This window comes from Cohnella caldifontis, assembly GCF_029360585.1.
In the GTDB taxonomy this organism is placed as follows: domain Bacteria; phylum Bacillota; class Bacilli; order Paenibacillales; family Paenibacillaceae; genus Cohnella; species Cohnella caldifontis.
On the sequence record NZ_JAQZSJ010000025.1, the window covers coordinates 1 to 54,728 of the forward strand.

The 54,728-nt window shown below is 58.9% G+C and carries 60 protein-coding genes, 2 pseudogenes and 1 riboswitch (1 of these 63 running past the window's edge); of the genes and pseudogenes, 45 read left to right on the forward strand and 17 right to left on the reverse strand.

Annotated features, from left to right (window positions below):
- Positions 1-227: 227 nt before the first annotated feature.
- From PTZ19_RS22870 to PTZ19_RS22885, 4 genes are all read left to right on the forward strand, one after another.
- On the forward strand, positions 228-1,142 hold the full coding sequence (locus PTZ19_RS22870) for a polysaccharide deacetylase family protein (RefSeq protein ID WP_276357958.1): 915 nt from the start codon (positions 228-230) through the stop codon (positions 1,140-1,142).
- 137 nt (positions 1,143-1,279) lie between these two features.
- Entirely contained in the window at positions 1,280-2,284 is a 1,005-nt protein-coding gene (locus PTZ19_RS22875; RefSeq protein ID WP_276357959.1) for a 2-oxoacid:acceptor oxidoreductase family protein, read from the forward strand.
- Between the two features lie 44 nt (positions 2,285-2,328).
- Positions 2,329-4,632, forward strand: coding sequence for a thiamine pyrophosphate-dependent enzyme (locus tag PTZ19_RS22880; protein ID WP_276357960.1), 2,304 nt, complete (start codon positions 2,329-2,331; stop codon positions 4,630-4,632).
- A gap of 15 nt (positions 4,633-4,647) precedes the next feature.
- Entirely contained in the window at positions 4,648-4,938 is a 291-nt protein-coding gene (locus PTZ19_RS22885) for a hypothetical protein (protein ID WP_276357961.1), read from the forward strand.
- Between the two features lie 56 nt (positions 4,939-4,994).
- Here the strand turns inward: PTZ19_RS22885 and PTZ19_RS22890 are convergent, their stop codons facing one another.
- Positions 4,995-5,507 (reverse strand): hypothetical protein, encoded by a 513-nt coding sequence (locus tag PTZ19_RS22890; RefSeq protein WP_276357962.1) that lies wholly within the window; start codon positions 5,505-5,507, stop codon positions 4,995-4,997.
- Between the two features lie 159 nt (positions 5,508-5,666).
- Here PTZ19_RS22890 and PTZ19_RS22895 point away from each other — a divergent pair, with 159 nt between their 5' ends.
- From PTZ19_RS22895 to PTZ19_RS22910, 4 genes are all read left to right on the forward strand, one after another.
- Complete coding sequence (locus PTZ19_RS22895; RefSeq protein ID WP_276357963.1) at positions 5,667-6,191, forward strand: ADP-heptose synthase; 525 nt, start codon at positions 5,667-5,669, stop codon at positions 6,189-6,191.
- Positions 6,192-6,283: 92 nt separating this feature from the next.
- A complete protein-coding gene (locus PTZ19_RS22900) occupies positions 6,284-6,601 on the forward strand; it encodes a YbjQ family protein (RefSeq protein WP_276357964.1) in 318 nt (105 codons plus the stop codon).
- 16 nt (positions 6,602-6,617) lie between these two features.
- Entirely contained in the window at positions 6,618-7,529 is a 912-nt protein-coding gene (locus PTZ19_RS22905; protein WP_276357965.1) for an aldo/keto reductase, read from the forward strand.
- Entirely contained in the window at positions 7,522-8,544 is a 1,023-nt protein-coding gene (locus PTZ19_RS22910) for a CobW family GTP-binding protein (protein WP_276357966.1), read from the forward strand. The genes PTZ19_RS22905 and PTZ19_RS22910 overlap by 8 nt, the downstream gene beginning before the upstream one ends.
- 109 nt (positions 8,545-8,653) lie before the next feature.
- Here PTZ19_RS22910 and PTZ19_RS22915 read toward each other — a convergent pair whose 3' ends face one another.
- Positions 8,654-9,424 (reverse strand): MerR family transcriptional regulator, encoded by a 771-nt coding sequence (locus PTZ19_RS22915; RefSeq protein ID WP_276357967.1) that lies wholly within the window; start codon positions 9,422-9,424, stop codon positions 8,654-8,656.
- A 127-nt stretch (positions 9,425-9,551) separates the two neighbouring features.
- Between PTZ19_RS22915 and PTZ19_RS22920 the strand changes: the two genes are divergently transcribed.
- Positions 9,552-10,361 carry a DUF2935 domain-containing protein gene (locus tag PTZ19_RS22920; protein WP_276357968.1) on the forward strand — a complete coding sequence of 270 codons (810 nt, stop codon included), beginning with the start codon at positions 9,552-9,554 and terminating at the stop codon, positions 10,359-10,361.
- Positions 10,362-10,384: 23 nt separating this feature from the next.
- On the opposite strand, the gene PTZ19_RS22925 is transcribed toward PTZ19_RS22920, so the two are convergent.
- The 4 genes and pseudogenes from PTZ19_RS22925 to PTZ19_RS22940 all read right to left on the reverse strand — a co-directional run bounded on the left by PTZ19_RS22925 (position 10,385) and on the right by PTZ19_RS22940 (position 14,115).
- The gene (locus PTZ19_RS22925) at positions 10,385-10,945 is read right to left on the reverse strand and encodes a Ger(x)C family spore germination C-terminal domain-containing protein (protein WP_479686551.1); all 561 of its coding nucleotides are present in this window, start codon (positions 10,943-10,945) and stop codon (positions 10,385-10,387) included.
- Between the two features lie 6 nt (positions 10,946-10,951).
- Positions 10,952-11,545: pseudogene (locus tag PTZ19_RS25530) on the reverse strand (Ger(x)C family spore germination protein); the annotation flags it as partial.
- A gap of 1 nt (position 11,546) precedes the next feature.
- Complete coding sequence (locus PTZ19_RS22935) at positions 11,547-13,034, reverse strand: spore germination protein (RefSeq protein WP_276357971.1); 1,488 nt, start codon at positions 13,032-13,034, stop codon at positions 11,547-11,549.
- Positions 13,021-14,115 carry an endospore germination permease gene (locus tag PTZ19_RS22940; RefSeq protein WP_276357972.1) on the reverse strand — a complete coding sequence of 365 codons (1,095 nt, stop codon included), beginning with the start codon at positions 14,113-14,115 and terminating at the stop codon, positions 13,021-13,023. Before PTZ19_RS22940 ends, PTZ19_RS22935 begins: the two co-directional genes overlap by 14 nt.
- 123 nt (positions 14,116-14,238) lie before the next feature.
- On the opposite strand from PTZ19_RS22940, the gene PTZ19_RS22945 reads away from it, so the two are divergent.
- Entirely contained in the window at positions 14,239-14,679 is a 441-nt protein-coding gene (locus tag PTZ19_RS22945; protein ID WP_276357973.1) for a GNAT family N-acetyltransferase, read from the forward strand.
- Between the two features lie 296 nt (positions 14,680-14,975).
- Here the strand turns inward: PTZ19_RS22945 and PTZ19_RS22950 are convergent, their stop codons facing one another.
- The 4 genes from PTZ19_RS22950 to PTZ19_RS22965 all read right to left on the reverse strand — a co-directional run bounded on the left by PTZ19_RS22950 (position 14,976) and on the right by PTZ19_RS22965 (position 18,050).
- Positions 14,976-15,338 (reverse strand): fluoride efflux transporter FluC, encoded by a 363-nt coding sequence (locus PTZ19_RS22950; RefSeq protein ID WP_276357974.1) that lies wholly within the window; start codon positions 15,336-15,338, stop codon positions 14,976-14,978.
- Complete coding sequence (gene crcB / locus PTZ19_RS22955) at positions 15,325-15,735, reverse strand: fluoride efflux transporter CrcB (RefSeq protein ID WP_276357975.1); 411 nt, start codon at positions 15,733-15,735, stop codon at positions 15,325-15,327. Before crcB ends, PTZ19_RS22950 begins: the two co-directional genes overlap by 14 nt.
- Positions 15,736-15,786: 51 nt before the next feature.
- A riboswitch (Fluoride riboswitch) is annotated at positions 15,787-15,846 on the reverse strand.
- A gap of 33 nt (positions 15,847-15,879) precedes the next feature.
- A complete protein-coding gene (locus PTZ19_RS22960; RefSeq protein WP_276357976.1) occupies positions 15,880-17,370 on the reverse strand; it encodes a sensor histidine kinase in 1,491 nt (496 codons plus the stop codon).
- Positions 17,367-18,050, reverse strand: a complete 684-nt coding sequence (locus PTZ19_RS22965; protein ID WP_276357977.1) for a response regulator transcription factor — start codon at positions 18,048-18,050, stop codon at positions 17,367-17,369. Before PTZ19_RS22965 ends, PTZ19_RS22960 begins: the two co-directional genes overlap by 4 nt.
- Positions 18,051-18,278: 228 nt before the next feature.
- Here PTZ19_RS22965 and PTZ19_RS22970 point away from each other — a divergent pair, with 228 nt between their 5' ends.
- The 6 genes from PTZ19_RS22970 to PTZ19_RS22995 are packed head-to-tail and all read left to right on the forward strand — an operon-like array spanning position 18,279 to position 23,915.
- On the forward strand, positions 18,279-19,787 hold the full coding sequence (locus tag PTZ19_RS22970; protein WP_276357978.1) for an efflux RND transporter periplasmic adaptor subunit: 1,509 nt from the start codon (positions 18,279-18,281) through the stop codon (positions 19,785-19,787).
- Positions 19,787-20,485, forward strand: coding sequence for an ABC transporter ATP-binding protein (locus PTZ19_RS22975; RefSeq protein ID WP_276357979.1), 699 nt, complete (start codon positions 19,787-19,789; stop codon positions 20,483-20,485). Before PTZ19_RS22970 ends, PTZ19_RS22975 begins: the two co-directional genes overlap by 1 nt.
- On the forward strand, positions 20,482-21,654 hold the full coding sequence (locus PTZ19_RS22980) for an ABC transporter permease (protein ID WP_276357980.1): 1,173 nt from the start codon (positions 20,482-20,484) through the stop codon (positions 21,652-21,654). Before PTZ19_RS22975 ends, PTZ19_RS22980 begins: the two co-directional genes overlap by 4 nt.
- A gap of 25 nt (positions 21,655-21,679) precedes the next feature.
- A complete protein-coding gene (locus tag PTZ19_RS22985) occupies positions 21,680-22,246 on the forward strand; it encodes an RNA polymerase sigma factor (RefSeq protein WP_276357981.1) in 567 nt (188 codons plus the stop codon).
- A gap of 50 nt (positions 22,247-22,296) precedes the next feature.
- The gene (locus tag PTZ19_RS22990; RefSeq protein ID WP_276357982.1) at positions 22,297-23,472 is read left to right on the forward strand and encodes a metallophosphoesterase; all 1,176 of its coding nucleotides are present in this window, start codon (positions 22,297-22,299) and stop codon (positions 23,470-23,472) included.
- Entirely contained in the window at positions 23,469-23,915 is a 447-nt protein-coding gene (locus PTZ19_RS22995; RefSeq protein WP_276357983.1) for a hypothetical protein, read from the forward strand. The genes PTZ19_RS22990 and PTZ19_RS22995 overlap by 4 nt, the downstream gene beginning before the upstream one ends.
- A gap of 60 nt (positions 23,916-23,975) precedes the next feature.
- Here PTZ19_RS22995 and PTZ19_RS23000 read toward each other — a convergent pair whose 3' ends face one another.
- Positions 23,976-25,532, reverse strand: a complete 1,557-nt coding sequence (locus PTZ19_RS23000; RefSeq protein WP_276357984.1) for an ABC-F family ATP-binding cassette domain-containing protein — start codon at positions 25,530-25,532, stop codon at positions 23,976-23,978.
- A gap of 187 nt (positions 25,533-25,719) precedes the next feature.
- On the opposite strand from PTZ19_RS23000, the gene hisC reads away from it, so the two are divergent.
- The 4 genes from hisC to PTZ19_RS23020 are packed head-to-tail and all read left to right on the forward strand — an operon-like array spanning position 25,720 to position 28,593.
- Positions 25,720-26,784 (forward strand): histidinol-phosphate transaminase, encoded by a 1,065-nt coding sequence (hisC, locus tag PTZ19_RS23005; RefSeq protein WP_276357985.1) that lies wholly within the window; start codon positions 25,720-25,722, stop codon positions 26,782-26,784.
- Positions 26,781-27,236: a GNAT family N-acetyltransferase gene (locus PTZ19_RS23010; protein WP_276357986.1), complete on the forward strand. Its 456-nt coding sequence runs from the start codon at positions 26,781-26,783 to the stop codon at positions 27,234-27,236. Before hisC ends, PTZ19_RS23010 begins: the two co-directional genes overlap by 4 nt.
- A gap of 14 nt (positions 27,237-27,250) precedes the next feature.
- A complete protein-coding gene (locus PTZ19_RS23015; protein WP_276357987.1) occupies positions 27,251-28,066 on the forward strand; it encodes a PhzF family phenazine biosynthesis protein in 816 nt (271 codons plus the stop codon).
- On the forward strand, positions 28,063-28,593 hold the full coding sequence (locus PTZ19_RS23020; RefSeq protein WP_276357988.1) for a YfiT family bacillithiol transferase: 531 nt from the start codon (positions 28,063-28,065) through the stop codon (positions 28,591-28,593). The genes PTZ19_RS23015 and PTZ19_RS23020 overlap by 4 nt, the downstream gene beginning before the upstream one ends.
- A 75-nt stretch (positions 28,594-28,668) precedes the next feature.
- Here the strand turns inward: PTZ19_RS23020 and PTZ19_RS23025 are convergent, their stop codons facing one another.
- Positions 28,669-30,543, reverse strand: coding sequence for a putative bifunctional diguanylate cyclase/phosphodiesterase (locus tag PTZ19_RS23025; protein ID WP_276357989.1), 1,875 nt, complete (start codon positions 30,541-30,543; stop codon positions 28,669-28,671).
- 267 nt (positions 30,544-30,810) lie between these two features.
- On the opposite strand from PTZ19_RS23025, the gene gluQRS reads away from it, so the two are divergent.
- The 5 genes from gluQRS to PTZ19_RS23050 all read left to right on the forward strand — a co-directional run bounded on the left by gluQRS (position 30,811) and on the right by PTZ19_RS23050 (position 34,528).
- Entirely contained in the window at positions 30,811-31,797 is a 987-nt protein-coding gene (gene gluQRS / locus PTZ19_RS23030; RefSeq protein WP_276357990.1) for a tRNA glutamyl-Q(34) synthetase GluQRS, read from the forward strand.
- A gap of 42 nt (positions 31,798-31,839) precedes the next feature.
- A complete protein-coding gene (locus tag PTZ19_RS23035; RefSeq protein WP_276357991.1) occupies positions 31,840-32,448 on the forward strand; it encodes an HD domain-containing protein in 609 nt (202 codons plus the stop codon).
- Between the two features lie 18 nt (positions 32,449-32,466).
- A complete protein-coding gene (locus PTZ19_RS23040; protein WP_276357992.1) occupies positions 32,467-33,024 on the forward strand; it encodes a GNAT family N-acetyltransferase in 558 nt (185 codons plus the stop codon).
- A 24-nt stretch (positions 33,025-33,048) separates the two neighbouring features.
- A complete protein-coding gene (locus PTZ19_RS23045; protein ID WP_276357993.1) occupies positions 33,049-33,480 on the forward strand; it encodes a hotdog fold thioesterase in 432 nt (143 codons plus the stop codon).
- A 100-nt stretch (positions 33,481-33,580) separates the two neighbouring features.
- On the forward strand, positions 33,581-34,528 hold the full coding sequence (locus tag PTZ19_RS23050) for a sigma-70 family RNA polymerase sigma factor (protein ID WP_276357994.1): 948 nt from the start codon (positions 33,581-33,583) through the stop codon (positions 34,526-34,528).
- Here the strand turns inward: PTZ19_RS23050 and PTZ19_RS23055 are convergent.
- Positions 34,448-34,894, reverse strand: a complete 447-nt coding sequence (locus PTZ19_RS23055) for a carboxymuconolactone decarboxylase family protein (protein ID WP_276357995.1) — start codon at positions 34,892-34,894, stop codon at positions 34,448-34,450. The two genes, PTZ19_RS23050 and PTZ19_RS23055, sit on opposite strands and share 81 nt — an antisense overlap.
- Positions 34,895-35,272: 378 nt before the next feature.
- Between PTZ19_RS23055 and PTZ19_RS25485 the strand changes: the two are divergent.
- Positions 35,273-35,429 (forward strand): annotated as a pseudogene (locus tag PTZ19_RS25485) (IS91 family transposase); the annotation flags it as partial.
- Positions 35,430-36,076: 647 nt separating this feature from the next.
- Positions 36,077-37,369 carry a stalk domain-containing protein gene (locus PTZ19_RS23060; protein ID WP_276357996.1) on the forward strand — a complete coding sequence of 431 codons (1,293 nt, stop codon included), beginning with the start codon at positions 36,077-36,079 and terminating at the stop codon, positions 37,367-37,369.
- Between the two features lie 33 nt (positions 37,370-37,402).
- Here PTZ19_RS23060 and PTZ19_RS23065 read toward each other — a convergent pair whose 3' ends face one another.
- Positions 37,403-38,161: a Crp/Fnr family transcriptional regulator gene (locus tag PTZ19_RS23065; protein ID WP_276357997.1), complete on the reverse strand. Its 759-nt coding sequence runs from the start codon at positions 38,159-38,161 to the stop codon at positions 37,403-37,405.
- Between the two features lie 245 nt (positions 38,162-38,406).
- Between PTZ19_RS23065 and PTZ19_RS23070 the strand changes: the two genes are divergently transcribed.
- The 14 genes from PTZ19_RS23070 to PTZ19_RS23135 all read left to right on the forward strand — a co-directional run bounded on the left by PTZ19_RS23070 (position 38,407) and on the right by PTZ19_RS23135 (position 50,051).
- On the forward strand, positions 38,407-38,877 hold the full coding sequence (locus tag PTZ19_RS23070; protein ID WP_276357998.1) for a GAF domain-containing protein: 471 nt from the start codon (positions 38,407-38,409) through the stop codon (positions 38,875-38,877).
- A 47-nt stretch (positions 38,878-38,924) separates the two neighbouring features.
- Entirely contained in the window at positions 38,925-39,578 is a 654-nt protein-coding gene (locus PTZ19_RS23075; RefSeq protein WP_276357999.1) for a response regulator transcription factor, read from the forward strand.
- Positions 39,579-39,612: 34 nt separating this feature from the next.
- Positions 39,613-40,644, forward strand: a complete 1,032-nt coding sequence (locus PTZ19_RS23080; RefSeq protein WP_276358024.1) for a PAS domain-containing sensor histidine kinase — start codon at positions 39,613-39,615, stop codon at positions 40,642-40,644.
- Between the two features lie 195 nt (positions 40,645-40,839).
- Positions 40,840-41,232 (forward strand): cupredoxin domain-containing protein, encoded by a 393-nt coding sequence (locus tag PTZ19_RS23085; protein WP_276358000.1) that lies wholly within the window; start codon positions 40,840-40,842, stop codon positions 41,230-41,232.
- Between the two features lie 77 nt (positions 41,233-41,309).
- A complete protein-coding gene (locus PTZ19_RS23090) occupies positions 41,310-41,828 on the forward strand; it encodes a hemerythrin domain-containing protein (protein WP_276358001.1) in 519 nt (172 codons plus the stop codon).
- Positions 41,829-41,975: 147 nt separating this feature from the next.
- The gene (locus tag PTZ19_RS23095) at positions 41,976-42,503 is read left to right on the forward strand and encodes a DoxX family protein (RefSeq protein ID WP_276358002.1); all 528 of its coding nucleotides are present in this window, start codon (positions 41,976-41,978) and stop codon (positions 42,501-42,503) included.
- Positions 42,504-42,536: 33 nt separating this feature from the next.
- A complete protein-coding gene (locus tag PTZ19_RS23100; RefSeq protein WP_276358003.1) occupies positions 42,537-43,022 on the forward strand; it encodes a hemerythrin domain-containing protein in 486 nt (161 codons plus the stop codon).
- A gap of 47 nt (positions 43,023-43,069) precedes the next feature.
- Positions 43,070-45,340 (forward strand): formate C-acetyltransferase, encoded by a 2,271-nt coding sequence (gene pflB / locus PTZ19_RS23105; protein ID WP_276358004.1) that lies wholly within the window; start codon positions 43,070-43,072, stop codon positions 45,338-45,340.
- Between the two features lie 71 nt (positions 45,341-45,411).
- Positions 45,412-46,158 carry a pyruvate formate-lyase-activating protein gene (gene pflA / locus PTZ19_RS23110; RefSeq protein ID WP_276358005.1) on the forward strand — a complete coding sequence of 249 codons (747 nt, stop codon included), beginning with the start codon at positions 45,412-45,414 and terminating at the stop codon, positions 46,156-46,158.
- 75 nt (positions 46,159-46,233) lie between these two features.
- Positions 46,234-46,872 (forward strand): molybdenum cofactor guanylyltransferase, encoded by a 639-nt coding sequence (gene mobA, locus PTZ19_RS23115; RefSeq protein WP_276358006.1) that lies wholly within the window; start codon positions 46,234-46,236, stop codon positions 46,870-46,872.
- A 79-nt stretch (positions 46,873-46,951) separates the two neighbouring features.
- A complete protein-coding gene (locus tag PTZ19_RS23120) occupies positions 46,952-47,068 on the forward strand; it encodes a cytochrome c oxidase subunit 2A (protein WP_276358007.1) in 117 nt (38 codons plus the stop codon).
- Between the two features lie 55 nt (positions 47,069-47,123).
- The gene (locus PTZ19_RS23125) at positions 47,124-47,612 is read left to right on the forward strand and encodes a cytochrome c oxidase subunit II (protein WP_276358008.1); all 489 of its coding nucleotides are present in this window, start codon (positions 47,124-47,126) and stop codon (positions 47,610-47,612) included.
- Positions 47,609-49,243, forward strand: coding sequence for a b(o/a)3-type cytochrome-c oxidase subunit 1 (locus PTZ19_RS23130; RefSeq protein ID WP_276358009.1), 1,635 nt, complete (start codon positions 47,609-47,611; stop codon positions 49,241-49,243). The genes PTZ19_RS23125 and PTZ19_RS23130 overlap by 4 nt, the downstream gene beginning before the upstream one ends.
- A gap of 49 nt (positions 49,244-49,292) precedes the next feature.
- Positions 49,293-50,051, forward strand: a complete 759-nt coding sequence (locus PTZ19_RS23135) for an SDR family oxidoreductase (protein ID WP_276358010.1) — start codon at positions 49,293-49,295, stop codon at positions 50,049-50,051.
- Between the two features lie 51 nt (positions 50,052-50,102).
- Here the strand turns inward: PTZ19_RS23135 and PTZ19_RS23140 are convergent, their stop codons facing one another.
- Positions 50,103-50,642 carry a hypothetical protein gene (locus PTZ19_RS23140; protein WP_276358011.1) on the reverse strand — a complete coding sequence of 180 codons (540 nt, stop codon included), beginning with the start codon at positions 50,640-50,642 and terminating at the stop codon, positions 50,103-50,105.
- A 125-nt stretch (positions 50,643-50,767) separates the two neighbouring features.
- Between PTZ19_RS23140 and PTZ19_RS23145 the strand changes: the two genes are divergently transcribed.
- Positions 50,768-51,355: a TetR/AcrR family transcriptional regulator gene (locus PTZ19_RS23145; protein ID WP_276358012.1), complete on the forward strand. Its 588-nt coding sequence runs from the start codon at positions 50,768-50,770 to the stop codon at positions 51,353-51,355.
- Positions 51,356-51,673: 318 nt separating this feature from the next.
- The gene (locus PTZ19_RS23150; RefSeq protein ID WP_276358013.1) at positions 51,674-52,693 is read left to right on the forward strand and encodes an LCP family protein; all 1,020 of its coding nucleotides are present in this window, start codon (positions 51,674-51,676) and stop codon (positions 52,691-52,693) included.
- 88 nt (positions 52,694-52,781) lie between these two features.
- Here the strand turns inward: PTZ19_RS23150 and PTZ19_RS23155 are convergent, their stop codons facing one another.
- The gene (locus PTZ19_RS23155) at positions 52,782-53,822 is read right to left on the reverse strand and encodes a ParB/RepB/Spo0J family partition protein (RefSeq protein WP_276358014.1); all 1,041 of its coding nucleotides are present in this window, start codon (positions 53,820-53,822) and stop codon (positions 52,782-52,784) included.
- A gap of 155 nt (positions 53,823-53,977) precedes the next feature.
- Here PTZ19_RS23155 and PTZ19_RS23160 point away from each other — a divergent pair, with 155 nt between their 5' ends.
- Positions 53,978-54,370 (forward strand): MmcQ/YjbR family DNA-binding protein, encoded by a 393-nt coding sequence (locus PTZ19_RS23160; protein WP_276358015.1) that lies wholly within the window; start codon positions 53,978-53,980, stop codon positions 54,368-54,370.
- A 28-nt stretch (positions 54,371-54,398) separates the two neighbouring features.
- Positions 54,399-54,554, forward strand: a complete 156-nt coding sequence (locus PTZ19_RS23165) for a hypothetical protein (protein ID WP_276358016.1) — start codon at positions 54,399-54,401, stop codon at positions 54,552-54,554.
- A 46-nt stretch (positions 54,555-54,600) separates the two neighbouring features.
- Here the strand turns inward: PTZ19_RS23165 and xerS are convergent, their stop codons facing one another.
- Positions 54,601-54,728, reverse strand: the 3' portion of a protein-coding gene (xerS, locus tag PTZ19_RS23170; protein WP_276358017.1) for a tyrosine recombinase XerS. Its footprint extends 946 nt past the window's final position; only the last 128 of its 1,074 coding nucleotides appear in the window; its start codon lies beyond the right edge, outside the window; the stop codon is at positions 54,601-54,603.

The window sequence follows — 54,728 nt, forward strand, 5'->3', positions numbered from 1 at the left end:
AGAAACAGACGCGCTGATGTCAGTGTTTATGCAACGCCAGTGAAGTAAATTACATAACTCCGTCCAACCGACGCATTCAATCCCAACCAAAGCGCAACCCACGCCTTTCGCGAGGCGCCGGGTTGCGTTTTTGTTTGTCCGCCGGGCCCTATGCAAGCCAGGTTGATCATCCGCTTGGCAAAGGCCGGCAATAGGCGTCATATCCTAATAGAGAGGAGGCGGTGCGGATGCTCACATCGGAAAAGCTGGGCTACGGCAAAGACGAGAAGCTGCTGATCGTGAACGCGGACGATTTCGGGATGTCCCGGTCCGTGAATGACGGGATTTCGGAGCTTTTGGAGCGGCGGCTAGTGTCATCGTCTACGATCATGATGAACTGCCCATGGTCCCCGGATGCCGCCGCGAGAGCCGTACGGATCCGGGACGTCGATATCGGCGTGCATTGGACGCTCACCAGCGAATGGCCGGCCTACCGCTGGGGACCGCTCTTGCGCGGCCGGCCGTCCGACACGCTGGCGGGCAAGGACGGCTGGTTTCCCGCTTCGAGCGAAGAGGCGGAACGCCGCGCGGATCCCGAGCAGGTCCGCGGCGAATTGATCGCGCAGACGGAGGCGGCGCTGCAAGCGGGGATCGCGCTGACGCACGCAGATAACCACATGGGCAGCTTGTACGGCATCTCGTCCGGACGCGACCTGCTGCATGTCGCGTTTGAAGTCTGCGCCCGTTACGGCTTGCCGTTCCGGCTGCCCCGCAAGCTCATTCCGGTCGGAGGACGGATCATCCCGCCGGAAATCGAGCAAAGGGCGAAAATCCGCGTCCGTCAGGCGGAGGATTACGGCATCGTGCTGCCCGATTACGTGATCGGACCGGAGTACCGGCTGCTGCCCGGCCAGACTTATGATGACGTCAAAGCCGAAGGCATCGCGCTTCTGCGCGGCCTTCTCCCCGGGGTGACGGAGTGGATCGCGCATCCCGCGGTCGTTACCGAGGATTTCAAAGCCTTCAATCTCTATTGGGAGAAAAGAGGAATGGAACGGCGTTTCTGGTCGGATCCCGACGTGTTGCAGGTGATTAGGCAGGAAAACATCCAGCGAATCGGCTGGCGGGAGCTGCAACGTCTCCAGAGCAGCTTTTCCGCGTGACAAGGCAAGGGAAGGCCCCGCGGATTTTCGCCTGAAATGCAGGAATTTTGGAAATTGTCACGAAATTGATTATATTTGAACTTTATTCTATCGCTGATACGGCGCAACCATCACAAGAAAGGGGACGAAAAGACAGCATGGTGCAGGTACCCAAGAAGAACGAGCTCGGCTTTTTCGAAATCCGGTTGGAATCGATCGGAGGCCTCGGCGCCAACCTGGCCGGCAAAATGCTGGCCGAAGCCGGCGTCATGGGCGTCGGGCTGAACGGCGTCAGCTTCAGCTCGTACGGCTCCGAGAAGAAAGGCTCTCCCGTCAAGGCGCACATCCGTTTCTGCGATATCGACGCCAGGATCCGCGACACCTCTCCGGTGGAACGGCCGCACGTCGTCGGCATTTTCCATGAAAACCTGGCAAGGACGGTGAACGTGATTTCCGGCATCTACGAGGACAGCACCGTGCTGGTCAATTCGAAGAAAACCCCCGAACAGCTGAAGGAGCACCTCAAGCTCAAAGGCGGCACGATCGCCGTGGTCGATGCGACGGGCATCTCGCTCGAGGAGAACAACCGCGTCAACATGGCGATGCTGGGCGGCTTGTTCCGGCTCTGCGATTTCCTGGATCCCGAGTTCATGAAGGGCGTCATCCGCAAATCGCTGGAGAAGAAGTACCCCGGGGCGGTGCAACCGGCCCTGAACACGTTTCAGCGCGGCTACGACGAAGTCAAGTTCCAGACGTTCCAGCTGGCCGAGGGAGACCGCATGCCGGACTTCGTCCGGATGGACACGCCGGTGCTCGGTTACGAGACGCAGCCGATCGGCGGCACGATCACGAATCCCGGCAACAGCATTCTGAAGGACCTCAGCATCTCCCGCGCGGGCAAAATGCCGCATTTCGACGACGAGAAATGCATCCACTGCGCGGCTTGCGACAACGTCTGTCCCGATTTCTGCTTCGTCTGGGAGGAGCAGCCCGACAAGAAGGGCCGTCCCCAGATGTTCCTGCAAGGCATCGATTACCAGTATTGCAAAGGTTGCCTGAAATGCGTGCAAGCCTGTCCGACCGAGGCTCTCTCGAGCGAGCTCGAGGAGGAAGGATACGCGCTCGCGCACCGGGTGGCGCATCGGTTCGATCTGGCGCTCTGATCACACACTTTTCCGCAAAGAGGAATAAGGAGAGGCGATGGGGAATGGCGATCGATATTCGCAAGGAAACGGCCGGACGGGTCGAGCAGCGCATCGTGTACGAGTCCGGCAACGAGATGGCCGCTTATGCCGCGCACCAAATCAACTATCATATCATGGGGTATTTTCCGATTTCTCCTTCTACCGAAGTGGCGCAGTTCCTCGACTTGATGAAAGCGAACGGCCAGCATGACATCGTGCTCATCCCGGCGGACGGCGAGCACGGCTCCGCGGGCGTCTGCTACGGGGCTTCCACGGCCGGCGGCCGGGTATTCAACGCGACGAGCGCGAACGGCTACCTGTACATGCTGGAGCAGATGCCGGTCCAATCCGGCACCCGGTTCCCGATGGTCATGAACCTCGTCTGCCGGTCCGTTTCGGGACCGCTGGACATCCACGGCGACCATTCCGACCTGTATTTTGCGCTCAACACGGGCTGGCCGATCCTGCTCTGCCGCGATCCGCAGGCCGTCTACGACATGAACATCATGGCGCTGAAGCTGGCGGAGGACCCCGAGGTCCGGCTGCCGGTGCTCGTCGCGTCCGACGGATATTTCACGAGCCACCAAAAACGCCGAGTCAACACGTTCGCCCACCGCGAGGACGTGCACAAATTCATCGGCGAGCATCCGCCGGAAGGTTTCGTCCACGTGCTGGACCGCGACAACCCGATCACGGTCGGCCCATATATGAACGAGCCGGACTACATTAACAACTGCTACCAGCAGTCCATGGCCATGTACCGCGCCGAAGCGGTCTATGACCGGATCCGCAAGGAGTACGCCGAGCTGACGGGGCGGGACTATCCGGTGCTCGACCTGTACCGGATGGAGGACGCCGAAGTCGCGGTCTTCCTGCTCAACTCCTCCGCGGAGATCATCAAGGATGTCGTCGACCAGCTGCGCGAGCAAGGCGTCAAAGCCGGCTCGATCTCCCCGAACATGATCCGGCCGTTCCCGGCCAAGGCGATCGCCGAAGCGCTCCGGAACGTCAAGGCGGTAACCGTGGGCGACCGCGCGGATTCCTATGGCGGACATGGCGGCAACATGGTGAACGAAATCAAAGCCGCGCTGCAGACGTATCGGAACAACGATACGCTGGTCATCAGCCGGATTTACGGGCTGGGCGGCAAAGATTTCTACGCGGAAGACGGCTTCAAGCTGTTCGAATTCGCCATCGACGCCGCGGCCAAAGGCCATGTCGAGAAGCCGTTCGACTACCACGGCCATACGCCGGGCGACCCGGCCAAAGCGCCCAAACGCGTGCTGGAACCGATGAAATACGAGGATTTGAAAACGGGGTTGATCACCGTGACGCCGGACGAGGAGACGGGCAAGCTGAACGTCCGCGTGCCTCCGCTCCGTTCGCTGACGAAGAAGCCGAAGCGGCTCGCCCCGGGGCACGGCGCTTGTCCGGGATGCGGCATTTTCTCCGGGCTCGAGCTGTTCTTCAAAGGCATCGAAGGCGACATCGTGGCGCTGTACCAGACGGGCTGCGCCATGGTCGTGACGACCGGCTATCCGTATTCCGCGCATAAAGCGACGTACATCCACAACCTGTTCCAGAACGGCGCGGCCACGCTCTCCGGCGTCGTCGAGATGTTCCATGAACGCAAACGGCGCGGCGAGTTGGACCACCTGGGGCTGAAAGACGACTTCACGTTCGTCATGATCACCGGCGACGGCGGCATGGACATCGGCATGGGACCGGCGATCGGAGCGGCGCTCCGGAATCACCGCATGATCATCCTCGAATACGATAACGAGGGCTACATGAACACCGGCGCCCAGCTTAGCTATTCCACGCCGATCGGCCACCGGACGTCGACGTCCAACGTGGGCAAGGCGCAGGGCGGCAAAGTGTTCCACCATAAGGACACCGCGCAAATCATGGCGGCGACGAACATCCCGTACGTGTTCACGGGCAGCGAAGCCAACCCGCAGGATCTCGTCCGCAAGGCGGCGAAGGCGCAATGGTATGCGCAGAACGTCGGCCTCGTCTACGGCAAAATCCTGATCACGTGCCCGCTGAACTGGCTGTCGGAAGACAAGGACGGCTCGTCCATCATCGAGCAAGCCGTCAACTCCTGCTTCTTCCCGCTCTACGAGGTGGAAAACGGCGTGACGACGATCACGTACAATCCGGAAGAGAAGGGCAAGCGCATCCCCGTGACGGATTGGCTGAAAATGATGGGCAAGACGAAGCACCTGTCCAAGCCGGAGTACGCCGAGACGCTGCGTTCGTTCGAAGCCGAGATCGAGCGCCGCTGGAACCGTCTCAAGGCGAAACACGAAAATCCTTATCTGTAAGGCGGGACGGCGAGCATGCCCTATGCTTTGAGAAATACCGCGACCGGAGAGTTGCTGGCTTACCCGCAGATCAACGGATACCGGCTGCCTTATTATGGGGTGCGTCTTTGGAACGAGACGCCGGATGACGCCGGAGTGCGCGAGGCATTGTCGGATGCCGGATCGGCGGATTTGCCGGATGACTGGCATCCGGTCGAACTCACGGAGCACCAGGCCAAAATGGCCAACGTGAAGCTCCGCAACGACCCCCGCCGGCGGATTTTCCTGCAAGACCAGGTGCTGACGGCCGTTTCGGCGGAACGATAGCGAATACGCAAGCAACCCCCCGGAGCTCGAGGCCGGGGGGTTGCGCGTTCCATCGTTTAGTCTCGCGGAAACATCGAAACTTCCTTGCTGCCGGTCTTGATCGCGACGTTTGTGACTTTCTGCAGGCGCAAGTACTCATTCGGTTTCAGATCCTGCTGAAAATACGCGTATAGATAGGCGGCATCCGCAAATCCGAGTCCCGGGTAACACACGACTTGCTGGGGCGTATACGGATTGTCGATCAGCACCTGCCACTCGCCGTCCCGCTCGGATAGGGGCACTTCGGCCAGCGCTTCGTTTTTCGCTTCGTAAATGGAGGTCAGTTCGTCCCAGAGACGTTCCCAGGATGGGCTGTAACGGGAGAGGTTGGGGAAATCGGTTCGGCATTGCCCTAGCAACTTCCCGACTTCATCTTTTTCTTCCTCTTCATAACGCTTCAGCGTTGCCCGGAGGTCTTCGATAAAGCCGAAAAACGCGTAATACCCTTTGGCCTCCATCGCGGCGCGGAAATCCCCGCGCAACGCCTCGCTGCCGATGTCGCGGTAAACACGCAAGGTCAGCTCCGTCATCAGGAAAGTTCCCATCCTTTCGGTTCCGGAAAATACGCCGATTGGAAATCATCTTCGTCCATTATATCGCAAAGGTTCGCTACACGCCCGCTATTTTGTGATATAATGAAAGCCAATGTGCAAGACGCTTAAGGCGCTGGGGAAGGGAATGACGAAGAAATGGTTCGGCGTTTTGTCATCGAGGCGGTCATGATCGCCATCTATGGGCAATTGCTCGTGCCGAAACGGCCCGTGGAATATCGGATTCCCTATTCCACGGTCATGGAGCTTTACGACCTCAAGGAGAGCGAAGAACCGATCATGCAGGATCCCGAGCAAGAACGCCACGTCCGGGAGAAAATCGGGGACATGATCGCCTTTTTCGAGGATCCGTTCAATAAAAAGAAGCTGGAACGCGCGCTCGCCGCGCCGTGGAAGGAAAGCCCGCCGCTTCCGATCAACGAGAACGTGACGTTCATCATCGTGAACGCGGTGGAGAACATGCAGTACGGGGAAATTTTCGATCCGATCGAAACCGAAATCATTCTGTCTTCGTTGCGGCAGCAATGCCCCGTTCTGACCGACCATGTCGATTTTCAGGACAAGGCCGTCCAGAACGGCGTCCCGATCCAACTGTACGACATCGACGATTTCGAGTTCGCCGTGGAAGAGGGCGTCGATACGCCAGACGGCTATTCGCAATGAACAAGGCTGCCGATTGCTCGGCAGCCTTGTTTGTTGAGCGGCGCGCCCCTATGGTAAAATGAGGCGAACTCATTCCGAGGAGGCTGGTTTGGATGCTGGTGACGACAACGCCGAACGTAGAAGGGTACCGCATCACGCAATACATGGGGATCGTGAACGGGGAAACGATCATGGGAGCGAACATTTTCCGGGATTTCCTCGCTTCGATCACGGACGTGGTCGGCGGCCGGTCGGGTACATACGAGAGCAAGCTGAAAGAAGCGCGGGACATCGCCATCTCCGAAATGACGGCGCAAGCGCAGCGCATGGGCGCCAACGCGATCGTCGGGGTTGACGTCGATTACGAGGTCGTCCGCGAAGGCATGCTTATGGTCGCGGTCAGCGGGACGGCCGTTCGGGTCGATCCGTAAAGGAGGGAACTCCGTCATGAAATACAGGACTCTAGGCAAAACGGGCCTTCGGGTATCCGTGGTCGGCGTCGGAACCTGGCAGTTCGGAGGCGAATGGGGACGGGAATATTCGGCAGCGGAAGCGGACGCGATCCTGGGCCGCGCCAAAGAGCTCGGCATCAATTTGATCGATACGGCGGAATGCTACGGGGATCATCTTTCGGAGTCGCTGATCGGCCAATCGATTGCCGGGAGCCGCGGCGACTGGATTTTGGCGACGAAATTCGGGCATGAGTTCCACCGTTCGTTCGAACGGACCGACCGGTTCCGCGCGGAGGAAGCGGTCCGGCAGCTGGATTTGTCTTTGAAGGCGCTGCGAACGGACTACGTGGATTTGTACCAATTCCACTCGGGTCCGGACGCGGCGTTCGACCAGGATACGCTGTGGGACACGTTGAACCGGCAGGTGGAGGCGGGCAAAATCCGCCACCTGGGCATCTCCATCGGCTCCAACCGGAATATCCATCAGACGTCGAACGCGACGAAGGTTGGGGCGGGGGCGATTCAGGTCGTGTACAACCGGTTGGACCGCGCCCCGGAAGAAGAAGTCTTCCCGTCCTGCGCGGAGCAGAATCTGGGCGTGCTCGCCCGCGTGCCGCTGGCCAGCGGGTTCCTGAGCGGCAAGTACCGCCCCGGCACGAAGTTCGAAGCGAACGACGTGAGATCCCGCCGCGGCCAGGAAGATCTGGATCGGCAAATGCGCGAGGCCGAGCGAATCCGGTCAGAAGAAGTGCCGGCGGGTGTCGACATGGCGGCGTGGGCGCTGGCTTGGTGCCTCAAGCATCCGGCCGTGACGACGGTCATCCCGGGCTGCAAGGATGTCCGGCAGGTCGAAGCGAACGCGGCCGCCGTGGCGCTCGTGGAAGGCGGCCATCCCCAGGATGCGTGAGGGCCCGATCCCCGTTTACCTGCTGTCGGGCTTTCTGGGCAGCGGGAAAACGACGCTCCTGAGGCGGTTGATCGACGACGCGAAAAACCGCGGATGGAAACCGGCCGTGCTGATGAACGAAGCGGGCGACGTGAACCTCGACGGTCTCATGGTCGACGCTTCGGTCCCGATGTCCGAGCTGCTGGGCGGCTGCATCTGCTGCCAAATCCGCGGAGACGCCAGCGTCGAAGTCGTCCGACTGGCAAAAGAGCATAGGCCGGACGTCATCTGGATCGAATCGACGGGCCTCGCGCTGCCGATGGAGATCATCGACGCGGTGACGGAAGCGTCGCTGTACGAGAGGGTGGAGCTGCGCGGCATCGTAACCGTCGTGGACGCGCCGCATTTGCTGGACCGGGTAAGGGTGGGGTCCGGCAAGACTCTTCGGTTGATGCGGGAGCAGATCCAGGCGGCTTCTCTCATCGTGCTTAACAAGAGGGATCTCGTAGGCGAGCCGGAGCTGCGGGAATTGACGGATGTTCTAGCCGAATGGAATCCGAACGCGGAGATCGCGCCTGCCGTTAAAGCAGGCATCGACCTGGAAAGGATTTACGAAGGCGAGCCGTACGTCCGGAATTCGAAGGATCAATCCGACAACGGGGACGAATGCGGCGATCCCAACTGCACGCATCCCCATGCTGCCGGGGATCATGGACATTATCATCATCATGAGCCCGAAGCCGGGCATGGCCACGTTCAAGCGCTGACGCACTACTTGAAAGGCCCTGTCGACAGCCGGGCGTTCGAGGCATTCGTCGGACGGCTGCCCGACGGCGTCTACCGCGCGAAAGGCATCGTCTCGTTCCGGGACACGGCCAACCGGTACTTGTTCCAATACGCGTATCGGCAGAGCGATTACATGCCGATCCGTCCGCAGGGCACGGTATTGGACGTTGTGGTGCTGATCGGGGAAGGCTTCTCCCGGTCGGAGTTGGCTGCCCAATTGGATCGATTAACCGAATCGCAGGACCATTAACGGCATTAATTAACCTCGCAATCAACCGGCGCAGAACCGGTGGAATGCGGGGTTTCGTTTCCCGGCTATCGAAAAAGCGGAGCTTTTCGCTCCGCTTCCCGTACCTCGATTACGCTTTTCCTTCCTTGCGATCGCAATACGCATGCATGGCTTCTTTCATGAACCGCGCCAACCCGGGCGCGTGCTTGTCGATGTTCGCGGTGAATCGCCCATCCGCTACGTACATGTCGCCGAGTCCGCGGAAAATTTCCAGCGTGCAGTCGTAGTAATGATCGTTAATGAAACGATGCCATTCCCCGACGGCTTCCTGCGCCTCGGCGTCCTCCGGGCCGTACGGCATGCGGGATGCGATGCGTACGTAAATCGCGCCCGTCTGGGCGTGCATTTCCTTCCATTTCTCCTCCGAATACGAACCGACTCTGCGTTCCGTTTCCTCCACGACTTTGGTGCCGTATGTTTGCCGCGCTTCCTCCGCGTATTTGGCTTGATGTTCTTTGATGGCGTTCATGTCGAAGCCTTCGAACAACTCTTTGTCCGCCATGGGACTTCCTCCTTCAATCGATCGGATGGTGCGTTCCACCGTCTCCAGCATCCGATCCAGCCGCGCGCGCTTCTCGAGCAGCAGCCCGCGGTGGGCCTTCAACGCTTGGCCGCGGTCGAATCCCGGGCTGTCCAGGATTTCCTTGATTTCCTGCAGGCTGAAGCCGATTTCCTTGAAGAACAGGATCTGCTGCAGCCTCTCCAGGTCTTCGCCGCTGTACAGACGGTATCCCGCCGGAGTGACGGAAGAGGGCGTCAGCAGCCCGATCTCGTCGTAATGGTGCAGCGTCCGGACGCTGACGCCGGCGAGTTCGGATATTTCCTTCACTTGTTTGCCCATCTCATCCTCACCTCCTGGAGCCATCTTACAGCCTCACGTTACGTGAGAGTCAACCCCCATTTTAACATAGGGGACAGACGGGAGCGCATAGGGTATGCCAGATGGAAACGATGGGAGCGTGGGGAACATGGAAGAGGTCCGCGCGGGCAGCGCGTTGTTCGAACATCGGTTTTGGCTGCAAATCTTAGGGGATCACTCGAGGATGATTTTGAACAGCTTGTCGCCTAAGGAAACGGAGGATATCCGCAAAGCGCAAACGTTCGTCGGCACGTTCGATGCGCTGCTCGCCCAAGCGAGAAACGCGTCGGAGGGGGCCGACCTGACCGCGCTGAACCGGGAGGCCTATGCGCAAGCGGGAGCCTTGCGCGCCTTTAAGCTCGATCTGCTGGCCCGGCACCTGTTCGGACGCGCGAACAACATGCTGACGCCTACGTTCCTTAACCATATGGTGAACGAGCTGGAAGAGTATTTGCGGATATTGCAGGCGCTCATCGCAGGCCGGCCGGCTCCCGAATTCGATACGCTGCATCATGACTTCCTCTGGCTGCCGGACGCCGCGGGCCATGCGGGGGTGATCGCCGCGGACCTCGACATGGTGGAAAAGCGGTTGATCCGCAAGAGCAAGCATTTCATGAAGCATTTCGAGGGGTTCTACCTGAAAGCGATCGAGATGGCCGGCTACTTGCGGACGAACGTCCGGGATTTTCCCGCCTTCCGCCGCTTCCACCGGGACGTCGATCTGGAGATCCGGCTGTTCGTCGCCTTTCTGTCGGAGTTGGAGGAGGCGGAGTTGTCCGCGGAGGTGCTCGACCGGATCAGTCCGCTCATTCCCGATCACATGATGCGGGAGGAATGGTACTATATCACGAAACTGGCGGCTTCGGGACTCTCGGCGGCCCCCCAAGGCGATCCGACGAAACCGAGGGTGCAGGGGTGACGCGTCGCAGCCGGCGTTTCTGATCACCTTTCTGTCTTCAACTTGAACATCCCGGTATCGTGGATCACGACCTTCACCTGGATATCCGGGAGCCGTTTCGGCAAAGCCGACCGACCGCCGTCGGACGTTTTCTTCCAGTCGGCAAATCGATACCGAAAAAGACGATGTTCCAGCCGAAGGAGGTCGACGGATCGCTTGATGCCGGTTTCGAACGTGTCCGAAACTTCCTGCCGGATTTGCGTTTCCGCGAGCTGCTCGAGTTCGCTTTCGTTGGCTGGGGTCCGGAGTTGCGCTACGCGAGCAATGGCGCGGATTTCGATCCTGTACGACGGCACGCCTGCTTGCAAGCGGACCTTAACTCGGGAAGACGGCCGTAAGAGTTTCAGCGCGGCGATCATAACGCCGTTTTTCTCCACGTCCAACCTGGATTCGGTATTGCCTCTCTCTAACCAACGGATCCCTTTGATGCTCTCGCCGTCGAACTTCCCTTGTAAATGATCGTCGCGAAGCGCGTAAACCCCGTCGATTTCGAGCTTCGGATCCGGATTTCCGTTCTCGTGCCAGACGGACTCGGAAGTTCTTATCGAGGGAAGGAGGGCGGTATTGCCCGGTTCCCGAAGCTCCCGAAGGAATCGTTGGGTGCGCATGGGCATAATCCGCGAACGTTGGCGATAGTAGCCTTGCGGGGCGAACAAGATGGAATTCGTAGGCGACAAGTGAAAGAGAGGCCGGGTGGTCAAGATTTTGGAAATGTCCTCGTTCGTTCCGTAGATCCAGGAGGTGTAACGGGTTTCGCGGGTTCGGTTGAGCGCGTCGAGGATTTCCAGGATTTATTTTTCCTTCATCACGTTTTCCGAAAGTACGATCGCGGCCACATGACCCCAAAAAACGGGCTGTTGAGCCGATTGGTAGATGCGGTCGACCGCTCCGTCCAACGTTTCATGCTCCGCTCGTCCGATATAGATGGCCCCCGGTTTGTCGGACTTGCCTCCTTCGGACTTGGCGACGTTGGAGAAATCGAGCGTTTGCACGTATAACTGGTATTTTCCGTTGCTATAGTCGACGCCGACGCCTGTGAGATAGACGATATCCTGTATCGTTTTGACATCCCAACATCCCGCGATCGGCAACGCGAGCAAGGAAAGGGCGGCCAGCAGAAGCAAACGGCGCGCAACGTTAATCATGTCAAGAGTTCTCCTTTTGGCGGCTCCGATCCAGAGGTTCGTACATTTGCGGGCGTTTCTTGTACCATTTCACCGGCAAGGAAATGACCGCGTACAGGACGTCCCGGAAACGGATCGGCGATATGGGCGACATGAAGGGGACGCCGAATGAGGTTATGGAGGACAAATACACAAAGATGAGATACAGGCTGATGAAAAACCCGAACATACCGAACAAGCAGCTCATGGACAGCACGAAAAAACGCAGGACCGTCACCGAGCCGGTCAACCCTTGATTGACGAGCGTGAACGATGCCACCGCCGTCACGGCGGATATGACGAGCGTGGTCGGACCGGTAAACCCGGCATCGATCGCGGCCTCGCCGACGATCAGGCCTCCGACGACCGCGACCGTCTGGCCGACGGCCTTCGGCAGCCGCATGCCCGCCTCCCGGAACAGCTCGAACAATCCGATCATCAAAAACAGGTCGATCGGACCGGACAAAGGGAGACCGAGCCGGGCGACGACGATGGAAGCGACGAGCGGGAACGGGATCTGGTCCAGGTTAAAGGAGGACACGCTGACCCAGAAGCCGGGAAGGAAGACGGCGACCATAAAGCCCAGCAAGCGGAGGATTCTCTCTAAAGAGACGAAATAGAAAGGCAAGTGGAGATCTTCCGGCGATTTCAGCAGCGAAGATAAATTGGCCGGAGCGAGCAAGACCATCGGCGAACCGTCCACGACGATGACGAACCGTCCGCTGAGCAGGCTCGCGGCGGCATAGTCCGGGCGGCCGATGTATTCGATCAGGGGGATCAGCGAATAAGAGGAATCGGACAAGCCTTCCTCCAGCTGCTGGCTGGACAAAATACCGTCGATGCGGATGCCTTCGATTCGGCTTCTGGCTTCGCGGATGAACTGAGGGTTTACGACATCTCGAAGATAGAGCAGGGCGGTTTTCGTCCGGCTCCGCGTTCCGAGATAAAAGTACTCCACGGCCAGTTCCGGGCTTTTCAGACGCTTGCGGATTAAGGCGACATTCACGTCGGCCTCCTCCGTAAACCCGTCCCGCGGCCCTTTGATGGAAATTTCGGTGCTGGATTCGTCCGGCTTGCGTGCGGGGGGCTTGCTCAGATTCGCGACGTAAATCGATCTCGGTTCTTGGAAGAAAAGAACCAACTGGCCCGAAAGCACGCTGCGGATCATGGTTTCTCCCGCGCCGTTTCCTTCGATTTTCTTCATCCGAAGCTGTTCGATCGGCTGCTCCGGCACGCGGGAAGCGTCCGGCCGAAGCAGCAGATGGCGGGCATGTTCGAACAGGAAATCGTTCAGCATCCCGGAGTCGATCATGCCCTCGCAATAAACCAGCAGGGGGTTCAAACGTTCCGGCGCCGGCTCCTCGTACATCCTTTTCACGACGACGTCGCCCGCATGCGAAAAGAGATTTCGGATCGTCGTTTCGTCCAAGTTTTCCAGTTTCGGATCGGCGGCGGATTCAGGCTTCGGCATGCGTTCGCACCCCCCGCTTCGGATACATGAACAGAAGAAGGACGAACGGGTACACGCAGAATAATCCCGTGGTGATCGGATAGTAATAGTCCCGCAGGAGCCGCAGGAAGATGGGGTCTTCCAAGGGAGCCAGCCGGACCAATGCGAACAGGCCGACGCAAAAGCCGGCCATGAGCCAGCCCCGGTACGGATTGCGGGAGAGCCTCAGCAAATCGAAAAGCAGGAACAGCGCGAAAGAGAGTCGAATGAGCGCTCCGGACAGCCATTGGTAAATGGAAAAGAAATCGAGATGGCTGATGAATTTCCCGAGCAGCACCATCCTCCACTGTTCGAAGGCGGGGTAGCGCTGATCTGCCGCCTCCGATGGGCCGAAAATCGCGATCGAACCCATGCAGGGGCCTAATATCAACCCGCCCAACACGAACACGATTCCGATGAGCGTCGGTAATCGGACGGATCGGTTTAAATGATGAAGCATGAACAGGAGGAGGACCAACTCGACCGTGCCTCCAAGGCAGTACACCGCGCCTTTCAAGCTGAGCTCCATCCCCGAGGTGAAAACGGGGAGCAAATACCCGTAGTCTTTGAATTGGACGTTGACCGTAGCAACGAAGAACCCCAGAAGAACGACGGCCGGCAGCAGCAAGCCCGCGGTCACCGCGATCGTCCGAAGTCCGCTCCATGCAGCCGCGAAGCCGGCGAATAGAATGACTGCGGCGGATATTGACAGCGGCGTGCGCGGCAAGTACGTGTCGTGCGTCCAATTGGCCGTATCGTTCAAAGTCACGATGAGGATGGCCGTCAGGAGGAGAACGCCGGGCAGAACGGCGATCACGGCCGGAAGCTTCCCGAACCGCGAACGGAACCAATCGTAAAGAGATTCGCGCGCGGCGATTTTCATGACCCCAAAGAGCGCGGCAGACCAAACCGCCATGACCGGAATCGAAACCAGCGCCGAGATCCAGGCATCCCTTTTTGCGGTTTGGAGGAGCAGGGGGATCACGATGACGTGATTCGAGATGCCCACCACCAGGGTAAACAGGATGAAAGTTTGGATTACGCTGATTTTCGGATGGTTCACGGAATCACCCGGCTTCCAGATTTTCTCTTAGTATGAATTGGAAACCGGAGGGCTATTCCCGTTGTGCGGATGCGGGGATTTCGCTATGCTGAGGGAAGTCGAGAAGGGGAAAGGAAGATCGGGATGGAGTGCCGCCGAGTGCGCACCGAGGCAGAGTTGAAGCAGGCGTTTGACGTTCGGAAGGAAGTTTTCGTGGAAGAGCAGAACGTGCCGATGGACCTGGAGATGGACGAGTACGATGCGTCCGTCGACGCCTGTCGGCATTTCATCGCGGAGGAGGACGGCCGGGTGGTCGGGGCTTCGAGGTGGAAGGAATACGAGCCGGGTACCGCGAAGCTGCAGCGAATCGCGGTGCGGAAGCCGTTCCGCGGTTGCGGGGTCGGCCGCGAGCTCGTGCTCGCGATGGAGCGGGACGCGGCTTCGCAGGGCTTCGTCCGTTCGCTGCTGGACGCCCAATGCAGCGCCGAGGCGTTTTATCAGAAGCTCGGATATTCGACGGAGTCGACGGAGACGTTCCTCGACGCCGGAATCCCGCACGTGCGCATGAGCAAAAATTTGAAATAGTATGACGGAACTCGGGACGTTACCGTATGCAGCTTCGGCCGGGTGCCGGACAGGCTGGCGAACATCAGTTACGGCCGTCAGGCACGCTGACGAACATCAGTCCCGGCAGCCAAGTGCGCTGCTTAACGGCATAACCCCTTTGTGCCCGCTTGGAGGTTGCCCCTGTCTGCTGGGGCGAGTTATTGCGTTTGGGCAATAAAAAAACCCCCGATTTATTGCGCGAAAGCAATCATTCGGGGGATTTTTTCGGTCATATACCGGAGATATTGCTTTAAAGCAATATCTCCGTATCCAATCTAAAGTGTCGATGCCGCCCAGTAGCCGAGCCATGCCAGCAGGATTCCGCCGATATAAGTCGCGGCGAGATAAAGAACGAACGTCACGCGTTCATTCCGCCGTCCAAGCTGCAGCGCGTCCAGCTTGAACGTGGAAAACGTCGTGAAAGCGCCCATAAACCCGGTTCCCGCGAAGAAATAGAACGATGGAGCTACGCCGGACCCGGCCAATATCCCCAACGAAAGCGAGCCCAGCAGGTTGACGGTAAACGTGCCCCAGGGGAACGGGGAAGAAACCTTGTTTTTCAGATACGAGGACAAGCCGAACCGGCAGAGCGCCCCCAAGAGGCCGCCGAACGCGATGAACCATTCAGGAGCGGACATCCGCGGATCCCTCCTTACTCGCAGGGAAAATTCGATGTCCCAGCCAATCGCCCAAGCCGGCCATGAGCAACCCGCCGAATAAGCTGCAGAGGATGTAGGCCAGCGCAATGGCCGCATGGCCGTTCCGAAGCAGCTCGACGTTTTCGACCGCGAACGTGGAGAAGGTCGTATAAGATCCGATCCATCCGGTCGTTAGGCCGGTTTTAACGGCGGGCGGAATCTTCTTGGCTTGCGCGAACCATACCGTCAAAAAACTCAGCACAAGACACCCGGACAGGTTGACGATCCAGGTGGCGAGAGGGAAAAACGCGTCCGACGAACCGGGGATCCAACGGCCGAGCTCGTACCGGAGCAGGGCCCCCAACACGCCGGCAATGCCTACCGCGATATAAGCCACACTCTTCACGGACTCCTTCGTATCGGCATAAAAACAAAACTCCTACCAGAACGTCTGGTAGGAGTCATCGGCGTTGCCGCGGGTGAGGCGAACTCCATCGCCTGGCATGCTACTTTCCGATTGTACATTCCCGTTTCGGAAGCGTCAAGACGAAGCCGGCTCGGCCGGAAATTCAACCCGGAACGCGCTGCCTCGGCCGACTTCGCTATCGGCCCCGATCGAGCCGCCGTGCAGTTCCACGATCGACCGGCTGATCGACAAGCCGAGCCCCGTTCCTCCGTGGATGCGCGCGCGGGATTCGTCCAGCCGGTAGAAGCGGTCGAAGATCAGCGGAAGCTGGGCCGGAGGGATGCCGGTCCCGTTGTCGGAGACGATCAAGGTCACTTTCCCGCCGGAGAACGAGACCGATACGAGAATTCGGCCCTGCTGCGGATCCGTATGCTGTACGGCGTTATGGAACAGGTTCAGGACGACTTGCTTGATTTTATCCCGGTCCAGGAGCAACCGGGGCGTCGGGGACAGCTCCACGCGGACTTCCCGATCCTGGGCGAGCAGCCGCAGCTGGGCTTCCATCTCCTCCACGATCCCGCCCAAGTCGGCGGGCGTTTTATCGAGCTTCGGTTGATGGTCCAGCCTGGCCAGCAGAAGCAGGTCCTGCACGAGTTTGCTGAGACGGAGGGATTCGCCGTGCATGCTGCGGAGCGACCTTTCCAGCTGCTCCGGATGCGCGGCTGCCCCGCGAAGCAGCACCTCGAGAAACCCGTGGATGGACGTGAGCGGAGTCCGCAGCTCATGCGAGGCGTCCGCGACGAAACGGCGCATTCGCTCCTTCGCTTCGCGCTCCGAACGGAACGATTCGTCCAGCCGCTCCAGCATTCGGTTGACGGAGGAAGCCAGCTGATCGATCTCGGCTTGTCCTTGTCCGGAGGGCAGCCGTTCGCCGAGGCTGCCGGAATCGATCTTCTCCATCCTCGCGGTTACGTTGGACAACGGGACGAGCGTTCGCCGGATCACGGGGACGAACAGCAGCCAGCCGAGCAGCAGCGCGATGAAGGAGATGCCGCCGTAAATCGCGAGCTGGCGGTATAAATCCGTTTTCAGCGGCGCGGTGTCCATGCTGACTTGAATGATTCCGCCCGCCGCCCCGCCGAAGCCCCGTACGTTCTGCAGGACGACCAGCTGCTCGGTGCCTTCGCCGTTTTTGGCGATCCAGTACCGCGGAGGCCGCGTCCGTTCGTTTCTCAACGCGAGTTGCACTTCCTCATAGGCTTTGGCGGCGAGAACCGGAGCGGAGATCCCTTTCGGGTCCGGGGCTAGGTCATATACGGCACCCGTCGGGTCCCGATAGACGACGGTGGCCGACGGAAACCCGAAAAACGGCGGGTTGTCCCGGCCGCGCCGGCTGCCCTCGGCGATCCGCTGCCACATCTCGCCGGGCACGGCCCGGATTTGCCTTTGGACGGCGTCGGCTTTGTTCCGGTACAGGAAATGCTCCATGAACAAATATTGAAAGATGCCGACGCCGACGAGCAGAATCGCGAGCAGCAGCAACGACCGGACCATCAGCTGCGAGCGGAGCGACCCGGTGCCGGGCCGAAGCATGCCGGCCGCTAGATTCAACCGCCCCGGCTTCATGCCAGATCCATCCTGTAACCGGCCCCGCGGATCGTGCGAATGACCCGATGCTCGCGGTCGCCGATTTTATCCCGCAAGGACCGGATGTACACCTCGACGATATTCTCTTCCCCGCCGAAATCATACCCCCACACGCGGTCGAGGATCGCGCTTTTGCTGAGCACCGAGCCATGCTGCGACACCAGCAGCTTGAGCAGCTCGTATTCCGTCGGGGACAATTCGAGCGGGCGGTCATGCAGGCGGATTTCCTTGCGCGTATCGTCGATCCGGAACGGGCCCGCCCGCCACTCTTCCAACAGACTCGGAAACTGGTTGCGGATCCGCGCATGGATGCGGGCAAGCAGCTCTTCGAAGCTGAACGGTTTGGCCATGTAATCGTCCGCGCCGATCGTGAGCCCTTTCACGCGATTCTCCGCTTCTTCTTTGGCCGTCAGCATGATTACGGCGACCGGCTGAAGCTGTTTCATTCTCCGGCACACCTCGAAACCGTCCAGTTCCGGCATCATGACGTCCAGGATGACGACATGGGGAGAAAATTGGCGGAAAACTTCCAATCCAGACGCGCCGTTAAGCGCGGTCCGCACTTCGAAGCCTTCGTTGGCGAGCCCCATTTCGAGAAATTGCAAAATATTCGGTTCATCGTCCACCAGCAGCACTTTGATTCCGGTGCCTTGTCCCATCCATATCCTCCGTCCCGGGCGCAACAGCATTCTAGTTCCTATCATAAAGCAAACAGATGAATGGCGCCTTAGGTCAAGCTGAAAATCCGCTGAAAATGAGAATTCGTTCAGGAAACTTTCAGTTTCGGTTCATCTTGAACTAAGGTTCTCCATCCATAATAGCCCAAGAAAGCAGTCATTGTACGAGTGATACATGCGTCTATTTGCCCGGAGGAGGAGTTCAGTCGGATGAAATGGAACAAATGGTGGACGATCGGACTATGTTTGATATTGGTCGCCGGCGCGGGCGGAGGAGGATACTGGTGGTGGAGCAAAAAGGACGATAAGCCGCTCCAGGCTGCACTTCAAACCACGCTTGTGCGCAAAGGCAACCTGGAATCGAGCGTCAGCGGCACGGGCAATATCGAAGCCGCCAATCGCGCGACGCTGACGAGCTCTTCTTCGGGAACGATCGAGTCCGTGAAGGTCAAACAAGGCGACAAAGTCAAAAAAGGACAAGTGCTCGCCACCTTCGAGCCGAATGACGAATCCGACAATACGGAGACCCAAATCAAAAGCAAGAAGCTCGACCTGGAAAAGCAAATGATCGATCTGGAAGATCTGCAAACGCAGTACAAAGAAGCGCCGGATGACGACAAACGGGCGCAGTTGGCCGTCAGTATCAAGAAACAGGAACTCGATATCCAATCCACGAAAGAGACCATCGCCGATCTGGAGAACGGGAAAGAGGACGCCCTGGACCCGATTACGGCGCCGATCGACGGCACGCTGGCGACGTTCGATATCCATGAAGGCGATTCGATCGGAGGACAAGGTGGGAAAACGTCCAATCTTGGGGAAGTCGTGGACTTCGACCATCTGCAGATGGTCGTCGGCATCGACGAGCTGGACATCCCGCAGGTGAAGCTGGACCAAGAGGCCAGCATCGTCGTCGAAGCGCTGTCGGATCAGACGTTCACCGGTAAAGTAACGGCGATCGCCGACGAAGGAACGCCCAGCAACGGGGTTTCCACGTTCGACGTGACGATCACGATCGACAAAGCGGAGAATCTGAAAGCCGGAATGTCCGCGGAAGCGAAAATCGTAACCGCGAAGAAAGAGAACACGCTCTATCTGCCCATCGAAGCCGTGCAATCGTTCGGCGGCCAATACTCCGTCATGGTACCGAGCGCCGGCGGCACCGGTTCGGCGGCGGGTTCGGCATCGTCGAATCCGCGCCAGGGGCAGGGAACAGCAAGTCAAGGGCAACAAAATCAAGGGCAAACCCAAGGGCAATCCCAGGGACAAGCGCCGCAGGGCCAGGCTCTTCAGGGGCAAGCGCAGCAAGGTCAGAATGCACAGGGCCAAGCTCCGCAGGGCCAAGCCCAGCAAGGCCAACAGGCACAAGGCGGATTCGCCCAGCGGCAAGGACAGCAAGGCCAGAACGGCGGTTTCAGCCGCCAGAACCGGCAAGCCGGGGCATTCGCGCAAAGCGGCGTCAGCAGAGTGCAGGTACAAGTCGGCATCCATAATGAAGATTACATCGAAATCGTATCCGGCCTTCAGGAAGGTCAAGCGGTCGTCGTTCCGACGACTGCCGGCGGCAGCCAGACGAATCAAGCGGGTATACCCGGCGCAGGAATCGGCGGTTTCGGCGTCGGCGGTCCGGGCGGCGTGACCGGCGGTTTCGTAGGCGGCGGTTTTGGAGGCGGGAACAACAACCGTACGACCCGCGTCCAAGGGAGCGTGAACCGGTGATGGCAGACAAGACGGGGCCGCTCATCCGGATCGAAGGGCTGTCCAAGCTGTACCAGATGGGCGGTGAAACGTTAAAGGCGCTGAACGACGTTTCCTTAACCGTGAATTACGGCGATTTCGTCGCGATCATCGGACCGTCGGGATCGGGCAAATCGACGCTCATGAACGTGATCGGCTGCCTCGATTCCGCTTCTTCCGGAAACTATTGGCTGGACGGCGAAGAGATCAGCAAACTGAGGGAAAACAAGCTGGCGGATATCCGCAACCGGAAAATCGGCTTCATTTTCCAAGGATTCAACTTGCTTCCCAAACTGACGGCGATCGAAAACGTGGAGCTCCCCCTGATCTATCGGGGCGTCCATGCGAGAGAGCGCAGGGAGAGAGCCATCGAGGCTCTGCGCAAAGTCGGCTTGGAAGAACGGATCCACCACAAGCCTTCGGAGCTCTCGGGCGGCCAACAGCAGCGCGTAGCGATCGCCCGGGCGCTGGCGGGGAATCCTCCGATGCTGCTGGCGGACGAGCCGACGGGCGCGCTCGACACGAAGACGAGCAAAGAGGTCATGGGCCTCATCCGCGAGCTGAACGAGCTCGGGCATACGATCGTCCTGATCACGCACGATCTGGAAATCTCGCGCCAGGCCAAGCGGGTCGTCCGCATCCAGGACGGGAGATTGAGCGAGGAGGGACGCCCGGCATGAACATCGCGCAAGGCGTCAAAATGGCGCTCAAAAGCATCCTGGGGAACAAGCTTCGGTCGCTGCTCACGATGCTCGGCATCATCATCGGCGTGACCGCCGTCATCGCGCTCGTCGCCCTGGGGCAGGGAGCGACCAAATCCGTCACGGAGCAGGTGCAGAGCCTCGGCACGAACCTCCTGACCGTGAACATCCTCGGCCGGGGATCGACCAGCACGCTGACCGAGAAGGAAGCGACCGATCTGGGCAGCATCGAGGGCGTCCAATATTTGGCTCCCGCGACGAATTCCAACGCCACCGTCAAAGCGGGCACGGAGAGCGTCAGCGTCGGCATCGTCGGTTCCAATTCGGATTACCTGAACGTACGGGAATACGAGTTAGCCTCCGGGAGGTTTCTCTCCCAGATCGACCTTGACTTCTATCAAAAGATCGCCGTCCTCGGCTCCGAGACCGCAACCGACTTGTTTCCTTTGGGGAACCCGATCGGCCAGTACGTGCAGATCAACGGCTCCCGCTACAAGGTGGTCGGTGTGTTAGCTTCCAAGGGCAGCTCCACGACGGGCTCGAACGACGAGGTCGTCATGATCCCGCTGACGTCGGCGGAACGCCTCTTCAAATCTAAAGGCGTACGCACCATCTACGTGCAGGTGGCGGAGAAGGACCAGATCGACGCGGTCGTCGCCTCCCTGGAGTCCGCATTGAGCAAGAAGTTCCGGGGCAATACGAACAGTTATCGGGTCTTCAACCAGAGCGACATCCTGTCCACGCTGGATTCGGTCACGGGAACGCTCTCCGTGGCGCTGGGGGGGATCGCCGGCATTTCGCTGCTCGTCGGGGGAATCGGCATCATGAACATCATGCTGGTGTCGGTGACCGAACGGACGAGGGAAATCGGGATCCGCAAGGCGATCGGCGCCCGGCGGAAGGATATCCTGATCCAGTTCCTGATCGAGTCGATGGTGCTCAGCGGACTGGGCGGCGTGCTGGGCATCGGCATCGGGATCGGGGCCGCAAGACTCGCTTCCAAGATGCTGAAGATGCAGGTCGTGTTCTCCCTCGACATCGTGCTCATCGCGTTCCTGTTCTCGGTCCTGATCGGCGTCATTTTCGGCATGTTCCCGGCCAACAAGGCGGCCAAGCTGAAGCCGATCGACGCGCTGCGGTTCGAATAATCCCACCGGAAAGGAAGTGCTTCAGGTGAGCGTACCGTCCTGCTACGAATCGCTTGTAACCCCTCACCTGGATGACCTGAAGAAATATTGCATTCATCTGACCCAATCCAAATGGGACGGGGAGGATTTGTACCAGGAAGCCCTGCTGAGAGCGATGGTCTATTTCCTCGAAAAGGAACCGTATCCGAACTTGAAGCCGTTTCTGCTGCGGGTCGCGCGCAACCTCTGGCTCGACGGCTGCCGGGCGAAGCAGCGCCGCAAGCGGATGCCGATGCAGGCTTTGCCGCTGTACTGGACCGATTCCGATTATTCGGAGGTCCGCAGCCTGCTGGAGTGGGCCGGGGAACGGCTGCCGAGGCGCAATCTCGAAATGCTCCTGCTGTCGGAGTATTTCGGCTACTCGATGCAGGAGGTCGCGGAAGCGACCGGTTCGACCGTTCCCGCCGTGAAATCCGTTCTGTTCCGCACGCGCGGGCTGCTCCGGAAGTTCGACCCGGAGTCGCTTCGCAAGCCGGGAGGCAGCAAAGTCATTTCCTTGGACGTAGAGAGGTGGTCCAGGGCGATCATGCAGGATGTCCCGCCCAGCCCTTGATATGATATAATTTGGTCGGCTTTGCCTATCTGGAAATCGGGAGCTGCGGCATGAAGGGACGTTGGATCGGGTTTTCCGCGATTTTGCTGGTGTACGGGCTTATCAATTTCTATATCGGATGGCAATTCTCGCTCTTTCTGCGGGAAGCCGCGCCGTCTTATCCGCGAACCGCCTTCTGGGCGGTTTTCGGCGTGATCGCGTTCTCCTATCTGCTGGGCAGAATTCCCGCTCCGCGGCCGCTGCGGCCCGCGTTCCGGCTGCTCAAGGTGATCGGTTCCTGGTATTTCGCGGTGATGGAATTCGCGCTGATCCTCATCCTGCTCGCGGATCTGATCGCCTTGGCGCTCCGGTGGTCCGGCGCCGATACGCCGCAGTACGCCGAAACGGCCGGTTGGGTCGTCATCGGGTTGCTCGCGCTGCTGCTCCTCCTCGGATCCCGGAACGCATGGAGCCCCATTGTACGCGAATACCCGGTACAGGTGGACAAACGAGTCCCGGGCATGCATAAGCTGCGGATCGCGGCGGCTTCGGACCTCCATCTGGGCAACGTCGTCGGCAAACGCCACTTGAAACGGCTGATCGCCCGAATGAACGCGATGGAACCGGATCTCATTTTGCTGGCGGGGGACGTGCTGGACGACAGCATCGAACCGTTCGTGCGCAACCGCCTCGGCGAATGGCTCGGGCAGCTGAAGGCGAAATACGGCGTCTACGCGGTGCTTGGCAACCACGAATATTACGGCGGCCATATCGAGGAATACGTGGAGCGGATGCGGGAGATCGGCATACCCGTGCTGCGGGACGAAAGGGTAGAGGTCGAAGGGAAATTCATCGTGGCCGGCCGGAAGGACAAGACGGCGGAAGCGATGGATCCGGAAGGCCGGGTCTCCGTCAGCCAGCTGCTGGAGGCCGCGGATCGCTCGAAGCCGATTCTCTTGATGGACCACCAGCCGCAACAATTCGCGAAAGCCGCGGAAGCCGGGGCGGACCTGCTGCTCTGCGGCCATACCCACCGGGGGCAATTCGCGCCCAACCATTGGCTGACCCGGAGGCTGTTCGAGCTCGACTGGGGCTACATGCGCAAAGGCGCCATGCACGTGGCCGTCTCCTCGGGGTTCGGCACATGGGGCCCGCCGATCAGGCTCGCCAGCCGTTCGGAGATCCTGCTGATCGACATGGCACTCGCGGAATCCTCCGCTAACGGGCAAGGAGGAACGGCGGAATGAAGGAGCAACGGCTGAAGGGGCCGGACGGAACCGGCAACGCAGGTTATTCGGGCACCCCATTGGTGAAAAAGCTGGGGTATAAGGAAGGGTACCGGATTCGTGTCGTAGATGCCCCCGAATCCTACTCCGATTGGCTCGGCGGATTTCCGGACCGTACCGAAACCGCCGCAGAGGATGAGGGGGACCTGGACCTCGTCCACTTGTTCGTCCAATCGCGCCAGTCGTGCGAGGACCTGATTCTCCTATATCGCGAACGTATCAAGCCGAACGGGATGATCTGGGTGTCGTGGCCGAAAAAAGCTTCGAAAATCCCGACGGACGTCACGGAAGATTCGATCCGGGCGTTCGCTCTCCGCAATCGCCTCGTCGACGTGAAAGTGTGCGCGGTCAGCGACGTATGGTCGGGGCTGAAGCTCGTCATCCCGGTCGCCGAACGTTCCTAAACCCATCGAAAGAGCCCCTGATCGGGATCATCCGTTCAGAGGCTCCATTATTTTATGGCGTTAAATGACTTTCGTCGTCCAAGATTCGCAGTTCCAGACGTCCGTGGCGATCTCTCGGTAAAATTCCGGCTCGTGGCTGATCAGCAGGATGCTCCCTTTGTAATCCTTCAAGGCGCGTTTCAGCTCGTCCTTGGCATCCACGTCGAGGTGGTTCGTCGGTTCGTCCAGCACGAGCAGGTTCGTCTCCTTGTTGATCAGCTTGCACAACCGCACTTTGGCTTTCTCGCCGCCGCTCAGCACGGAGAGTTTGCTTTCGATGTGCTTGGTGGTGAGACCGCACTTGGCCAAGGCCGCCCGTACTTCGAATTGGGTGAAATGGGGGAAGTCCTTCCATACCGATTCGATGCAAGTCTCGTCGGCGCCGCCGCGGACTTCTTGCTCGAAATAACCGATAAATTGATACTCTCCGCGTTCCACCGTGCCCGACAGGGCGGGGATCTCGCCGAGGATGCTGCGCAGCAGCGTCGTTTTGCCGATGCCGTTCGCGCCGACGAGCGAGATCTTCTGGCCCCGTTCCATCTTGAGGTCCAGCGGGCGGGAAAGAGGCTCGCCGTACCCGATGACGAGTCCTTGGGTTTCGAAAATCATCCGGCCGGAAGTCCGGGCTTCCTTGAATCGGAATTCCGGCTTCGGCTTCTCCTTGGCGAGTTCGATGAGTTCCATGTTGTCCAGCTTCTTCTGGCGGGACATCGCCATGTTGCGGGTCGAGACGCGGGCTTTGTTGCGCACGACGAAATCCTTGAGCTCGGCGATTTCCTGCTGCTGGCGTTTGTAGGCGGATTCCAGCTGCTGCTTCTTCGCTTCGTGCTGCTGGAGGAACGTGTCGTAATCTCCGACGTAGCGGTTCAATTCCTGGTTTTCCACGTGATAAATCAAATTGACGACGCTGTTCAGGAACGGGATGTCGTGAGAGACGAGGATGAACGCATTTTCGTATTCCTGCAAATACCGTTTCAGCCATTCGATGTGCTGCTCGTCCAAATAGTTGGTCGGCTCGTCCAAGAGCAGAATGTCCGGCTTCTCCAGCAGCAGCTTGGCGAGCAGCACTTTGGTGCGCTGGCCGCCACTGAGATCGGTCACGTCGCGGTCCAGGCCGATCTCTCCAAGCCCGAGGCCGCGCGCGACTTCTTCCACCTTGGCGTCGATCAAATAAAAGTCGCCGGCGTTCAACGTATCCTGGATCGTCCCGACTTCCTCCAGCAGCTGCTCCAGCTCCTCCGGCGAAACGTCGCCCATGCGCTCGTACATCCGGTTCATTTCGGCTTCCAAATCGGTGAGATAGCGGAACGCGGTCTTCAGCGCGTCGCGGATCGTCAGGCCTTTCTGCAGGACGGAATGCTGGTCGAGATAGCCGACTCGGACGTTGCGGGCCCATTCGATCGAACCGGCGTCCGGCTCCAGACTGCCCGTGATGATGCTCATGAACGTGGATTTGCCTTCGCCGTTGGCCCCGATGAGCCCCACGTGCTCGCCTTTCAGAAGACGGAAGGAGACGTCCCGGAATATGCCGCGGTCACCGAAGCCGTGGCTTAAGTTTTTAACCGTCAATATGCTCATGAAAATGACACCCTTATGCTCGTGATAGGCGCGCCCGGACTTGCAGGCGCGGCTTGTTCCATTATAGTGGCAGACGGGGAAAAAGGGAATCCGCGCGTTCGGACTTTCCGAGGCCGGACGGGAGGAGTATAATCATGGAAACGAGTTTGCCTCAGCATCAGATCGAACGACGGAAAGGATTTTGACTTTGAGCCCATACTGGAGCGACCTCGCGGCTTCCCTGGTGCCTTACGTGCCGGGCGAGCAGCCGAAAGACCGCACATACGTCAAGCTGAACACGAACGAAAACCCTTATCCGCCGTCCCCCCGCGTGCTCGAAGCGATCCGCGGCGCGGCGAACGGGGACTTGCGCCTGTACCCGGATCCGACTTGCAGCGCCCTGATCCGGAAGATCGCCGATTATCACGGCGTCTCGCCGGAGCAAGTGTTCGTCGGGAACGGGTCGGACGAAATTCTGGCGTTCTCGTTCGCCGCTTTCTTCAATCCGACGGGCGAGCCGGTTTTATTCCCGGACATTACCTACAGCTTCTACAAAGTATATGCCGGACTGTACAACATCCCTTACCGGACGGTGCCGCTGGACGACGAGTTCCGCGTGCCGCTGGAAGCGCTGGGCGAGCCGAACGGCGGGGTGATCCTGCCGAATCCGAACGCCCCGACCGCGCGGTATGTCGAGACGGAATTATTCCGGGACGTTCTGACGCGGAACCGGAGGAAAGTCGTCATCCTGGACGAAGCCTACATCGATTTCGGCGGGCGTTCGGCGATCGGCCTCGTCAACGAATATCCGAACCTGCTGGTCATCCAGACGCTGTCGAAATCCCGTTCGCTGGCCGGGTTGCGCGTCGGCTTCGCCATCGGCCATCCGGACCTGATCGAAGGGCTGAATCGGGTGAAAAACTCGTTCAACTCGTACACGATCGACCGACTGGCGCTGGCCGGCGCCGCGGCGGCGTTCGAAGACCAAGCCTATTTCGAGGAGACGACCCGCAAAGTCGTCGCCACGAGAGAGCGGACGGCGGCAATTTTAAAAGAACGGGGCTTCCGCGTGATCGATTCGGCCGCGAATTTCCTGTTCGTCTCCCATCCGGAGCGTCAGGCGTCCGACCTATTCGGCGAGCTGAAGCAGCGGGGCGTGCTCGTCCGGTATTTCAACCAACCGAGAATCGACAATTACTTGCGGGTGAGCATCGGCACCGACGAGGAAATGGATGTTTTCCTTCGGGCCCTGGGAGAGATTCTGAAACGATGAGCGACGTTGAAATCAAAAGAGCAACGCTTGCGGATTTGGACGCCGTGGTCCCGTTATTCGATTCGTACCGTCAATTTTACGGACAGCCTTCCGATCCCGCGGGGGCGCGAGCGTTTCTGACGGAAAGGCTGAACCGCGGGGAGTCGGCGATTTACCTGGCCGTCGATCGGGAGACGGGCGAAGCCGCCGGCTTCACGCAGCTGTATCCGACGTTCTCTTCGATATCGATGCGAAACAGTTGGATATTTAACGATTTATACGTGCGGGAGGACCGCAGGGGAAGCGGAACGGGGAGACGGTTGCTGGAAGCGGCCAAACGGCATGCGACAGAGACGGGGGCGAAAGGCCTCTCGCTCTCTACGGCAACGGATAACCGGACCGCCCAGAGACTCTATGAATCGTTCGGGTTCCGGCGTGACACCGCCTTCTATCATTACGATCTTCTGACGTGAGGGGAGCGAGCGGCATGAATCTGTATTTGGTCGACGCGTTTACCGGCAAGCCGTTCGGCGGCAATCCCGCCGGCGTGTGCGTGCTGGACGAACCTGCCGAAGAGGCGTGGATGCAGCGGGTCGCCATGGAGATGAACCAGGCGGAAACCGCGTTCCTGCACCCGGAAGACGGCGGCTACCGCCTCCGTTGGTTCTCGCCGGTCGCGGAAGTCGACCTGTGCGGCCACGCCACGCTGGCGTCCGCCCATCTCCTGTGGGAACAGGGGCACGTGCCGGAAAATCGGGACATCCGATTCCGGACGAAGAGCGGGGAGCTAGCCGCAAGCAAGAACGGGGACGGCTGGATCCGGCTGGATTTCCCCCAAGAGCGGGTGACCGAATGCGAAGCTCCCGCGGGGCTGGCCGAAGCGCTGGGCGTACAACCGGTATTCGTCGGCCGCAATCGGCTCGACGTGTTCGCCGAAGTGGGATCGGAGGAAGCGCTGATCGGCTTGTCGCCGGATTTCGGGGCGCTCAAACGGGTGGTCACTCCGCGCGGTTTTATCGTGACCAGCCGTTCCGGCGGAGCCGCGGATTTCGCGTCCCGCTGCTTCTTCCCCGGCATCGGAGTGGACGAAGACCCGGTGACCGGGTCCGCGCATTGCGCGTTAACGCCGTATTGGGCCGATAAACTCGGCAAGACATCGCTGCGAGCGATTCAGAGGTCGAAGCGGCAAGGCGAATTGAAGCTGACGCTGACGGCGGACCGCGTGTGGATTTACGGGCAGGCGGTGACCACGCTGCGGGGCGAATGGTTTTCCAAACCAAATGGAGGGAGCAGGGAAGCATGACGAACGATCCGCGTTATCCAATCGGTAAATTCCAGCATCAAGGCGAAATCAGCGCGGAGCAGCGGGAGGAGTGGATCCGGCAAGTCGAGGAAGCTCCGCAACGGCTCGAGGCCGCGCTCCGGGGATTGACGGAGGAACAGCTCGATACGCCTTACCGCGAAGGGGGATGGACCGTTCGGCAAGTGGCCCATCATTTGCCGGACAGCCATATGAACTGCTTCATGCGTTTCAAGCTGGCGTTGACCGAAGACGAGCCGGCCATCAAGCCGTATGACGAGAACGCTTGGGCCATGTTGGCGGATTCGAAGAACGCGCCGGTGGGGCTCGCCGTCGATCTGCTCCGCAGCCTGCACCAACGCTGGGCGTTCTTGCTTCGTTCGATGTCCGATTCCGACTTCTCCCGGACGTTCTACCATCCGGCCAACCAAGCGGTGTCCCGCCTGGACCGCACGCTCGGGACGTACGCTTGGCACGGCCGCCATCACGTTGCCCACATAACCTCGCTCCGCGAACGCAACGGGTGGTAAGCAAGCGGCAGTCGCAACGGAAAAGCTCCCCGACCTTGGGCGAAGGCGGGGAGCTTTCATTTCGCAGGATTCATCTTACGTGCTTAATCCGGAAATCGGAATCGGCGACGCTTGCCTCAGGTAAAGCAACAGGTCTTCTTCGGACAGCGGTTTGCTGAACAGGTAGCCTTGGGCGATGTCGCACTTCCATTTTTTCAGCCAATACAGTTGGTCGTACGATTCCAGTCCTTCGGCCACGATGCCGTACCGCAGCTCGCGGACCCAATCGATGATCGACTTGGTCATCCGGTCGTCCCGGCTGCGCCCGATATCCTCGATGAAGCTGCGGTCGATTTTGATCAGATCGAACGGCAAACGCCGCAAGTAGCTGAGCGAAGAGTAGCCGACGCCGAAATCGTCCAATGCCAGCCGGATGTTCCGTTCTTTCAAACGCCGCATCTGTTCGGCCGCCCTCTCGAACGATTGGACCATCGTGCTCTCCGTCAGCTCAAGCTCCAGCAAATCGCTGTTCAGGCCGCTCTCTTCCAGGATGGCGAATACTTTGTCGGGGAAATCGGGTTCCAGCAGCTGAACGGTGGAGACATTTACGGCCATCGTAACGCTGGCGTCGTTGAGCCTCAGCCGTATCGCCATCCGGCAAGCCGTTCGGAGCACCCATTCGCCGATCGCGATGATTTGGCGGCTGTTCTCGGCCATCGGGATGAACTCGGCGGGGGAGACCAGTCCCCAATCCGGATGGTGCCAGCGGATGAGCGCTTCGAAACCGCGGAGCTTGCCGGAATCCAGCTCGTATTGGGGCTGGTAATGCAGCTGGAATTGACCGCGCTCCAAAGCCAGGCCCAAGTCTTTCTCCAGGCTCGTGCGGTAGCGGAGTTGCTCGGCCAGGCGGCTCTCGTAGGGAACGGTCTGGTCGGAGCCGCTGTCCATGGCGTGGCGCAGGGCGGTTTCCGCCTGCAGCAGCAGCTCCTCCAAAGTGGCCGTTCCCCCTTCGAAGACGGCAAGGCCGGTGCTGAACGTCGGCCGATAAGGCACGTCCTCCAGCCGGTAAGGTTCGGCCAGCTGTTTCTTGACGTCGACGATCCAGATCAACGTTTGCAGCATGTCGTAGCCCGGGAGAAACACGAGAAAATCGCGTCCGTTGTATCGGCTGACGGAGCCTCCTGCCGGAACTTGCCGGGAGAGGCGGCTGCCGCATTCCCGCAACAGCTCGTTGCCGACCTGGACGCCATGCAGATCGTTCACGGAGCGCAGCCGCTCGAGATTCAGGATCACGAAGGAGAAGGGCTGTCCTTTGCGGATCCAGCGCCGCCATTTGCCGGTCAGCCGTTCGGATCGGGGGAGCCTGGTGACCCTGTCGAACATCGCGTCCCGGTATTGGATCCATTCCACGGTCATGAAATAATAGAACAAGAGCGCCGCCAGGGGATAGAGCACGAGCAAAGGCAACGCGAAATGCCGAAGCAGTTCGTCCCGAACGGGCTTCGTAAAAAAGGCCGTCATGGCCAATTGGAGCGCCGCGACCCACAAGCCGAACAGGAACGGCACGCGCCAGGACAAACGAAGACGATCGTCGTTCTGCCTGAATTTGACGTGAACGATAGCGCCGGTCGCCGCAGCCGCCGTTATGCACAACAGTCCGGGCAGCATGCCGCTGCCGCCGAGCATAACGCGGTAAACGCCGACGATGGCGGCGGCAAGGACTCCTCCGGCCGGACCTCCGAGCAAACCGGCCATTCCGGCCAAGACGGCTTTCAGATCGACGGTGATGCCGTCTCCGGCGCGGATCGGCATGATCATCGACAACAAGCCGGAAATGCCGAACAACAGACCGATGGCGGCCTTGCGGCGACGAGGTTTGATATTGGCTATGTAAGGGTACAGCCGATTGACCAACAGGATAAAGACGAAAATATTGGCCGTGTTCTGCAATAGATCGGACATATGCGTCATGCCGTCTTTTCCCTCCACACTAAGGAAGCGTCAGTCGTGATCGATCATACAGGGCTGTATATGGCGCGGAGAGAAATCGCGAGTCCGGGAATTCCGTAGGATCCGTTCAACCTTCATGCTCATTATAGCTTGTCGAAATCTGTACGTCTAACCCCTTTTTTGTCGAAAAAAAGCATGTTTTCGGAAAGTTTTCATCCGAAACGGGAATCCGTGAACGGATCCGCCGGGCGTGGTACAATGAAAATCAACTGGACGGGAGGGCGGCGGATGGGAGAAAGAAGCGGAATCAGAGGAAGGTTCGCGCCCACGCCTTCCGGTCTTCTGCACGTAGGCAATGCGGGAACCGCGCTGCTGGCTTGGCTGCAGGTCCGCTCCCGCGGCGGGGAAATCGCGATGCGGATCGAAGATTTGGACGCTCCCCGCTGCAAGCCGGAGTGGGCGGTCCGGGCGATGGAGGATCTGAGGTGGCTGGGGCTCGACTGGGATGAAGGCCCGGATATCGGCGGGCCCCGCGGGCCTTATGAGCAAAGCCGGCGCGGTACCTTGTACGATGCGGCGCTGGGCGTGCTGGAACGGCAAGGGTATCTGTACCCTTGCTACTGCAGCCGCGCGGATCTGCTGTCGCTGGCGGGCGCTCCGCACGGACTCGCTTCGGAAGGAGCCGCTTACCCCGGCACTTGCCGAGGGCTCAGCGAAGCGGAGCGCTTCGAGCGCGCCGCAGCGAAAACGCCGTCGCAGCGCTTCGCGATGCCGGACAAGCCGGTCGCGTTCGCCGACGGCATCGCGGGGGAAGTCGTTTATCCCGCCGGAGCCGGCGGGGATTTCGTGGTGAAACGGGCCGACGGCATTATCGGTTACCAACTGGCGGTGACCGTGGATGACGGAGAGATGGGCATCACCCACGTGCTGCGGGGCTGGGACCTGCTCGACTCCACGCCGCGGCAGCTGCTGCTCGCCGAAGCGCTGGGGTATCCGCCGCCGAAGTATTCGCACGCGCCGCTGATGCTGGGGCCGGACGGCAACCGCTTGGCGAAGCGGCACGGGGATATCGCGGTTTCGGCGCTGCGGGAATCCGGCATCCGGCCGGAAGGGCTGATCGGGCTGCTGGCTTGGCTGTACGGCCTGTCGGACCGGCCGGAACCGGCGAGCGCGTCCGAGCTGATCCCGCTTTTCCGGGAAGAGCTCATCCCCCATGGATCCGTAAGGCTTCCGGACGATTGGCGGGCGATTTGCGAAGCTCGATCGCGTCGTTAAGGTACGGCTTCAAACGCAGATAGATAAAGGAGAGAACCGCTGATGGAAGTTTGGAACAACGATCGGCTTTCGGGACAAATCGCGTTCATCAAGGAAATCGACAAGCTGAAAGGCGTGCTCCGGCAGACGCTGATCATGGACGGCAGCCGCCGCGAGAACACGGCGGAGCACAGTTGGAATATCGCGGTGTTCGCCATGCTGATGCACGAGTATACCGAATCGCCTCGGCCGGACTTGAACCGGGTGATCCGCATGCTGCTTCTCCATGATATCGTCGAAGTGGACGCGGGCGATACGTTTGCCTATGACACCGTAGGGTACGAAGATAAAGAGGAAAGGGAGCTCGCGGCGGCAAACCGGCTGTTCGGCTTGCTGCCGGAGGACCAGAGGGAAGAGTGGATGGGGCTGTGGCGGGAATTCGAAGATGTCGCGACCCCGGAGTCGCGGTACGCGAACGCGATCGACCGGCTGCTGCCGCTGCTGCACAATTATTATACCGGCGGGAACAGCTGGGTCCGGCACGGCATCGTGCGTTCGCAGGTGATCCGCCGCATCGCGCCGGTCGAAACGATCGCGCCGGCGTTGTGGAGCTTCGCGATGGAGCTGCTGGACCGCGCGGTGAAGCAGGGGATTTTGAAAGAAGACGAATAAGGGAAGGGGAACTGATCGATGCCGAGACTGCGCGGCGACCGAATCCTGCTGCGGGAATACCGGGCGGACGACCTTGAACCGATGCGGCGTTGGGTGAACGATCCGGATATCGTATGCCATCTGTCGGACATTTTCCTGTACCCGCATCCCTTGCAGGCTTCGGAGCAGTTCCTGGAAGAGATGCTGGAGGGCGGTTCCGACAGCCGCGGCTTCGTGATCGCCGATCCCGCGACGGAAGCGTACATCGGGCAGGTCAATCTCGACCGGATCGATTGGAAGAACCGCGTCGGCTTCATCGGCATCGTCATCGGGGAAAAGCACCTGCTGGGTCAGGGCATCGGCACCGAAGCGCTGAAGATGATGGTGAAATTCGCTTTCGAGGAGCTCAATCTGAACCGGCTGGAACTGGAAGTCTACGATTTCAACGAACGGGCGCTGCGATGCTATCTCGCCTGCGGTTTCCGCGAGGAAGGCCGGCTGCGGGCCAGGCAGTTCAAAAACGGCCGTTACGTGGACGTCATCGTCATGGGGCTGCTGCGGTCGGACTGGCTGGCGGCGAACGGTTATTGGGAGTAAGTACGAGAAGAGGAGTCAGGCAGAATGGAGCAAGAGCAACCAAACTTCGAAATGTTCATGGTGAAGGACCGGGAGCATTACGAGAATACGATGTTCGGGGCGCTCGGCATGCGTTTGATCGAAATCACGCCCGACCGCGTAGTGGCGACCATGCCGGTGGGCCCGGCGACCCGGCAATATTTCGGCATCCTCCACGGCGGCGCCTCGGTCGCCCTGGCGGAAACCGTCGCCAGCGTCGGCACGTACCATCTGATCGACAAAGAGACCCAGGCTGCCGTAGGGATGGAGATCAACGCCAACCACCTCCGCAGCAAGAAAGACGGCGTCGTGACGGCGACCGCCACGCCGTTCCATAAAGGGCGGACCACCATGGTATGGGATATTCGGATCACCGACGAGGAGAACCGGCTGATCTGCATTTCCCGGTGCACCGTCGCGATCGTCCCGAAGCGGTAAGGGATGCTTCATTTGGCACGGACCTAGATGTCCCCGTCACGAATCGGAGGGCTGATCTGTCTATACTCTGCACGGATCGAGCGAAAAAGGGAGGTCCTCCATGATCACGGAACAAGCGTATACGGAATACAAACCGATGCTGTTCGGTTTGGCTTACCGCATGCTGGGCAGCGCGGCCGACGCGGAAGACGTCGTGCAGGACGTGTTCGCCCGGATGCTGAGGATGGAAGCGGACCAAGTGCGGAACGAAAAAGCATATTTGGCGAAAATGACCGTTAACCGCAGCCTCAATTTGCTGCGTTCGGCGCGGCGTTTGCGGGAAACGTATGTCGGCCCTTGGCTGCCGGAGCCGCTTCCGGACCATGCTCCGGACGTCGCCAAGGATCCGGCGGAGCGCAAGGAAGAGCTGGGGTACGCGTATCTCGTAATGCTGCAGGAATTGACGCCTACGGAGCGCGCCGTATTCATCCTGAAGGAATCGCTCGGGTTCGACTACCGGGAAATCGCCGGGATGCTCGGCAGAACGGAAACGGGCTGCCGCAAGGCGTTCAGCCGGGCCAAGCAAAAGACGGAAGGACGTTTGCCGTCCGCGGCGATGGAGGTTCGCCACGCGGAATCGAGGGAACGGTTTGTCGAAGCGTTCTTGCAGGCAACGGATACGGGAAGGTTCGAACCGCTCGTTGCCTTGCTGTTGAACGAGGTTCGGCTGGTGTCGGACGGCGGAGGCAAGGTCAGGGCGGCGCTCAATCCGATTGTCGGGGCGGACCGGGTGCGCGCCTTCTTCAAAGGGCTTGCGGCCAAAGGCCGATTCCGCAACGGTTTCCGGCGCGTCCGCATCGGCGGCGAAACGGCATTGGTGATGGAAAACGAGGGCCGCGTCGAAATCGCGGTATGCTTGGAGTGGGAGCCGGGCGGCTCCCGCGTCCAAACGATCTACATGATGCTGAATCCCGACAAATTGCGGAGCTTAACCGAAGCAGCCGGGGAACATTCCCGTTCCGACCCCGAGCCGGTTCCACGCGTTAATGGCGTTAATCGCCATCAATAGGTCGACGTATCCTTTCTCGTCGAAATACGTCCTTACCCGTTCGTACACTTCGTCGGGAATCCCGTCTTCCGGGAGCTTCGTCGCGTATTCGGTCAGTTCGAGCGCGGCGCGTTCCTCCGGGGTATAGATCGGGACTTCCCGCCACACCGGCAACATGAGGATGCGGTCCATGCTTTCGCCTATTTTCATGAAATCTTTGGCGTGCATGTCGATGCAGTAAGCGCATCCGTTGATTTGCGAGGCGCGGATCTTGATCAATTCGTACAGACGGGCGTCAAGGCCGCTGTTCCGGATGAATTGTTCCAGACCCAGCATCGCTTTGTACGCTTCCGGATTGGCCGCGCGGTAATTCAGTCGAAGTTTCATTGCCATACGCTCCTTTAGGTTTCGTTTTTGGCTTGCATGGATAAGACAAATCGAATGAAGGGTTTGTGACGAGGAACGAAAATTTTTATCGGACAACTCCATAAAGCCGGTCATTCCGCCTGGGACGGCATACCGGCTTTTTTGCGTTCGATTGACTCGGGATGATTAACGCGAGCTTTCTTAGCGCGCGATTGAATCCGATAAACAGGAAGAAGTTCATTTGAATGACATAATAAATATTATGTAAATTAATATGACCGAAATCCACGGAAGCTCATGCAGAAGCGGATTTCGGTTTTTTTGACACGCCAGAATTTATAACTTTTCGGGGTGAAGCTCAGGCTTCATCCTTTTCGTTTTTCCTGGTAAATGGAACACATGGAATCCAACATTCTCAAACGCATTTTTTTCGATGAACATGGGCATTGGGACAAGTTTGTCCGGAAGAATGAAGGCAGGATCCGAGCGAATGACCTGAAAGAAGTTGCCAAGTTCCGTGAGCGGGGATCCAAAGAATGGTTTTAAGCTGCTAGTGAGCTGTTTTAGAGAGGAATTAAGAAACATTCTTTCTTAACTGGCCGTTGAACCCTATGTTGAGAGTGGAATTAAGAAACATTCTTTCTTAACTGAAGGTTGAACCCTATGTTGAGAGAGGAATTAAGAAATTTTCTTTCTTAACTTATCAGCGTACTACCTCAAATCTTTTTTACCGACTTTTGAGCAAGGCAAATACACCTAACCCGCACAATTATCATATATTGGATCTAATAACATTGTCGGGATTTAACATGTCCAAAATACCAAAATAAGGGAAACGAATGAAGCGTGGTTTCGAGCCGCATCGGTTTAAAAGCCGCTCAAAGCTGGGGTTAGTTTCCGGTTAAGCTTGCCGTGCAAGCTTAACCCCAGCCAACGTAGGGGGCAGCAGTTGATTAAGCTTGCTGCGTATGCTTAACCCCCGCCCCTCTGGACAAACGGGTCACCATGGTCATGTTCATTTGAATACAGTTTTGAGGATGCTCGTAAGAAAGAAGTTGAAGCGTGACTGCGAGGCACGAAACGAAAGGACCGTCAGGGACGAATTTCTCCCTGACGGTTTTTTTGTCGATTCGTTTGGTTCCGCGTCTGAAATCCTCTATAATTCTAGTAGAGTAAAATCATAGGAGCATGGGAGAGTTAGAGATGAAAGCATGGGGAAAATGGGCAGCGACCGCGTTGCTTGCCGGGGGCGCTTGGTCCGCCGTTCCGACCGGGCCGGCCGACGCGGCAACGGCTGCAAAGCCGGTTACGGTGTTACTGGATGACATCCTGATGTCGTTTGACGGAGCGGTGCCGGAAATCAAAAACGATTACACGTTCGTTCCGTTCCGTTCGATCGCGGAGGCTTTAGGCATCGAGATCCAATGGGATGCCAAGACCCGTACCATTACGGCGACCGCGGACGTCGGCGCCGACACCAAGACGGTCGTCCTCGCCGTCGGGAAGAAGATGGCTTCCGTGAACGGCGTTGCCGTTGAACTTGGGGCGGCTCCTTATTTGTCGAACGATCGCACGCTGATCCCGCTCAGTTTCTTCAGCACCCAATTCGGCGCGAATGTCGGTTGGGACAAGACGACGCGTACGGTTTCGATCGTGTCTCCGGCCCGCGAGATGCATTTGCGCGGATTTTACGCGATCAGTTCGTTCGCGGAGCAGGACCGGATCGCCGGCATGAACTCGGTCGCGTTCGGATGGATCCGCGTGGACGCGAACGGAGAGCTGACGACAAGCGGAAAAGACTTCTACTGGCCGCAGGCTGCGGGCGACGTGACGCCGGAAACGATCGTGAAGGACGCGTCGGCGCAAGGGATCGATCCTTATCTGATGGTCTATTCGTCGGACGGCAGCGGAGAATTGACCAAGATGCTGAGCGATGAGACGCTGCGCAATCGGTCGATCGAAAACATCGTGTCGCTTGCGCAACAGAAAGGGTTTTCGGGGGTCATGCTGGATTACGAGGGGCTGGGGCTTAAACTGGACCCGACCGGCCAACAGAAGCTGCTGAACGATTACGTCCGGCAGCTGGGGGACAAGCTGAAGCCCGCGGGCATCAAACTGTCCGTTGCGGTACCGCCTCCGAACAGTTCCTATAAAGGGTACGACTACGCGACGCTCGCGGGACTGGTCGAAGATCTGACGGTCATGGCCTATGAATATCATCCGGCAGGAACGCCCGATCATACGCCGCAGCCGAACGACAAAGTCCAGGCGGCGATCGAAGCCCTGCTGAAGGCCGGAGTGCCGAAAGAGAAGCTGCTGCTCGGCATCGATCTGTGGAGCGAGACGCCGCAGTCGATCGACGATAAGCTGGGACTCGCGAAGCGGTACGGTTTGAAAGGGGCGGCGCTCTGGAGAATCGGACTATACTTCTACTATGGGCAGGAAATGACGGACGCGATTCAAAGATCGGTCGTCAAGCTAAGCGATTCTCATTAATTTATGACATAAAATAATTCGTCATTAATGTCATTAAATACGGCAAACCTCCTTCGGGCAGCCCGGGCAAGCGGGACACTGGCACATGGTCTTAAGCGCGTTCAAGTTCAGGATGACGATACGTCCTTGGCGAATATCGATCGTGCCTTCGTCGCGCAGTCCGTTCAGCATCCGGTTCACGCTTTCCCGGGTCGTTCCGATGAAGTCGGCCAATTCGGCGTTGGTCAGCTTGATGCCGATTTTGATGCCGTCCGCGCCCATCACGCCGTAGGAATTCGCCAAGCGGATAAGGGTGGAAGCCAGGGCGCCCGGTTTGCCGAAGAGCAGCAAATCGCGAAACTTGGATTCCGTCACGCGATGCATCAGCGCCATCCAGTTCATGAAGCGGACCGCGAAATCGCCGTGCCGGTACAGCAGGATTTCAAGGTCGCTCCATTGGATCACCCCGAGCTCAGCGTCCTCGATCACTTCCGCGCTGAAGCTGTGCACCGCCCGCATGCCGTCCTCCGGCTCGCACAGCATATCCCCGGCTTGCAGAATCGATAGGATGAAGTCTTTGCCTTCTTCCGTCGATTTCCGCAATTTCACTTTCCCCGAACGGATATAGTACAGTTTGCCGGTCGGTTCACCCTCCCAGAACAGGTAGGTTCCCGCTTCCGCGCGCTTCGGGTACATCAACTCCCGAATCCGTTCGAACTGCTCCTCAGCGAAAAAGTTATCGATACTCAGCGGATTCGACGTTCCTTCCGCCGTTTTCGTCCGTTTCATGACCGTCTCCGTCGCCATCGCCATTTTCCTCGCCAGCTCCCTTGAACTTGATGATTACATCATACCGGCTTCCGAATCCGAACGTTATCGGGGAATTTCCCGAATCGAAGAGGGGAATTCCCTGAAAATGATGTGAGGAAAATCACACCAATCCCGCAAATCAGGAACTTCCCCCGTCCGAATCTCAGGGAGTTCCCTGACTGACTTCTTTCTTCTAAACCTCTACAATGAGTGTATAAATTCGAAAGGCTCGGAAGAAGGAATGAAAAGTGGATAGCGGAAATACCGAAATCCAAGCGGAGCTGCACCGGTTGCTGGCGGAGATGGGCAGCGATTTCTGCGCGCTCGGGCTCCTGGATCCGGAAAGCCGGATCTTGTCCTGGAAATGGGCAGCCGGCAACGTGAGCGATCGCTACCGTTCGATAGAAGACCGCCCCGGGCGGGGATTCCACCAATCGGTGCTGAAAATCGGCCGGGCGATGACCCTGCAAGTGTCCGAGTTGATCGCGGCCCGGCAGGTGCACGAATACCCGATCCTGCTCGCCGAAAAGCTGAGATCGGCCTACGCGGTCCCGCTGCAGCAAGGAGTAAAGCACAAGGGCGTGCTGTTGATCGGCGACCGGGTGAGACGGATGTACCGGCCGGACGACCGCAACGTGGCCGGACGGTTTGGCGAGAGGTTGATGTCCGCGGTTTTGGTAGACTTGTCCGATTCGTCTACTGGTACGCAGGATCTATGATAGAATGAATTCCAAATCCGCTTTCGAAAGCGAGAGGAGAGAACGGTTTGGTTCGCATATTGGTCGTCGATGACCATGCCGTCGTCCGCTCCGGATTGATGATGCTGCTGGACGGCAAACACGGCATGTCCGTCGCAGGGGAAGCAGCCGACGGGGACGAAGCGCTGGCCAAGGCAGCCGAGCTCCGTCCGGACGTTATTTTGATGGATTTGAGCATGCCGCACGGAAAGGACGGACTGACCGCGACGCCGGAGCTGAAGAAGCTGCTGCCGGATACCGCGATTCTGATCCTGACGATGCATGACGACGAAGAATACTTGTTCCGGGCGATCCACGCCGGGGCGTCGGGGTATATCCTGAAGAGCGCTCCGCATGACGAACTGCTGACGGCGATCCGCCACATCGCACAAGGCAACGCCTATTTGTCACCTGCCGCTACCAAGCGGCTGATGAGCGATTATTTGGAGAAGATGAAAAACGGCGAGCATGCGGGAACGTTCGAATCGCTGACCGAACGGGAGAAGGAAATTTTGGCCAAAGTCGCTCAAGGCTACTCCAACAAAGAGATCGCGGAGCAGCTCATCATCAGCGTCAAAACGGTCGAATCCCACAAGGCGAACCTGATGGAGAAGCTGGATCTGAAAACCCGTCCCGACCTCGTGAAGTTCGCCATGAAAAAGGGGTTGTTGAACTTTGAGTGACCCTCGGGAATCGGCGCCTTCCTTTCAGTGGTATATGGACGATCCGGAGCTGCTGGACCGTTTGCAGAATTCCCTTAAGCAGCTGGCCGACGTCAAGTTCGCCCTGGACGAAGCTTCGATCGTCGCGATTACCGACCGGAAAGGCACCATTCAATACGTGAACGACAAGTTCTGCCGAATCTCCGGCTATTCCAAGGAGGAATTGATCGGCCAGGATCATCGCCTGATCAATTCCGGTTACCACGGCAAAACGTTTATGCGCGAGCTGTGGCGCACGATCTCCTCCGGGCAAGTCTGGCACGGGGAGATCAAAAACCGGGCGAAGAACGGCCGGTTTTATTGGGTCGATACCACCATCGTTCCTTTCGTGGACGGGGAGGGGCGGCCTTATCAATATTTAGCCATCCGCCATGAGGTTACCCAGTTGAAGGAAGCGGAAGAGCAGCTGCAATCCATGATGGCCCAGCTGATGCATGTCCAGGAGGAAGAGCGCAAGCGGTTCTCGCGCGACTTGCACGACGGCATCGGACAAAGCCTGTTTTCGATGAAGATCTCGATCGATCGCATGGTCGCCGAAGGCGGAGATCCCGGCTTGCAGCAACTCGGCAAGCAAGTTTCCCAGTTGATGGAAGAGGTTCGGGGGCTGGCCTGGGAGTTGCGCCCGTCCGTGCTCGACGATTTGGGCGTCGTGCCCGCGCTCCGCACGTATATCGAAAATTTCGAGCGCCACTATGGTATCCGCGTGCGCTTTGAAAGCAATCTTCGGCGACGGCTGGACTTGCTCGCGGAAACAGCCGTATTTCGCGTGGTCCAGGAGGCGCTGACGAATATCGGCAAATATGCGGGCGTATCCGAAGCAACCGTTACGCTGACGCATTCGGAAGAAGGGCTGGAAGCCGTCATCGAGGACAAAGGCGCGGGCTTCGACCGTACGGAGGCGGGGCAGGGCGTCGGTTTGTTCAGCATGGAAGAACGGGCGAGAGCCGCTCATGGGCAGCTGGCCGTCCGATCCGCTCCGGATCAAGGCACGACGGTCACCCTCCGGATTCCGGGGGAGCGCGGGTAGAGAACTGACTGCGTTATTGCGGCCGTTTGAAATCTTCCAGTCCATCAACGTCCCGTGAAAACCGGGCGTTTTTGTTTCCCGACTGTGTCCGAATGGTGTCAACTCCCAAAATGTGAGTTTTGTCACAGCCCGGGCTCCCGGCATGGTCTATGCTGATTCCGAAAGATGATCCAAGATTCCAAGGAGGACGTCCCCATGAACAAATGGATTCCGGTAAGCGGACTATTGCTCGCGGCAGCCCTGACGGCGACCGCCTGCGGCGGAGGGAAAAGCGACAACGCGGCGCCGGCTGCTTCGGCGGCAGCATCTGCGGCTTCATCCGGCGCTGCTCGGACGATTACGGTCAATGCCAAAAACTTCGAATTCGATCAGAAAGAAATCAAGGTCAAGAAAGGCGATTCGGTGACGATCGCGCTCAACAACTCGCAAGGCAATCACGGGCTTAAAATCGAGGGGTATGACGTGGAGGTCAAGGGCGGGAAATCGGTCACGTTCACCGCGGACAAGGCCGGCGAATTCAACTTCTCCTGCTCGATCATGTGCGGAGCGGGTCACGCCGAAATGACAGGCAAGCTGATCGTCGAATAAAAAAGCCAACGCCCGGATTTCCGGGCCTTTTCAAAGCAATATATGTGAAAACATTCACAAAAAAAGGAGCGATTCCCGTGATCGTGCATAACGCCGCCGAAAGAAAGATGCTCCCCGGAGACGTACGGCAGCTTTTGCTGGATAAGGCGATCGGCCAAACGCGGATCGATCTCGACGGACTGAAAGCGGAGCTGCGGCTCTTGTATGCGCAAGCCTGCAAAGTGAGAACGGATGGCGACGCCGTCCGATTGAACCGTCAGCTGCGGAGGCTGGACCAGACCGTCAAGCAGTTCCTTCGGGACTGGAACGACCATACCCGGCGGGAGGCGGAGGATCTGTTCCCATACGCCGCCTGGTACTTGGGTGAAGATCCCGAGTTGTTCGCATACTTGGAGCAGGAGGATGAGCTGGCGGGGCAATTCATCCGAGCGTTCCTTCACGCGCTGGATCGGTCGGTGATCCCGGTGCAGCCGGAAGAAGCCCGCCGGATGGCTTCTTACCTGCTGCAAGCGTACGCGTTCCTCAAGAACCGGTTTGAGGAGGAAGAGGAAATGCTGGACGTGCTGACCGACCGCTCTAACCGAATCGATTATTGAACGGCAACTCAAGTGAACAAATTCACAAATAAAATCGCGCCGGCGTGATGAACTTCACATTCGAATCGAGCCTCATCCTCCATACTGAAGTCGTAAGGAAAACAAACGAACCCCTTGAAGCGGGGAATCGAAAAGGAGATGGCCATCATGCTGTTGAGATGGTTCCGGGGAAACGCATGGGCGGCTGCCGCGATTACGCTGCTGAGATTGTATGTCGGTTGGGAATGGATGCACCACGGTTGGGACAAATTGACGGGCGGCTTCGACGCGGGAGGCTTCCTCAAGAACGCGGTCGCGCACCCGGTCACGGATAAAGCCACGCAAGCGGTACTGTACCCGAATTACACTTACTTCGTCGAGCATTTCGCGCTGCCGAACGTGAAGCTGATCAACTTCCTGATCCCGCTCGGCGAATTCCTGATCGGCGTCGGGCTCATCGTCGGCGGACTGACGCTGACGGCCGCGTTCTTCGGGATGACGCTGAACTTTCTGTTCCTCTTCGCCGGCACCGTAAGCACGAACCCGTGGCTGCTCGTCCTGGGCGTCGCGATCTTCACCGCCGGGGCCAACGCCGGACGTTTCGGACTTGACGGTTACGCGATGCCGCTGCTGCACAAAGCTTGGGATAAACTCTTTCACCGCACCGGCGGCAAACCCGGCGTGCTTCCTCGCTGACGCCGACGATCGACCGGAAGGAGTCAGAGGATCATGAGAACGACGGAACTCTCCGTATTGGAAATGTACCTCTCGTACGACCAATGGAAAGAAGAACATGACGCGCTGCAGGAACGGTTGCTGGAACTTTGCCGGTACATGCGGCGACATCCGGATCGCGACGATCCGGTTGACGCGGAAATCGAACTGCGCAGCGCCATGCAACGTTTCGAACCGTTCATGCGGGATTGGCTGACGCACTTGCAGCGGGAGCGCGACACCGTTTACCCGTTCGCCAAATCGTTGACAGGCGGAGGAAGCATAGGCCCGATTTCGGTGCTCGAGCAAGACGGCCGGATCGCGGAACGGTTCTACCGGGAATATCGGCAATCGTTGGAGGTCGGGGAGCGGGCCGGCGAAGTCCTCTCCCGCATGCTCCAGGTTCTGGTGATCGCGGCGGAGCACTTCCGGATCGAAAACGAAGTCGTCTTGCCGGCAACGGAGAAATGGATGGACGAAGTCGCGTACAGCGGCGCTTAATGCGAACCGCCGTACTTTCGCGAAACGATAACTGGAGGGAATAAACCATGGCCGCCATCGAACGAGAGCTTCGCACGCCGTCCGAACGTCCCGATGCCTGGAGAACGTTCCGGGCAGGCCGCTGGCAGCGGCATATCGACGTCAACGATTTCCTGTCCTTGAACTTAAGGCCTTATGAAGGCGACGAGAAATTCCTCGCGGCAGCGACGCCGGCGACCGTCAAGCTGTGGGAAGAAGCGCTTCGGCTAATGAAGCTGGAACGCGAGAACGGCGGCGTGTTGGACGTCGATACGGAAACGGTCTCGACGATCACCTCGCACGGACCGGGCTATATCGACCGAGCGCTGGAGAAAATCGTCGGCTTGCAGACGGACGCCCCGCTGAAGCGGTCCGTCCAGCCTTTCGGAGGCATCCGGATGGTCGTCGACGCTTGTAACGCTTACGGCTATCAGCTGCCGGAAGAGATCGTACGCACCTTCACGGACATCCGCAAGACGCACAACCAGGGCGTATTCGACGCTTATACGAACGAGATGAGGCTGGCCCGTAAAGCCGCCATCATCACCGGATTGCCGGACGCTTACGGGCGGGGCCGGATCATCGGCGATTACCGCCGGGCTGCGCTGTACGGCGTCGATCGGCTCATCGAAGCGAAGAAGGAAGACTTGGTCCGTTATGAGACCGACGTCATGGACGAAGACACGATCCGGCAACGAGAGGAGCTGTCGGAGCAAATCCGCAGCCTGGGCGAGCTTAAGACGATGGCGGCGGCTTACGGCTTCGACATCGGACGCCCCGCCGCCACCGCGGCGGAAGCGGTGCAGTGGCTGTACTTCGCTTACCTGGCGGCGATCAAGGAACAGAACGGCGCGGCGATGAGCCTCGGGCGCGTTTCCAGCTTCCTGGACATCTATCTGGAGCGCGACATCCAGGAAGGCCGGCTGACCGAGGAAGAGGCGCAAGAGCTGGTCGACCATTTCGTCATGAAGCTTCGCCTCGTGAAATTCCTGCGCACCCCGGACTATAACGAGCTGTTCAGCGGAGATCCGACCTGGGTAACGGAATCGCTCGGCGGCATGGGCAACGACGGCAGGACCCGGGTCACCCGGACGTCTTTCCGGTTCCTGCACACGTTGTATAATCTGGGGCCGGCTCCCGAACCGAATTTGACCGTGCTCTGGTCGACCCGGTTGCCTCAAGGATTCAAGGACTATTGCGCCAAGGTATCGATCGACACCAGCTCGATCCAGTATGAGAACGACGACTTGATGCGGCCGACCTACGGCGACGATTACGGCATCGCCTGCTGCGTCTCGGCGATGCGGATCGGCAAGCAGATGCAGTTCTTCGGCGCCCGCGCGAACTTGGCGAAAGCGCTATTGTACGCGATCAACGGCGGGAAGGACGAGAAGCTCGGCGTTCAAGTCGGCCCGGCGGCGCCTCCGATCGCGGGCGACGCGCTGGACTTCGAAGAGGTCATGAAGCGTTACGACGATACGCTCGAATGGCTTGCCCGACTGTATATGAACACGCTCAACGTCATCCATTACATGCACGACAAGTACAGCTATGAACGGTTGGAAATGGCGCTGCACGACACCGAGATCGTCCGCACGATGGCATGCGGCATCGCCGGATTGTCGGTCGTAGCGGACTCGCTCAGCGCGATCAAGTACGCGAAAGTGCGCCCGATCCGCAATGAGCAAGGCTTAGCCGTCGATTTCGATATCGAAGGGGAATACCCGCAGTACGGCAACAACGACGACCGCGTCGACCAGCTGGCCGTGAAGCTGACGGAGACGTTCATGAACAAGCTGCGCAAGCATCGCGCTTACCGGAACGCCATCCCGACTCAATCGGTGTTGACGATCACTTCGAACGTCGTCTATGGCAAGAAGACCGGCAGTACGCCGGACGGCCGCAAAGCCGACCAGCCGTTCGCGCCAGGCGCCAATCCGATGCACGGCCGCGACCGCAAAGGCGCGCTCGCCTCGCTGAATTCGGTCGCCAAGCTGCCGTATGAGAGCAGCCTGGACGGCATTTCGAACACGTTCTCGCTGATCCCGAAGGCGCTCGGCCGCGAGGCGGACGCCCGGGTGCGCAACCTGACGTCGCTGCTCGACGGTTATGCCGCGAAGGGCGGCCATCACCTCAACGTTAACGTCTTTAACCGGGAGCAGCTGCTGGACGCCATGGAGCATCCGGAGCAGTATCCGCAGTTGACGATCCGGGTATCGGGATACGCGGTCAACTTCATTAAGCTGACCCGCGAGCAGCAGCTGGACGTCATTAACCGAACGTTCCACGGATCGATCTAAGGCGCGAGGACGCCGGATGACGGATACCCGGCCGATCGTGTTCCGAACGCCGCGGGAGGGGGAGCTTATACATGTCGCACACCGGTAGAATTCACTCCGTCGAGACGTTCGGAACGGTCGACGGACCGGGCATCCGGTTCGTCTTGTTCCTTCAAGGCTGCGCGCTGCGCTGCCGCTACTGCCATAATCCCGATTCGTGGGACACGGCAGGCGGAACCTTGCGAACCGTAGACGGGATTTTGGCGGAAATCGAGCCCTATGTCGACTATTATCGGCGCTCCGGAGGAGGCATCACCGTCTCCGGAGGGGAGCCGACGCTCCAAGCTCCGTTCGTCGCCGAACTGTTCAAGGCCTGCAAGGAGCGTTGGAACTTGCATACGGCGCTGGACTCGTCGGGATTCTGCGATCCGTCCCATGCCGAAGAGCTGCTCAAAGTCACCGATCTGGTGCTCCTTGACTTAAAATTGATGGACCGGTTCGGGCATCGACAGCTGACAAGCCAACCGAACGACCGGAGCCTTGCCTTCGCCCGCCATCTGTCCGACCGGGGGAAACGGATGTGGATCCGCCGGGTGCTCGTTCCGGGTGTGACCGACGCCGCGGAGGATTTGATGGATTTGGGGCTGTTTCTCGGGGAGCTCGAAGGCGTCGAGAAAGTTGAAATTCTGCCCTATCACCGGATGGGCGAATACAAATGGCGCCAGCTCGGGCTTCCGTACACGCTGGAAGGGACAGCGGAGCCTGAACCCGAGGAGGTTGATCGGGCGTATCGGATGATCGAGGAAGGCCGCCGGTTGATTCTCGCCGCCGCCCATTAGGGGCGGCTCTCTTCCATTTCCGGAGAACGGAGCGGGACGGAGCAAGTCCAATATTCAAGAAGAGAGGGAGATCTCATGATCGCGCAACCGATTACCGGAGCCATCCTGGCGGGCGGAAGAAGCCGGCAAGGCCGGACGGGGGCGGAGCGGGCGTTGCTGCCGTTCGGAGACGTATGTTTGATCGAGCGCCAAATCCGCGTCATGCGGGAGCTTTGCCATGAAATCATCGTCGTGACGGATACGCCGAAGCCGTTTCTGGACGTGCTCGATAGTTCCGTCCGACTGATCACGGACTATTACGCGGATGCAGGGCCGCTCGGCGGCATGCATGCGGCGCTGCGGCTGGCGAAATATTCCCAGGTCTGGATCGTCGGATGCGGGATGCCGCTGATTTCGGCGGAGGCTGCGGCGCGGCTGGCGGCTTTCCGAACGCCCGAAGCTCGGTCGGTCCTGCCCTTGATCGGCGGGCGCGCGGTCCCGCTGCACGGCGTCTACGACAAGGAGCACGCCGAAACGGCCGGAAAACTGCTGGCCGAAGGTGAGGTTCGGATCGACCGTTTTCTCGGCCAAATCCGCTGGACGGGCGTGGAAACGGAATCATGGACGAAAGAAGAAGGAATCGGCGATTACGCATTCGTCGCGCGGACCGAGCTTGATTTGGAGAGAGCATGCAAGCGAATCCTTCACAAGACGTCCACAAATGGGGGAGCTTGACTGTGACATTTCTCACAGTGGGAAGGTCCCGCGCCTTCTACAATGAGAACGACACGGAACAAGACGGGAGGTGATGGGGATGCCGAAGAAGGAAGAGCCGTCCCTGAAAGGCGCGTTCGCGTCCGTGCTGATTCTCGGCGCGTTCATTCTGCTTTCATGGCTCGGCGTTTTCGCGCTTTACTGGGTTCGAAATTAATATTCGAGAGAGTTTGACTCCGTCAAACTCCCGATTACAAGAGAGAGTGACGTCCATGCACATTCACCGTCTTGAGAAAATCTGGCTCGGCATCGGCATCGCCATGTTGGCCATCTTCCTGATCGTGCTCGGCACGATGGCGTTCAGCATGGGGATGGCGCCGCCGAGCGAACACCACCACACGATCGATCCGGACAAAGTGTCGGAAACCGCGCCGTTCGACAAACCCGGTCTGACGCAGACCGGCGACAAACGGTACGAAGCGGTCATGGTCGCTTACGCGTTCGGCTACGATCCGGCGGAGAAAATGGAGGTGGCGGCCGGGTCTACCGTCGATTTCATGGTGACGAGCTCCGACGTCGTGCATGGCTTTTCCATCGTCGGGACCAACGTCAACATGATGATCGAGCCTGGCGAAATCAGCCATATCAGTTACACGTTCGACAAACCCGGCGAATACTTGCTGCTCTGCAATGAGTATTGCGGAACCGGCCACGAGTATATGGCAACCACTATCGTCGTCAAGCAGGAGGCGCGCGGATGAAAACCTTTGACAGAAAAGACGGCAGGCTGGTGATGGCCCACATCCTGTTCGCGTTCGCGGCGCTGCTGATCGGCGGCATCGCGGGGGCGCTGCAAGGGATGGTGCGCGGAGGCGTCGTGACGCTCCCCGCTAACATCGGCTACTATGAATTGTTAACGGCACACGGCGTGCTGATGGCTCTTATTTTCACGACTTACTTCATTATCGGATTTCTGTATTCCGGCGCCTCCCACACGCTCGGCGGCAGCTTGCTGCCGGCGGCGAAGAAGCTCGGATGGTACGGCTGCTTGATGATGTCCGTCGGGACCGTGATCGGCGTGGTCGTCATCCTGCTCGGGAAAGCCACCGTCCTCTATACGTTCTACGCACCGATGAAAGCATCGCCCTGGTTCTATATCGCGCTGGCGCTGGTCGTCATCGGAAGCTGGCTGAGCGGCTACGGCATTTTCTATCAATATCGCAAATGGAAGAAGGGCAACGCCGGCAAGCCGTCTCCGCTGTTCGGCTACATGGCGGTCGTGACGATGCTGCTCTGGCAAGTGGCGACGATCGGCGTCGCGATCGAGGTCGTCGTGCAGCTTATCCCGTGGTCGTTCGGCTGGGTGGACCGCATCAACGTCGTACTGAGCCGCACGCTGTTCTGGTACTTCGGCCATCCGCTGGTGTACTTCTGGCTGCTGCCCGCCTACATTTGCTGGTACGTCATCATTCCGAAAATCATCGGGGGCCGCATATTCAGCGACGCCTTGGCCCGGTTGTCGTTCATGCTGTTCCTGCTGTTCTCGATTCCGGTCGGTTTCCACCATCAGCTGATGGAACCGGGTATCTCGTCGTTCTGGAAATTCGCCCAAGTCGTGCTGACGTTCATGGTCATCGTTCCGTCGCTGATGACGGCGTTCTCGATGTTCGCGACCTTCGAAATGCTGGGGCGGTCCAAAGGCGCCAAAGGCTTGTTCGGCTGGCTCAAGGTGCTGCCTTGGAAGGACGTGCGGTTCTTCGCGCCGTTCATGGGCATGCTGATCTTCATCCCGGCCGGCGCCGGCGGAGTCATCAACGCAAGCGCTCAAATGAACGCGGTCGTGCATAATACCCTGTGGGTCACCGGCCATTTTCATCTTACCGTAGCAACCAGCGTAGCCTTGACGTTCTTCGGCATCATTTACTGGCTGATCCCGGCCGTGACCGGGCGGGTGCTTACCCCGGCCATGAACCGGCGCGGCATCGTCCAAACGATCGTATGGTGCGTCGGCATGTTCCTCATGTCGGGCTCGATGCATACGGTGGGACTCATGGGTTCGCCGCGGCGTACGGCTTATACGACGTACAACGACCATCCGGACGCGATTCTGTGGATGCCTTACGAGACGGCGATGGCGATCGGCGGCATCATCCTTTTCGTCGGCGTGCTCCTCATCGTATGGAACGTGATTTCGCTGATGCGGGCGCCGAAAGGGGTGACGGAGTATCCGATCGGGGAACCGGCGGACAAGTCGGAGACGACGCCCCGTTTCCTGGAGCGGTGGGGGCTGTGGCTCGGCATCGCGGTGGCGCTGATCGTTTTCGCGTATACGGTTCCGCTGATCGATATGCTGAACAACACGGTGACTTCGCCGGGTTACGTGACTTGGTAACGGAAGACGGACGGTTACAAATTCAATTGATATAGAGGAGGACATGAAGATGAGACTGAATGGAAAAGTCGCGATCGTAACGGGTGCGGCATCGGGCATGGGCAAAGCGATCGCGGAGCGGTTCGCCGCGGAGGGCGCGAAGGTGGTCGTATCGGACCTTCGGGAAGAAGCGGCGCAAGCCGTCGTGACGGGCATCGAGGCGAAAGGCGGCCAAGCGATCGCCGTCGTCGCGAACGTAGCCAAAGAAGATGACGTTCAGCGGCTTGTGGACGAGACGGTGAAAAATTACGGCACCGTAGACATTCTGATCAACAACGCGGGCATCATGGACAATTTCGTTCCCGCCGCGGACTTGACCGACGAGTTGTGGGACCGGGTCATGGCCGTCAACGCGACCGGTCCGATGAGAACGACCCGCAAAGTGCTGCCGATCTTCCTGGAGAAGGGGAAAGGGGCGATCGTCAATATCGCTTCGGTCGGCGGGTTGTACGGCTCGCGGGCCGGCGCCGCGTACACGGCTTCGAAACACGCCGTGATCGGCTTCACGAAGAACGTCGGGTTCCAATATGCGACGCAAGGCATTCGCTGCAACGCAATCGCGCCCGGAGGCGTGAACACCAACATCGGCACGACGATGAACCAGCCGAACCCGTTCGGCATGGAGAAGGCCATGTCCGGCGCCGGCTTCAATCCCCGCGCGGGCGAGCCCTGGGAAATCGCGGCGGCGGCGTTGTTCCTGGCATCCGATGAAGCCAGCTTCGTGAACGGCGCGGTCGTGACCGCGGATGCCGGATGGACGGCTTATTGATTCCTAGGCGCCGGTTCCTGGAAGTTCAGGGCCGGCGTTTTGACTTGGACGTCAAGCTTTCGCTTTTCTCGGCCAGATGAAATACGTGGCGGAAATCATCAAATCGATCGCGAGCACGAGCGACCACAGCTTCCAGGTACCCGCCAAAGCTTCCGTGCGCTCGGGGTCGCCGATCCAAAGGATCAATCCGAATAATAGTCCGCTGCCGAGCAAATAGGCGAGCAGGTGTTTCACCCATCCGTTGAAGTAATGTCTCGCGTGGTCCAGGCCGTACCGCTTCATCGGCTTCGGACCTTGCTTCGTGACATAGTGCTGGAACCGTTCGTCGGCCCAACGGACCATGCTTTTGCCGAAAACGAGCGAGACGGCGATATACACCGCAGCAAGTCCATGCGCCCGGGTCGCTTCGGATCCCCGGTAAAGATCCATGCTCGCGACGGTCAGCAGGACCAAGTCGATGACCGGGGTCAGGGCGAGCAGGAACCATCCCAGTTTTTTTCGGCCTAACGCGTACCTCGCGGCTAACCCGGATAGGATCACGACCCAAAAAGCGATTTCGCTGGCCGCGATCCACCATGCGACAACGTTCAATGAAGCGCCTCCCTTATATAATACAAATGTATTATTAAACAACATGAATTATAGCATCGGCTCTTTTGCAATACAACTGTACGGTTATCTTGTTCCCGGAAATTTTCCTGTGCTACAATGGAGACATGCCGAAAATCGTGGATCATGACGAAAGAAAACGATATATTGCCGAAGCGACGTGGCGCGTCATCCGGGAACAAGGGATGAAAGGGGCGTCCGTCCGGAACATCGCGAAAGAAGCGGGGGTTTCGCTGGGGGCGCTGCGCCACTATTTCTCGACCCAGCAAGAGCTGCTTTCTTTCGCCATGCAGCTCGTCAAGGACCGGGTGAATGACCGGATCGACGCCTGGATTCCGATGGATTTGCCGCCGAAGGAGAAAATCGCGAAAATCTTGCTGGAGCTCGTACCGGTCGATGACGACAAAATGGCGGAAATGGAAGTCTGGTTCGCGTTCACTTTTCAGCGCAAATACGGGGAAGAGCGTTTCGACGCGCTTCACGACGGATTGCTCGACGGAATGCGCAACCTGGTCGGTTATTTGCGGGACACCGGTCTGCTTCGGCCTGAATTGGACCCGGAGGAAGAAGCCGAACGGCTGTACGCCCTGGTCGACGGATTGGCGCTGCATGTCATGCTGGATCCTGCGAGAATCGGCCGGGAACGGATCGTTCGGCTCATGGCCGGCCATCTCGATTCGATTTGCGTACCTTAATCTAAGGAAGAGACTCGGACCGCCGACGCGGCCCGTTTTTTTACGCAATCTCTGCAACCAAAACCGTTTTTCGCAGTCTAATTGGTTATGGAAACGGTTGCCGCATCGTAGATTTGAAAACGATCGGAACGTTGGGATACCTATCGTTAAAGGAGCATGGGGATGGATCAACCGCTGCCTCCAAGAAAAGAAAAAGCTTCGTCCGGCCAACCCCGGAACCCGAAACGGCGCTCCCGCTGGCTGCGTCCCGGGAGAATCCTCCTGATGTCGGCTGGGGTGATTATTGTAACATTAGGGATATACGCGGGATTTCTCTACATGAAGACGATGCAAGCGCTGGGCAACATTTCCGATCCGGCGCCGTCTTCGGCTTCGGAACCGGTCGGCAGCGTCTTGACGCCTTCGGCGGTGCCGGTGCCGTCCCCGGTCGTCCAGCCGACGAACCCCGCGGAACGACCGCTCGGCATGTTGATTCTCGGCCTGGACAACCGGAAGCAGACCGGAAGCATGAACACGGACGTGATGATGGCGGCCGTCTTGGAGCCGGACGGCAAGACGGTCACGGTCGTCTCGATTCCCCGCGATTCCGACTTGAACGTACCGGGCTTCGCCAAGCAGAAAGCCAATTCTTTTTACGCCAGGTATTATACGGAAGCGGTCAAGGAATTCGGCTGGAAGAGCGATGAAGCCAGAAGGTACGCGAGCAACAAAATGGAGAGCCTGCTGTCGGATTTCTTCGGCATTCCGTTTACGTATACGGCCGTACTGGACTTTCAGGGGTTCATCGACGTCGTGGACGAATTGGGCGGCATCTCGGTGTACGTTGACCAAGATATGCGCTGGTGGGATACGGCGGACGGCACCGACATCGACCTGAAGAAGGGGCAGCAGGTGCTGGACGGGGAAGATGCGCTAGGCTTCGTGCGATACCGTCATTCGAAAAACGGGGAGACGCGCGAATCCAGCGACTTCGAGCGGAACGACCGGCAAGACCGGGTGCTCCGGGCGTTGATCGACAAGCTGAAATCGTTCCAAAGCCTGACCAAGCTCGGCGGTCTGCTGGACGCGGTCGGCGATAACGTGAGAACCGACATTCCGCAGGATGTGCTGACGGACCTGATCAAGCATTATTTCGGGGTAGACCGGGACCACGTCCGCTTTATCGCGCTGACGGGGGAATGGATCAGTCCGGTCGTCGTGCTGGATTCGGCCAAATTGGAAGAGGCGAGAACCGCGCTGCGGGAAGCGATGCAGACGGAATCGGATCGGGAGGAAGGCTTGATGCTGCAGCACGAGCCGGCGGGGCCGCTTCCTTCGGACGGATCCGAACGTTCGTAGCGGTATCCGTTGGAGAGTTCACGGCCTGAACGAAAGTAAAAAACGTCTCGGACACCGCGCGGCAGGGTCCGAGACGTTTTCTTATCGTTCATTCGTTCGAGGCGATGCGATCTTTCAAGGACTGCCAGGCGGCCAAGTGTCTCTCCAGTTGTCCGATCAGCGATTGAATGTCTCCGAGCATGCGTTGCCGGTCTTCGTGAGCGAGGGAAACCGGCGCTTCCGGGGGGAGTGACGTATCCGGGGAAAGCGCGCCGAGCAGCTTCTGGAGCTTGGCTTCGAGCGGATTCGATTTGCGTGCCGGGGAGTCCGATCCCGTATCGGAGGATTCGTCTTCGTCAGCCGCTGCCTGCCGCATCGCCCGAGCTTCGGCTTCCTCCGCTTCTTTCGCGGCTTTCGCTTCCGCGAGTTTCGCCCGCTCCTTGCGATTCGCCTCGAGCGTCGACCACGTTTGGAGCAGCTCGTAGCCGGATTTGTACAGCAGCTTGTCTTTGGTCGCGGCGGAGATGTCCGGATCTTTGAACAGCTTGGCGAGTTTCTTGACGTCGCTGACCGGCAATTCGTCCCGCGCGATGAGGAGCGCCAGGGAATCGCGGTGTTCCATCGGCAAATCCTTGATCGGAAGGAGCTGCTCCTCCGTCAGTTTGTCCTTGCGGATTTCCGAGCCGCTGACGATCAGCTTCTTGACTTTGGCGTCGAACTTCAGCAGCTCCAGCTTGTTTTTGATATAATGTTCGGTTTTGCCCAGCTTGCTGGACAGGAATTTGACCGAACTCGTGAATTTCGGGTCGTTCATCAGCTTGTGGAACGCTTCCGCTTCCTCGATCGGAGAGAAGCCTTCACGCGTTAAATTTTCCGCGACTTGCTCCAGATAGATTTCGAGCTCGTCCGTCACGTTCGATACGATGCAGGGAATCGTCGCGCGGCCCAAATTTTTAGAGGCTTTGTACCGGCGATTGCCGTAAATGATTTTATACCTTCCGTTCGGAAGCGTTCGGACCTTGATCGGGGACAACAAGCCGATCTCCGAGATACTGTTCATCAGTTCTTGGATCGCTTCGTCGTCGAACTGGTACCGGGGCTGGTCGGTATCCTCGTCGATGAGATCAAGGGGCAGTTCCACCATTTCCATTTCGCGATTCTCCTTATGTCCGTCAAGTCTACGATATACCGTCATCCGCTCTATTAAGCAAACCATTTTTGCTGCCTAATCGTCAATATGTTCGGTTATACTAGGGAGCAGAGAGAGTTTGGCTCCGCCAAACTCCGATTCTAGGAGGGACGCTTATGGCTTTTGAAAGCGAGCACGTGCTCGTATCCGAGACGGCGTTCGCGGTACGGGACCGCATACGGGACATTTGCGCCCATTTGCCGGAAGCGCGCGAACAGATCGACGGCTTCGGACATACCGTATTCAAGGTCAGGGACAAATCGTTCGTGATGATGGCGGAAGGAATGGCGGGGGACGGCGGCCGGCTGTTCGTCAAAAGCGATAAAGAAACGCAGCAGATGCTGATCGAGAAAGGGCCTTATATCCGGGCGCCCTATATCGGACAGCATGGCTGGGTGAAAATCGACAACGTCGATATCGAAGATTGGGACGAGCTCCGGGAGCTGATCGTGGAAGGGTATTTGCGGGCCGCTCCTAAAACGTTGGCGCGCGCATATTCTAAATCCTGAAGGGTGATGAAGGAGGGATCGGACGGAATTGGGGACATTCAGCAGAGGCTGCTTGTATCTCATTCTCGGCTTCATCGGCCTGACCGTGTTCGCCATGCTGACCGGCAGCTACATCCATATCCCATGGTTCATTTTCATACCGATCGTCATCGGGGTGTTCTGGCTAGCTTCGAAACGTAAATAAAGAAGGAGAGGGGGGGTCCCCTCTCCTTTGTTCGTGATGGCGGGGGTCAGCGGCGGTCGATCGCCTCTTCCATCGTCTTGTCGGTCAAGTGGGCGTAGATTTGCGTCGTCTCCGGGGACGCGTGTCCGAGCTGCTCCTGCGTTTTGTACAAGTCGTTGCGCAAATAGTAGTCGG

Bases quoted from the DNA above. Each gene is read 5' to 3' on its own strand.
- PTZ19_RS23135 (WP_276358010.1), top strand. From the start codon at position 49,293: ATGAGACTGAATGGAAAAGTCGCGATCGTAACGGGTGCGGCATCGGGC.
- PTZ19_RS23125 (WP_276358008.1), top strand. From the start codon at position 47,124: ATGCACATTCACCGTCTTGAGAAAATCTGGCTCGGCATCGGCATCGCC.
- PTZ19_RS22875 (WP_276357959.1), top strand. From the start codon at position 1,280: ATGGTGCAGGTACCCAAGAAGAACGAGCTCGGCTTTTTCGAAATCCGG.
- PTZ19_RS22935 (WP_276357971.1), bottom strand. From the start codon at position 13,034: ATGCCGAAGCCTGAATCCGCCGCCGATCCGAAACTGGAAAACTTGGAC.
- PTZ19_RS23155 (WP_276358014.1), bottom strand. From the start codon at position 53,822: ATGGAAATGGTGGAACTGCCCCTTGATCTCATCGACGAGGATACCGAC.
- PTZ19_RS23035 (WP_276357991.1), top strand. From the start codon at position 31,840: ATGGAAGTTTGGAACAACGATCGGCTTTCGGGACAAATCGCGTTCATC.
- PTZ19_RS23145 (WP_276358012.1), top strand. From the start codon at position 50,768: ATGCCGAAAATCGTGGATCATGACGAAAGAAAACGATATATTGCCGAA.
- PTZ19_RS22920 (WP_276357968.1), top strand. From the start codon at position 9,552: ATGGAAGAGGTCCGCGCGGGCAGCGCGTTGTTCGAACATCGGTTTTGG.
- PTZ19_RS23000 (WP_276357984.1), bottom strand. From the start codon at position 25,532: ATGAGCATATTGACGGTTAAAAACTTAAGCCACGGCTTCGGTGACCGC.
- PTZ19_RS23025 (WP_276357989.1), bottom strand. From the start codon at position 30,543: ATGACGCATATGTCCGATCTATTGCAGAACACGGCCAATATTTTCGTC.
- PTZ19_RS23055 (WP_276357995.1), bottom strand. From the start codon at position 34,894: ATGAAACTTCGACTGAATTACCGCGCGGCCAATCCGGAAGCGTACAAA.
- PTZ19_RS22960 (WP_276357976.1), bottom strand. From the start codon at position 17,370: ATGAAGCCGGGGCGGTTGAATCTAGCGGCCGGCATGCTTCGGCCCGGC.
- PTZ19_RS23045 (WP_276357993.1), top strand. From the start codon at position 33,049: ATGGAGCAAGAGCAACCAAACTTCGAAATGTTCATGGTGAAGGACCGG.
- PTZ19_RS22905 (WP_276357965.1), top strand. From the start codon at position 6,618: ATGAAATACAGGACTCTAGGCAAAACGGGCCTTCGGGTATCCGTGGTC.
- PTZ19_RS23160 (WP_276358015.1), top strand. From the start codon at position 53,978: ATGGCTTTTGAAAGCGAGCACGTGCTCGTATCCGAGACGGCGTTCGCG.
- PTZ19_RS22895 (WP_276357963.1), top strand. From the start codon at position 5,667: ATGGTTCGGCGTTTTGTCATCGAGGCGGTCATGATCGCCATCTATGGG.
- PTZ19_RS23120 (WP_276358007.1), top strand. From the start codon at position 46,952: ATGCCGAAGAAGGAAGAGCCGTCCCTGAAAGGCGCGTTCGCGTCCGTG.
- PTZ19_RS23050 (WP_276357994.1), top strand. From the start codon at position 33,581: ATGATCACGGAACAAGCGTATACGGAATACAAACCGATGCTGTTCGGT.
- PTZ19_RS23150 (WP_276358013.1), top strand. From the start codon at position 51,674: ATGAAGACGATGCAAGCGCTGGGCAACATTTCCGATCCGGCGCCGTCT.
- PTZ19_RS23080 (WP_276358024.1), top strand. From the start codon at position 39,613: ATGGACGATCCGGAGCTGCTGGACCGTTTGCAGAATTCCCTTAAGCAG.
- PTZ19_RS22880 (WP_276357960.1), top strand. From the start codon at position 2,329: ATGGCGATCGATATTCGCAAGGAAACGGCCGGACGGGTCGAGCAGCGC.
- PTZ19_RS22995 (WP_276357983.1), top strand. From the start codon at position 23,469: ATGAAGGAGCAACGGCTGAAGGGGCCGGACGGAACCGGCAACGCAGGT.
- PTZ19_RS22975 (WP_276357979.1), top strand. From the start codon at position 19,787: ATGGCAGACAAGACGGGGCCGCTCATCCGGATCGAAGGGCTGTCCAAG.
- PTZ19_RS23085 (WP_276358000.1), top strand. From the start codon at position 40,840: ATGAACAAATGGATTCCGGTAAGCGGACTATTGCTCGCGGCAGCCCTG.
- PTZ19_RS23095 (WP_276358002.1), top strand. From the start codon at position 41,976: ATGCTGTTGAGATGGTTCCGGGGAAACGCATGGGCGGCTGCCGCGATT.
- PTZ19_RS22990 (WP_276357982.1), top strand. From the start codon at position 22,297: ATGAAGGGACGTTGGATCGGGTTTTCCGCGATTTTGCTGGTGTACGGG.
- PTZ19_RS22890 (WP_276357962.1), bottom strand. From the start codon at position 5,507: ATGACGGAGCTGACCTTGCGTGTTTACCGCGACATCGGCAGCGAGGCG.
- PTZ19_RS23015 (WP_276357987.1), top strand. From the start codon at position 27,251: ATGAATCTGTATTTGGTCGACGCGTTTACCGGCAAGCCGTTCGGCGGC.
- PTZ19_RS22970 (WP_276357978.1), top strand. From the start codon at position 18,279: ATGAAATGGAACAAATGGTGGACGATCGGACTATGTTTGATATTGGTC.
- PTZ19_RS22910 (WP_276357966.1), top strand. From the start codon at position 7,522: ATGCGTGAGGGCCCGATCCCCGTTTACCTGCTGTCGGGCTTTCTGGGC.
- PTZ19_RS23130 (WP_276358009.1), top strand. From the start codon at position 47,609: ATGAAAACCTTTGACAGAAAAGACGGCAGGCTGGTGATGGCCCACATC.
- PTZ19_RS23065 (WP_276357997.1), bottom strand. From the start codon at position 38,161: ATGGCGATGGCGACGGAGACGGTCATGAAACGGACGAAAACGGCGGAA.
- PTZ19_RS22915 (WP_276357967.1), bottom strand. From the start codon at position 9,424: ATGGGCAAACAAGTGAAGGAAATATCCGAACTCGCCGGCGTCAGCGTC.
- mobA (WP_276358006.1), top strand. From the start codon at position 46,234: ATGATCGCGCAACCGATTACCGGAGCCATCCTGGCGGGCGGAAGAAGC.
- PTZ19_RS23020 (WP_276357988.1), top strand. From the start codon at position 28,063: ATGACGAACGATCCGCGTTATCCAATCGGTAAATTCCAGCATCAAGGC.
- gluQRS (WP_276357990.1), top strand. From the start codon at position 30,811: ATGGGAGAAAGAAGCGGAATCAGAGGAAGGTTCGCGCCCACGCCTTCC.
- PTZ19_RS22870 (WP_276357958.1), top strand. From the start codon at position 228: ATGCTCACATCGGAAAAGCTGGGCTACGGCAAAGACGAGAAGCTGCTG.
- PTZ19_RS23060 (WP_276357996.1), top strand. From the start codon at position 36,077: ATGAAAGCATGGGGAAAATGGGCAGCGACCGCGTTGCTTGCCGGGGGC.
- PTZ19_RS22885 (WP_276357961.1), top strand. From the start codon at position 4,648: ATGCCCTATGCTTTGAGAAATACCGCGACCGGAGAGTTGCTGGCTTAC.
- PTZ19_RS23100 (WP_276358003.1), top strand. From the start codon at position 42,537: ATGAGAACGACGGAACTCTCCGTATTGGAAATGTACCTCTCGTACGAC.
- PTZ19_RS22945 (WP_276357973.1), top strand. From the start codon at position 14,239: ATGGAGTGCCGCCGAGTGCGCACCGAGGCAGAGTTGAAGCAGGCGTTT.
- pflA (WP_276358005.1), top strand. From the start codon at position 45,412: ATGTCGCACACCGGTAGAATTCACTCCGTCGAGACGTTCGGAACGGTC.
- PTZ19_RS22965 (WP_276357977.1), bottom strand. From the start codon at position 18,050: ATGGGACAAGGCACCGGAATCAAAGTGCTGCTGGTGGACGATGAACCG.
- PTZ19_RS22950 (WP_276357974.1), bottom strand. From the start codon at position 15,338: ATGTCCGCTCCTGAATGGTTCATCGCGTTCGGCGGCCTCTTGGGGGCG.
- PTZ19_RS22980 (WP_276357980.1), top strand. From the start codon at position 20,482: ATGAACATCGCGCAAGGCGTCAAAATGGCGCTCAAAAGCATCCTGGGG.
- pflB (WP_276358004.1), top strand. From the start codon at position 43,070: ATGGCCGCCATCGAACGAGAGCTTCGCACGCCGTCCGAACGTCCCGAT.
- PTZ19_RS23010 (WP_276357986.1), top strand. From the start codon at position 26,781: ATGAGCGACGTTGAAATCAAAAGAGCAACGCTTGCGGATTTGGACGCC.
- PTZ19_RS23040 (WP_276357992.1), top strand. From the start codon at position 32,467: ATGCCGAGACTGCGCGGCGACCGAATCCTGCTGCGGGAATACCGGGCG.
- PTZ19_RS22900 (WP_276357964.1), top strand. From the start codon at position 6,284: ATGCTGGTGACGACAACGCCGAACGTAGAAGGGTACCGCATCACGCAA.